The sequence below is a fragment of the Ruminococcus turbiniformis genome, from assembly GCF_020687545.1.
Taxonomy (GTDB): Bacteria; Bacillota; Clostridia; order Lachnospirales; family Lachnospiraceae; genus Mediterraneibacter; species Mediterraneibacter turbiniformis.
Genome location: NZ_JAJEQX010000010.1, coordinates 1 through 57,671, shown reverse-complemented (window position 1 = coordinate 57,671; position 57,671 = coordinate 1). Strand labels below are relative to the sequence as shown.

Below are 57,671 nucleotides of genomic sequence, written 5' to 3'. Positions count from 1 at the left end.
TAAAAAGTGCATTGAAAGGTTTCTTCTGTACCAGATAATCATTTTGCATGAGCGCAAACCTCCGGGGATGCTTATTCATTCCGAATGGCCGCAAGAGGACTCAGCCTCATGGCGCGAAGCGCCGGGAAATAGCCGGCCGCCATCCCGACCAGCACGGCAAAGCCGAGCGATGCAAGGACAAGCCATACGGGTATGTATGAGATATTGCCGGAAAAGCCCATATTCTCGCCGGATACAAGCGTATTGATCACCGCGGACAGAATCAGGCTTAGGAGATTTCCGACAACGCCTCCGATAAACCCGATAAACGCTGCTTCGAGAAGGAACATCTGCCGGATATTTCCAAGTCCGCATCCGATTACCTTCATGACGCCGATCTCTTTTGTCCGTTCATAGATGGACATCATCATTGTATTGGCGATGCCGATGGCGGCAACGAGAAGCGACACAGCGCCGATTCCCCCGAGCACAGCCTGAACCATGGCAAACTGGGATCTCATGCTGTCGATGTACTCGATGTTGGAGTAAGCGTCAAAGCCCAGGCTGCGGATCGTCTGTGAGAGTTCTTCCACATTGTTCATATCATCTGCCAGAACAGTGGCGGAGCTGTAGACGAACTTGCTGTACGGCTTCCCGCTCTGAGTGGTCGGCTGCCCCGGGATCGCCCGTCCGCGGAATTCTTTCTGAAGGCTTTCCTTAAGTCTATCTATATCACAGTATACGCTGTAAGAACTGGAATTATATTCTTCCGTCCCTCCGGCAACAATACCGCACGCATTTACGACATACTTTTTGGCAGTTTTCGGAGTGTCGGCCGAGCTGTCTCCACCCTCACCGGAGATGTCGGAGACACCCATTGACGCCGTGTTCTGCGATGCGTAATAGCTGTCCTGGTCAAGGATCAGGAAAATCGAGTCGTTCTTTAAATCAATGTCCGGATATTCTCCGGTTTCCCAGTAACCGCGTCCGGTACCCTTTTCGTAAAAATTTTCAATTACCATGTTTCCGAAAACAAGCTGCAGTTCCGGGCTTTCGGGATCCGGGAGCGTCCCGCCGGGCTCCAGCTCCAGATTGAGGTTCGCAAGCCCCTGCGGGGTCATTCCGTAGATATCCAGATATCCTTCATAGTTTCCTTTCAGGGCAAGCCCCTGAACATTGAGCACAGGCTCCGCACTCTCGACGTGTTCCAGCGCGCGGAGCTCCTCGATGGCTTCGTCAGTTATATATTTGTCAGATTCTTCGGTTTCCATACCCGACATGCCGTAGCTGTAGTAGACCATGCCGCCGGACTGCTTTCCCGTGACAGTGATGCTGCGGGTGCCGCCGCTCTGTTCTACCTGTTCGTACATGGCCTGCTGCAGACCAAGTCCGAGGGAGATCATGACTACAATGGAAGCGGTTCCGATCACGACGCCGAGTACGGTGAGAAATGTGCGGAGTTTGCGCCGTTTAAGGCTGCTCGCGCTCATCCTCAGTAAATCGCTCCACCTCATCCATCAATTCCTCCTCTTCCTCTTCCTGAATCTTCTTCTTTCTCTTTTTGAGGACCACTGTGACAATAACCGCCACGAGCACAATGACAACAGCTATAATGCCGAGAATCATGGGAATGGAAGGACCAGTTGTCTCTTCAGGCATCTCCATCATCATTTCCATGTCCATCGGCTCTTCCATCGCCGTGACTGTCATGGTAAATTCCTGTTCCACAGTTGACAGGTTGCCTGCGTCATCTTCGTAGGTGAGCACAAGCTTGCAGTTTGATTCATCGTAGGATTCCGCGATGGCGGTTACAATGCCGTCGATCACACCGGTCGCGCCGGAATCCAGGTTGCCGATAAACTGCTCCTGGCTCTCGATTGCATCGCCCTCGAATCTGGCCTTTACGTTGTACATCTTTACCCGTCCGAGGTTGTACAGGTTGCATGTGATGTTGGCCTCCTCACCGACAGATACGGTGTCCGGGGAGATCTGAAGTTCGCTGAACTCAAAGCGTGCTTCCTGTGTCACCGGGATGGCCAGAGAGGACTGAGCCTCGAACTGGGAGGCGCTGCTGTCCTCGTACTGCATGGTCATTGTGATGCTGTACGGTTTCTGAATCAGATCCGCCCGTGCGTTTAAGTCGATGGAGATATCCTGCGTTCCGCCTGCGGCAATCCCGTCAAGGTAGATCGTGCTCGATCCTGAAGTGGGGAGAAATGCGGGAGCTTCCGCAGCTTCCCCGGTGCCTGAAGAAGGCGCCTGCAGATCGAAAAGCATGTTGGATACAGCTGTCTTTGCGGATGTATTTTTCAGGTGGATGATCAGTTTAAAGTTGCTTCCCGCGCGGACTTCGGTTGGGTTCGTATCAAATCCGGTGACAATGACGCGGGGGACACTGCCGTCTGTCGCAGATCCGCCGGTGGAGATGGGATCGCTGTTGTAGATTCCGCCGGCGCTCAGATCAGAGGAACCGGCGTCTGTGCCAGTGCCGGAACCACTTCCGGAATTGTCAGCCGGAGGCGTTGTGGTTCCGCCGTTGTCTTCCGCAGGCTTAGCCTCTGTTTTCACAAAGACATACTTCTCGGTCTGATAAGCCTGCGTCCCGTCGTCATATGTAATGGCAAAGGTGAGCTGGTAGGATTTTCCGGACACATCGCTGCGCACGGTGAGCGGGTCCTTATCACTTCCCCACACGGCTGCCGCCTGCTCTCCCGCCTTGATTGTTCCGAGACTTAAGTCGTTGTTCAGTCTGGAGATATCAAAAGGCCATTCATCTACGTTTTTGATGATTGGAGAGATCGTTACATTCTGTGCGTCCACATTTCCCTTGTTGGTAATGTTGATCTGAAGCTTCGTCTTTTCTTCAGCCTTGAAGAGGGGCGTCTCCTGTCCGTCGCCCACGCTTAACACGATCCGGGCAAGGGAATCCTCTTCGTTTTGCCCGCCTTCTGCCTGTCCGCTTTTTGTCTGGCTGTCTTTTGCATGGTCAGTCTCTGACAGAACCGCGGGCGTCTGCCCGCTCCCGGCTGAATTTCCCGCGGCGCTTACGTTCATCGGCAGAATCATGAAAAGTGCGAGAAGTGCGCAGAGAACTGCCGCGCCTGTTCTTTGAATCCGTTTCATAAAGTTTTTCCTCCCTCATATTCTTTTTGTGTTTTTTCTTCGATTTTAATGATTTTTCCGTCCATTATGTGGAAAATCCGGTCCGCATACTCCGCAAGATGATTGTCATGAGTGACCATCACGAGCGTTCGTTTCTGGCGGCGGACGACTTCCTGCATAAGCTTCATCACGTCCTCTGACGTGTGGGAATCGAGATTTCCGGTCGGCTCGTCTGCAAATATGATCGCGGGATCTGAGACGAGTGCGCGTGCTACGCCGACTCTCTGCTGCTGGCCTCCGGACATCTGATTCGGCATATGTTTTTTGTGTTTGGAAAGCTTCACCAGATTCAGCATCCTGTCTGCCTTTGCAAGACGGGTCTTACGGTCCACTCCGCGGAACGTGAGCGGCAGGGCGACATTTTCCAGCGCATTCATCGTACCGATCAGGTGGAACGACTGAAAGATGAATCCTACGTTCTCCCTCCGGAACCGTACCAGTTCGTCTTCGTTCATGTTCTCGATGTGCTTTCCGCTGATAACGATCTGTCCTTTTGTCGGTTTCTCCAGGCCTGCCAGCATATTAAGCAGAGTGGATTTCCCGGAGCCGGACGTTCCGACGATTGCGCAGAACTCGCCTTCGTATATGTCGAAGCTCACGCCGTCCAGCGCGCGGACCGCCGAGTCGCCGACCCGGTACAGTTTGTACAGATCTTTTACACAGATTACTTTTTTCACGGCCCCCTCCTCCTAAAGTAGTTCTGATTCCTATTCTACTTTATATTGGGGGATAATGCATCATAAATGAGGAAAGAAATTCTGAAGAGTTTCTTAAGAAAAATGCGGATTTGCAGGACACCCGTTATCCTGGATATATGTCCGCGCACGGCGGCCTCGCTATCCCTCGCAGGCATCGCTCTCGCTCGGGAAACAACGCAGTGGATGCATAAGAGCGTAAAGGACACGCTCTAAGCACCAGCGTTGTTTCACGGCCTGTTGCGGGAAGTTTTCTTGACAAAATGTCCGCTGATTTTCCGGGAGAATATCTGATTGGAAGGAGACAAGTACGGGAGAGGGGAATCCCGCAGGGGGCCGTAAAGAACGCCGGTACTTGCGCGTGTATTTGACGCGCCTAGTACCGTTGCGTTCGTCCCGAGCGAAAGCGTGTCCCCGAGGGATTCCCCTCTCCTGTACGTATGTTTTTGGGGTGCTCCGGTAAATTACAAATTACTTCTTCTTAAGCAGTATCGTCGCAGCTGCCGCGCCAACCCCGGTAATTGCCAGTCCGCAGACAGCGGCGCCGAGGGGAACCGCCGGCGCGTGGCCTCCGAATCCGTTGAAGAGAGACAGCGCAAGCCCGGGAATGAGAAATGCAAGAAACCAGAGGAAGAAATGCCAGACCTGCGGATCTTTTTTGCGAAGCGTCAGTTTTGTCCTCATATAGGTGTTCAGATAGGACAATCCGAGAAAGAGGACTGCGTAGTAGACAATAAGCGCGATATTTCTGTCGGAGAAAAAGATCAGGAATATAAATCCGATGAAATACATCGCGCAGAGCGACTGAAGGAAGACAAGTGCCTTTCCGCTGCGTTTTGCCTCAAACGTATCGAGCATGTTCTCGCAGAAGGCTTCGGCTGTCATGCCGAGCATGGACTGGAGCGAGGTGCCGGAAGCTTCCGCTTCGGCTGCCATGCTCACAAGATCGTTCTGCAGAGAGCGCAGATCAGAGTCTTTTAAGCTGCTCCGGCTTAATGTGTTCATAATATGCAGGATAAAGCTGCGGTTTTCGCTGTTAAGTGCGTTGAAACAGTCAATATTTCTGCGGTTGATAAGATCGAGTTCGTTTTCCGTCATTTTGATTCCCCCTTTAATATCCGGTCGGTCAGCAGGGTCATTTTATTCCATTCTGAGAGAAAAGATTCGTAGTACAAAAGGCCGGAGGCTGTGACAGAGTAAACTTTTTTCACAGGGCCCTGGGCGGATTCTTCGTAGCTGGCGGATACCAGTTCTTTTTTCTCCAGGCGCATGAGGATGGGGTACACGGTTCCCATCTGAAGATCCTCGAACCCGTATTCCAGAAGCCGGGTGTACAGTTCGTAGCCGTAGGAGGGGCGGTCGATGATGATCTTCAGAATGCAGCCTTCCAGCACGCCTTTGAGAAGCTGTTTTTTGTCAAACATGGGAGTTCTCCTTTGGAAGAAGACTATTTTGTAATATAAACTATTATATATTATATAATAGTTGGAAATGAGGAAAATGTCAATAAGGAGAATGCTCCTCACTTGCTGTGCTGAACTATATACTGAATTTATTCGCGCAGGGCTGTAATCGGAACTACATACACACCGTCCGGACGCTGATATGCGGCATCGATCTGATTTGCTCCAAGTTTTATCTCAAAGGTGCACCATTCGCCGATGAAGTCCATGTTTTACCGCACTATTTGGGGCCCTTGATGCAAAGCGCACCGAACAGATTTAAATAGTCCTCGATCGCTTTATCGATAATGTGCGGTTTATACTTTGTTCTGTCCATAGTCAAAACATCCTATATGTATTTTGAACCATTCCGTGAAATTTTTAAAATCTATTCCGAGAGATTTGCGAAATCTATTCCGTGAGATTTGTGATTTTTATTCCGAGGAATTTATAAAATACAGTCTGCACAATTCCTGTTTTTTTATGCTGCAATAGAGCAAAATTGGGGCGCTGTGACTGCCGATAGCGGAAATTCATGAAAAAACTCTAAACAGTATTGACATTTCCATGTACACGGGGTAAAGTTCTTTATTGAAATAAACACAAAATCAAATACACAGACTTTCTCTTATTCAGAGCAGTGGAGATACAAAGGATCTGAGAAGCTGCGGCAACCCCTTGACAAGGAAGGTGCCAACCTGAGCGAGTGATCGAACAATAAGAGGATTGTTGCGATAGATTGACAGTCCGCTTGTGCGGGCTGTTTTTCGTTGAAAGAGAGCGTTGACCGTGCACTGTGCGCCGACGCTGCGATCCGAGAGAGAAAGCTGGACCGGCCGGCCTGACGAGAGGCTTGCGCCGGAGCACAGGAAAGGAGAACTTGTTATGGAAAAATTATTGTTTACGTCAGAGTCAGTTACAGAGGGGCATCCGGACAAAATGTGCGACCAGATTTCCGACGCGATTCTGGATGCGCTGATGGAGCAGGATCCCATGAGCCGTGTAGCGTGCGAGACATGCTGTACGACGGGAATGGTTATGGTTATGGGAGAGATCACAACGCAGGCGTATGTGGACATCCCGAAGATCGTGCGCGACACGGTGCGCGAGATCGGATACACGAGAGGAAAATTCGGATTTGACGCTGACACATGCGGCGTTATCACGACGATCGACGAGCAGTCAACAGACATTGCCATGGGCGTGGACAAAGCGCTGGAGGCGAAGGAAAATAAAATGTCAGAGGATGACATCGAAGCCATTGGAGCAGGCGACCAGGGAATGATGTTCGGTTATGCATCTGACGAGACGGAAGAGTATATGCCGTATCCGATCGCCATGGCGCACAGACTGGCGCGCCGTCTGACAGAAGTGAGAAAGAACGGCACACTGCCGTATCTCCGCCCGGACGGAAAGACGCAGGTGACAGTGGAATACGACGAGAACCGTATACCGAAGCGGCTGGATGCGGTAGTCCTCTCCACCCAGCACGATCCGGATGTGACACAGGAGCAGATTCACGCGGATATCAGGAAATATGTGTTTGATGAAATTATTCCCGCAGAGATGGTGGATGATGAGACGAAGTTCTTCATCAATCCGACGGGACGTTTTGTCATCGGCGGACCGCACGGAGACAGCGGACTGACAGGCCGAAAGATCATCGTAGACACTTACGGCGGTATGGCGCGCCACGGCGGCGGAGCATTCTCCGGAAAGGACTGCACAAAGGTGGACCGTTCTGCAGCGTATGCAGCGCGCTACGCAGCGAAAAATATTGTGGCGGCAGGACTTGCGAAACGGTGTGAGATCCAGCTCTCCTATGCGATCGGTGTGGCGCAGCCTACGTCTGTGTCTGTCGATACGTTCGGAACAGGAAAGGTATCTGATGAGAAGCTGATTCAGATTATAAGAGAGAATTTCGATCTCCGTCCGGCGGGTATCATCCGGATGCTCGATCTGCGCAGACCGATTTACAAGCAGACAGCAGCGTATGGACATTTCGGCCGTACAGACCTTGATCTCCCGTGGGAAAAGCTTGACAAAGCGGAAGAACTGAAGAAATATCTGTAAGAAAATATTTATTAAGTAAGAAAATATTTGCAGGAAAGGAGCCGCCGATGAAGCTTCGGACAAAACTTGTTATCGTATTTATGGCAGTGATGATTCTGCCGACGATTTTTATGAGCGTGGTAATGAACACTTTCGCACCGCGGGGGGTCAGTGAACTTCAGCAGATTTATATGCTGCTTGTGTTTCTCACGACTGCACTGCTGATCTACTGGATTTACCGCTCTGTGTCGGTTCCGCTGGCCAGGCTTCAGAAGGCGGCAAGAAATATCAAGGAAGGCAATCTGGACTTTGAGATCAGACCGGAATCAGACGACGAGATCGGACAGCTCTGCCAGGATTTTGAGGAGATGCGTCTGAGGCTTAAGGCGAATGCAGAGGAAAAAGTTCAGTTTGACAGAGAAAATAAGGAACTGATCAGCAATATTTCCCATGATCTGAAAACCCCTATCACGGCTATCAAGGGATACGTGGAAGGAATTATGGACGGTGTGGCGGATACGCCGGAAAAGATGGACAGATACATCAAGACCATATATAATAAAGCTAATGAGATGGATCTTCTTATCAATGAGCTGACACTGTATTCCAAAATCGATACAAACAGGATTCCGTATAATTTTGCGACCATATCCGCCAGAGACTATTTTGAGGACTGCGCGGAAGATCTGCATATGGAGCTGGAGGCCAAGGGGGTGGCCTTCGCCTACCGAAACAGAATGGATGAGGACTGCAAGGTGATTGTGGATCCGGAGCAGCTGAGAAGAGTCATCAACAACATCGTGTCCAATTCTCTGAAATATATGGATAAGCCAAACGGGAAGATCACGATGGAGGTAAAGGACGTGGGAGATTTCGTCCAGGTTGAGCTGGGCGACAACGGAAAAGGTATCGCCGCGAAGGATCTGCCGTTTATATTCGACAGGTTCTACCGCACGGACGCTTCCAGAAACTCTTCAAAGGGCGGAAGCGGCATCGGTCTTTCGATTGTGAAGAAGATCGTCGAAGAACACGGGGGCAATATCTGGGCCACCAGTGATGAGGGCGCTGGTACGACAATGTATTTCGTAATAAGAAAATATCAGGAGGTACCTATTGATGAGTAAGCGTATTTTGATCATCGAAGATGAGGAAAGTATTGCTGATCTTGAGAAAGATTATCTGGAACTGAGCAATTTTGAGGTGGAGGTCGCAAACGACGGAACACTCGGGCTTAAGATGGCGCTGGAGGGTGATTTTGATCTGATTATCCTCGACCTGATGCTGCCCGGCGTGGACGGATTTGAGATCTGCCGTCAGATCAGGGACCAGAAAAACACCCCCATCATTATGGTTTCGGCAAAGAAGGATGATATAGATAAGATCCGGGGGCTCGGTCTCGGCGCGGACGACTATATGACAAAACCGTTCAGCCCAAGCGAGCTGGTTGCCCGGGTGAAAGCGCATCTTGCCCGTTATGAGCGTCTGATCGGAAGCAATGTGGAGGAGAATAAGGTGATTGAGATCCGCGGGCTGAAGATCGATACGACGGCGAGACGTGTGTGGGTGAACGGCGAGGAGAGATCGTTCACAACGAAAGAGTTTGATCTGCTGACATTTCTGGCCGGGCATCCGAACCATGTCTATACAAAGGAAGAACTCTTCCGCGAAATCTGGGATATGGAGTCTGTCGGAGATATCGCGACGGTGACTGTGCATATTAAGAAGATCCGTGAGAAGATTGAGTACGATACGTCCCACCCGCAGTATATTGAGACGATCTGGGGCGTCGGTTACAGATTTAAGGTATAAGACATTTTCCTTCTTACAATAGAGACAGAACAGGCAGCTGACAGAAAAATTAACCGGAACTGAGACTGCATCATGCGGTACAGTTCCGGCTTTTTTTGTTCGGAGGTCTGAAGAGTTTTAACCAAACTGGAACAAAGCCTCTGATTTAACAAAGACTTTTCAAAAATGAAGTTGACAAATATATCATGTCACGATATATTATAATTACAATATATCATCGAACGATATATCAGAAAGCTGATCTGCTGACGCCCGGATCTGTCTGTGGGAAGAGATGTCGGCCCGAAGGGAGGCGCGAAAGCATGCGGGTGGTATAAATGAGAATAAAGAAGCGGGAAATATGAGAACGCAGCACATGAGAAAAACTGAAAATATGAGAGGAAAAAACGAGACGAGACAGGAGAGGAGGGAGAGAGATGCCTGAGAAGGAAACTCCGCTGACAGAAGCCTTTTTTTATATCCTTCTGGCGGTGAGAAAGCCGAACCACGGATACGGGATTATCCAGGAGGTAGAGGAGCTTACGAATGGCCGGATGGTGCTCGGGCCGGGCACGCTTTACGGGGCGCTGCAGACGATGCAGAAGAGAGCGTGGATACAGATTTACAGTCTTGAGAAAGAGTCACGGAAGAAGAAGCAGTATATTATTACCAGGATGGGAAGGCATGTGTTTGAAGAAGAGCGGAAACGGCTTGAGGAACTGTTGAACAATGCGAATCTGATGGAGGAAAACGAAGATGATCAAGTTCAGATTATACCTGAATAAGGACAAGGAAACAGAGTGGCTTAATTCAATGGTAAGAAAAGGATGGGCTCTTACCGGATTTAAACTTGGATTCTACACATTTTCTCCGTGTGAACCCGGAGAGTATATATATCAGATTGATTTTGGCGACAAACTGTATTTCGCGAGCGAAGAATACCGGGAGCTGATGAGTGATGTGGGAGCAGAGATTGTCGTTTTGTGGGGATGGTGGATTATTCTGCGCAGGAAAGCAGCGGAAGGGCCTTTTGAGTTATATACGGACAGAGAATCCATGATTGAGCATTATACAAAGATACGCCAGATGCTTATTGCAGTGGGAATCATTGAAACAGTCTGCATGCTTATGCAGGTTATGGCGCTTATTCAGGGAGAGATGATCGCAGTGTTCACAACGGTGCTTCTGTCCGCCTTTGCGGTCGGCTGCGCAAAGACGGCTTATGAGATGGAAAAGGTCATCAGTCGGCTGAAGCAGGAGTAGCCGGCTCAGTACCGGATGCCTTAAGCGTTTCGGTGATAATGGCCGCCACTGCATCCGCACCGATTTCTGTGTTGACAGTCAGGTCGTAGTTGCGGGAATGTCCCCAGAGACGGCCGGTATAGTAGCGGTAATTATCCGCGGCATCTGGTGTTTCTGATAAAACAGTGCCGTCGGAAAGTTTCCGCTGTGCCGGAAAAAGTACTGGTTCGACAAATCTGAGGCGTCTTCCAAACAGGCGGGCGATAAAACCGACAAGAAGGGCCGAGACAATTGTTCCTTCTCTTACACCCTCCAGCCTGTGCGTGAATATGACGGAAAGGATACCTGCGATAAGGGAAAGCGATACGTCAAAGGCGAGAACTGCACATCCTGTCGCCAGATAGATCAGGCTGTCGATAAAATATCCGAACAGGATGGAAACCGGAATTTGAAGGATGTACTCCGCCTTGAAATTTTTCCATAATTATACAGAGTCCTCCTTTGATGTCATATTTTCATAAATACGGAAAAAAAGCTCCATAAACATTTGGCGGTCCGATTGTAAGTCCGGTACTTTTCAGGCGCAGAAAGAGTTCCTTTTGCAGTATGGAATGTTCGGACATAAAAAAATCCACTGTATCGATTTTGTTTCGTACAGTGGATTTTCAGCTTATTACATCCATTGGATCCGCCTCCTTATTTAGTTTTTATCTATGTAAAACTATTCTTCTGAATAGTGTTTTTTTAAATGTTTTGTTTTACCTTCCCATTGGACTATACCTCTTTTCTTTTATTTTAGTTACCCGTTTTTAAGATTAAGTTTTCGGTGGTCCGTCCTCCTTTTCTTTTGATGTGTTTATAATAACTCATAAAAGCGGAAATGTCAACAATAAAATCAGATAAAAAATATAAAAAATAAATAAATCCAGAATATTCAGAAAATAATATGCGCACTTGCCGGGGAAGAAAAATAATTATACAATATGCACGTGGCACTTTAAAAGAGCATACAGAGAAAGGAGCATACGATGAAAATTGCGGTGCTTTCGGATACACACGGGCTTTTGAGACCCGGGGTGCTTGAGATTATTTCAGAGTGTGACGCGGTTGTCCACGCGGGAGATATTAATTCGCAGAAAATAATAGATGAGATGCAGACGGCTGCAAAACCCGGAACCCCATTTTACATTGTAAGGGGAAACAATGACAAAGAATGGGCGGAAAAACTGCCCTGCCATGAAGAGTTTGTCATTGACGGAATCCGGTTTTATATGGTCCACAATAAGAAGGATCTGCCTGTGGATACGGGCAGAAGCCAGATTGTTGTGTTCGGTCATTCGCACAGATACCTGGAGGAAGTTCGTGACGGGCAGCTGTGGCTGAACCCCGGAAGCTGCGGAAAGAGGCGGTTTAATCAGGACATTACAATGGCGGTAATTGATACGGAAGAAATACACGGGAAAGAAAAATGCAGCAGCCCGGTATTCAGGGATCTGAAGTGGCACGAAATAACATTAAACGGAGAAAAGAGCTGCGCGGTTGCGAGAGTTGATTTCTCCCACAGTGAGACGGAAAAGCAGAGCGTTTCAGACAGAAAAAATACGATGGCTGTTCCGGGGGAAGAGGAAGCTCTTCTGGACAGTATCATAAAGATTATGAAGAGGATGGACAAAAGGCAGCAGGTCGGAAAGATTGCGGAGGACCTGAAGCTGGATGCGGAGTTTGTGGAGCAGATCTGCCGGATACGGGTGACACATCCGGGAGTGACCGCGCACGGAATTCTGGATAAAATGGAGGTGAACCGTACAGGGAGATGACAGAAAAGTGCAGAAACTGTACGGGCAGATAAATGAGCAGGCGAAGGAGAGTATTTTTGGTTCTGGCAGTTTTGTGGATGTCCCTGATTTTCTTTATGTCATCCCGGCCGGGGGAGGAGTCTTCAAAGGACAGCAGCTGGGCAGGCTGGATGATAGGAGAGACATTTGTGCCTGGATTTGATGACTGGAGCGAGGACGAGCAGGAGGAGTTTGTGGAACGGATTGACCACCCGGTGAGAAAGACAGCCCATGCCACGGAGTACGCTGTATTGGGACTTCTGACGGCAGGGGCGCTGATTGACAGGAAGGGAAAGATCTGCGGGATCTGGTCCGGAGTTTTTATCCCGTGTGGAATTGCAGCACTCTATGCGGCAACGGATGAGTTTCACCAGCTTTTTGTGCCGGGGCGGAGCGGGCAGATATTGGATGTGTGCATAGACAGCGGGGGCGCTTTCGCGGCGCTGCTTGTACTTGCGCTGATCCGGTGCTGTTCAGCGAGAAGAAAAGAAAATTGTATTGATAAAAAAACAGAGCACGGTCGGAAATTTTGTTGACATCCGGAAAAATCGCGGTATAATATAACAGAATCGTAAAAAACCAATGCGAAGAACAGGACACGACTTCTTGTTTCTCAATACTTTCAGAGAGTCTCCGGCCGGTGTGAGGGGACAGTACGAAGCGGAAGCCATCCCCTGCGAGCTGTCGGGGTGAACGAAAATGAAGTAGCCCGGACCGGATTTCCACCGTTATAAGGAAACCTGTTAATCCATTTCGAAACGGTTCCAGCCCGGAAAAAGCCGGGAAAGGAAAACCGAAAGAAGTGAACCGAAAGAAAGGGACGACGGGAGTCAAAAGAGACCGGGAAACCGGTAAGAGAAGTGGTAACGCGGAGGAGTATTCTTCGTCTTCTCGCAGAGCAATCTGCGGGGAGACGTTTTTGTTTCCTTGGTTTTTTCATTCGGGAGTGCTTTGGCGCTTTGCAACATGCAGTTATATCAGAGAAGGAGTGAAGAGATTATGAACACACTTGTAATTGTACTGATCGCTGCCGTGTGCCTTGTCGCAGCATATACGCTGTACGGACGCTGGCTGGCGAACAAATGGGGAATTGACCCGAAGGCAAAGACACCTGCCGTCGTCCATAATGACGGACAGGACTATGTACCTACGGACGGATGGACAGTATTCGCCCATCAGTTTTCATCGATTGCGGGAGCGGGCCCTGTTACAGGAGCGATTCAGGCAGCGGCTTTCGGATGGCTTCCTGTTCTTTTGTGGATTATCATAGGAGGGATCTTCTTTGGAGCGGTAACAGACTTTGGGGCTCTGTACGCAAGTGTGAAGAACGATGGAAAGTCCATGGGGCTTCTGATCGAGAAGTATATCGGAAAAGCGGGACGTAAACTTTTCCTCGGATTCTGCTGGCTGTTCTGCCTGATCGTTATCGCGGCTTTTGCGGATATGGTGGCGGATACATTCAACGCGTATGTGGTGACAGACGGCGTACAGACCCTTTCTGAGAACGCGGCGGTAAACGGAGCGGCGGGAAGTATTTCCCTGTTCTTCATTCTGTTTGCGGTTGTATTTGGTGTTTCTCAGCACAGGCTGAAGCTGACAGGCTGGAAAGAAGTTGTATTCGGACTTGTATGTACAGTGCTTGCGTTTGTACTTGGTATGAATTTCCCGGTAATTCTCGGAAAAGAGATGTGGGTGTACATTGCGTTTATCTATATCTTTCTGGCGGCTGTTCTGCCGATGTGGTTTGTCATGCAGCCCAGAGATTATATGTCAACATTTATGTTCATCGGAATGATCGCCGGCGCGGTTCTCGGACTTCTGTTTGCGCATCCGACGATGAACCTTCCGGTATTTACCGGATTCCAGAATGAGAGCCTGGGAACACTTTTCCCGATTCTCTTCGTGACGGTTGCCTGCGGTGCAGTGTCCGGATTCCACAGCCTTGTGTCCTCCGGTACTTCATCCAAGACAATTTCAAATGAGAAAGATATGCTGAAAGTCGGATACGGCGCTATGGTTCTTGAGAGCCTTCTGGCTGTTATCGCGCTCTGTGTCGCCGGCGCGGCGGCAGGCGCGGACGGAACGGCAGCGGTGGGAACACCGTTCCAGATCTTTTCATCGGGAGTCGCAGGATTCCTTGAGATGTTCGGTATCCCGGTTTATGTGGCGCAGAGCTTTATGACAATGTGTGTTTCGGCTCTTGCGTTTACCACACTGGATTCCGTGGCACGTATCGGCCGTATGTCCTTCCAGGAGCTGTTCAGCGTCGATGATATGGAGCACGCGGAAGGCTGGAGAAAAGTTCTCTGCAACAAATATTTTGCGACTGTGATTACGCTTGTATTCGGCTATATTCTGACACAGGTCGGATACTCCAATATCTGGCCGCTGTTCGGAAGCGCGAACCAGCTGCTGAGCGCGCTTGTGCTTATCACTCTGTGTGTATTCCTTAAGGTGACAGGAAGAACGCTGAAAACGCTTGTTCCGCCGTTCGTGATCATGCTGGTTGTGACGTTCTCCGCTCTTGTACAGAGATTTATCTCTCTTGTGCAGTCATTTTCAGCCGGAACAGGAGTATTCATGGTAGAAGGTCTGCAGCTGATTGTAGCGGTGCTGCTTATGATTCTCGGCGTGACGATCGTTGTTACTTCCGGAAAAGAGCTGATCAGATCAAAGAAGGCCGTGAACTAGAGTGCCGTCACAGTCATGGTCAGAGTTACAGCGGTGAATACACGGCATCTGCCGTAATGCGGAAGAAAGAAAAGCCCATAATGTAAAGAAGAAACCCCGGAATGCGTGCGAAGCGTGTTCCGGGGTTCTTTTAATCACAGTTCTGTGATATTCTCCGGGGACTGTTTTGGGAATCCTCATCCCGTGATATAATGACGGGGAAAGTATGTCTGTCGGGGCAAAGGAAAGAGGAAAAATCATGCAGAAAATATTAGTAGTCGAGGACGACTGGGAGATGAATCAGGGGATCTGCTATGTCCTTGAGGAAGAAGGATATAAAACGCTGAGCGCCCACTCGGTCAGTGAAGGGAAATCAGCATATGAGAAGGAAGGAGCAGACCTTATACTGCTTGACGTGAACCTGCCGGACGGGGAAGGGTATGAGCTGTGCCGGTGGATACGGGAAGACTCACGCCGCTTCCGGGCTCCGGTGCTCTTTCTGACAGCGCGCGACCTGGAGGAGGACGCCCTCCTAGGATATGAGCTGGGCGCGGAAGACTATGTGACAAAACCGTTCTCTATGAAGATTCTGTTAAAGAAGATCTGTGTGATCCTGAAACGCAGTGAGGAGGATACGGGAGTTCTTTTTGACGATGGGTTCCTGCGGATCGACCTGGTGCGCGCAAAGGTGGAAGCAAACGGTCAGGACTGTCCGGTGACGCCGACGGAATTTCGGATTCTCAGGGAATTCCTCTTACACAGAGGACAGCTTCTCACATATGATGTGCTCCTTGACAGACTGTGGGACGGCGGAAATCAGTTTGTGGACAGACATGCTCTGGCGGTGAATGTGAACCGCCTGCGGGGAAAGATTGAGGATGAGGAGCACCGGTATATATCAAATGTTTACGGGATGGGATATCAATGGATTGGACAGTGATCATCGCGGTGTGTGCGCTTGCTGCGGCAGCAGTACAGACGTGGAGAATGAGAAAACTTAAAAAAGATGTGTATGAGTTTACAAATTCACTTGAACGGAACATGGATGCCGTCATTCTGGGAGAGAAGCCGGAACCGGCGGGGGAGACGGAGGATTCGCTTCTCGGGAGAGTGAATGAAAAGCTGGACCGGACAGCGCATGTCCTGGAGCGGAAAGAGCAGGAGATCCGGGAGAACAAAGAAGAGATGAAAGAGCTGATCTCCGATATCTCCCACCAGACAAAGACGCCCATTGCGAATCAGAAGATTTATCTGGAGATTTTAAAGAGCCGTTCCCTCCCGGAGGAGGAGAGGAAATTTGTGGAAAAGCTTGAGCACCAGGCAGACCGCCTCGACTTTCTTTTTAAAAGCATGGTAAAAATGTCACGTCTTGAGACAGGCGTCATCCAGATCCGGAAAGAGAACTCGGATCTGATGGATGCGGTCGGAAGAGCGGTTTCCGCCGTTGTTCCTGCAGCGGAGAAAAAGAAACTCCGTCTGTCCGTAGAGGCAGACGGAAGATATGTGCTGCCCCATGACCGGAAGTGGACGGAGGAGGCGGTCTATAATCTTCTGGACAACAGTGTGAAATATACAGAGAGTGGCGGCAGTATTGTAATCCGTCTGAAAAAGGGGGAGATCTTTACGGAGATTCATGTGGAAGATACCGGTAAGGGGATCGCTGTAGAGCGGCAGGCTCAGATCTTTACCCGGTTTTACAGGGAGCCGGAGGTACACGACAAAGAAGGCGTGGGGATCGGCCTGTATCTGACGAGGAAGATCGCCTGGCTTCAGGGCGGATATGTGGAAGTCCGCTCGGAGGAAGGAAAAGGGGCGGATTTCTGCATTTTCCTGCCGAATGGCTGAGAAACGGTCACAGTTCTGTGATTTTTCCAGGCTGAGACTGGTTTGTGATTTTTGCCTGATACAGTGGAATTACAGGACAGGCGGGCTGAGCTGCCTGTAATACGCAGGAGGTATGGAGCATGAAAAATCAGATCGTAAAGACAGAGGGGCTGAAGAAGTATTACCGGCTCGGGGAGAATACGGTAAAAGCGCTGGACGGAGTGGATTTTACTGTGAAGGAGCGGGAGTTTGTGGCGATTATCGGGAGATCCGGAAGCGGGAAGAGCACCCTCCTTCATATGATCGGCGGGCTTGATACGCCGACCGCCGGGGAGGTATACGTGGACGGGCGGAAGCTCTCGGGCATGAACCGGGAGCAGCTCGCCGTCTTCCGCAGGAGGAAGGTGGGATTTATCTTTCAGAATTATAATCTCGTGCCGGATTTGAATGTCTATGACAATGTGGTGCTCCCGGTGGAGCTGGACGGAAAGAGGGTGGACCGGAAGTATGTCGGGGAGATTCTGGAGCTTCTCCAGCTTGAGACAAAGCTGGAGGCGCTTCCGGGGATGCTCTCGGGCGGACAGCAGCAGAGAGTGGCCATTGCCCGTGCTGTGGCTGCAAAGCCCGGGATTATCCTGGCTGACGAGCCCACGGGAAATCTGGATACCGCATCCGGACATGACGTGATGGGCCTTTTAAAAGTGGCGGCAAAGCAGTTCCAGCAGACCGTCATTCTGATTACCCATGACAGGGATATCGCGCAAATGGCGGACCGGATCGTTCACATTGAAGACGGAAGGATCGTAAAGGCAGGTGATTTCCATGCTGGCAAATAACAACCGGGGAATCATCAGACGGATGGCGAAAAGCGCGCTGAAAAATAACCGGGGAAGAAACCTGATTGTTTTTCTGGCCATTCTCCTCTCCGCGTTTATGCTGTTCAGTATCTTTACGGTGGGAATCACTTATTTTAAGATGAACCGGATCCAGAACATCCGGTTAAACGGCGGGGAATATGACGCCGTTATGTACGGGATCACGGAGGAACAGAGAGAAAAATGCGAGTCGGATTCTGAGATCAAAACCACCGGCACCGTGGCGGTAAGCGGTTATATCGAGTCCACGGGAAATGACAGTACAGTGGACGCGTCCTGCATCTGGGCGGATGAGACATACTGGAATGAGATCATGGCTCCGGCCAGGGACTGGGTGAAGGGAAAGTACCCTTCCGCGGAAAATGAAGTGATGATGACGGAAGAGGGACTTCAGGCAGCGGGTCTTGAAGGACTCGGGATCGGGGATACATTCACTGCCGGATACCGGGACGGAGAGGGCAGCCTGATTACGAAAGAGTTTACCATATCCGGACTATGGGACGGCTACGGCGTAAAGAGCGCGCTCTATGTGTCAGAAGCGTTCTACGAGGCGTCGGGATATGACATTTCCGAAGTGCGATGCGGGCGGTACTATCTGGATTTTGACAGATGGATCATGACAGCAGATGAGCAGAATGCCTTCACTGAAAGCCTGAACCTCGGAAAACAGCAGGCACTGTATTTTACCGGGAATATGGGGTATTCCCTGCCGGTCTTTCTCGGACTGGGCGGTCTGATTTTCGTCACCTGTCTGTGTGCGTACCTTCTGATCTATAATATCATGTACCTGTCAGTGGCCGGAAACGTGCGGTACTATGGACTGCTCCAGACGGTCGGGATGACAGGGACGCAGATCCGGGCACTGCTCGGAAGACAGATGACGCTGGTTGGGGGAGCGGGAATCACCGCGGGCATTCTGCTCGGCAGCGCGGTGTCGTTTGTGCTGCTGCCGTCGGTGATCCGGGCTCTCGGAATACGGACGGGCACGGCAGGAGCGGTGGAAGTGACCTTCCAGCCGGCGGTAATTCTGCTTACGGTTCTCTTTGTTGCCTTTACCGTGTATGTGGGAAGCAGGAAACCTGTAAAACTGGCCGTATCGGTTTCGCCTGTGGAGGCGGCGGGGTACCGGCCGGTTTACGGCGGAAATCCGGGCGGCCGCACAAAGGCAAAGGCGGCAAAACGGCACCGGAGAGGACGCCGCGGCAGTGTAGTCTTCCGGATGGCGCTCGACCAGATCAGGAAGGATAAAAAGAAGTCAGCTGTGATCATGGTATCCATGGCGGCAGGGCTGTCCGTGTTTCTCTGCATGAGTACGATCCTTGAGAGCCAGGCTGCGAGAACCATCGTGACAAATCATATGAATACGGATCTTGTAATTTCAAACGACACGCTGAAAAAGGAAGACCCGGCGGAGCATAAAGATCTTATCACGGAAGATTTTCTGTCTGAACTCACGGGAATCAGCGGCGTGGAGACAGTTTATCCCATGATATATGGGCAGATTACAGTGCCCTGGGAGCCGGATTTCGCGGAGATGTGGATGAAGGAATTTTATGCAATGTGGATGGACATACCTTATGAGAACGAGAGGGAAGAATATCAGCAGTACCCGGAAAATTTCGGTTCAGTTATTGTGGGAATCAGCAGGGAGGAACTGCCGTATCTTCAGGAGGTGACGGATATGGAGATCGATACGGATGCATTTCTCTCCGGCGAGACGTGTGTGATCTACCGGAACGGCCTCGATCTGACTTCGGAGGATGTTGTCGGGAAAAATGTCACATGTGCCGAATATGGACACAGTGAAAATCAGCGGACATTTCAGATCGCAGGAATGACAAATGAGGGATATTACATCGGACCGGTTCTCGGATTCCCGCCGACGGTAATTGTGTGTGCTACGGCGGTGGAGGAATTTGTGAGTGATTACTCTGTCTTTCAGGCCGGGGTAAAATACACCCGGGAATACGACGAGGAGACGGAGAATGAGATCCTTTCCCTGATTCAGAGCAGTCCGGATGCGAGAGACTTTTCGTGGGAGTCAAAACTGGAATCCCTGCGGGAAGTGGAGCGTGCCCAGGGAAGTATGCCGCAGATCGGCGCGGGAATTGCTCTCATTCTGGCACTCATAGGGATTCTTAACTATGTGAATACAGTGACCGGAAATATTCAGAGCAGGCAGATGGAGCTGGCGGTCCTGGAGAGCATCGGCATGACCGACCGGCAGAGAAACCGGATGCTCGTAACGGAGGGAATGATTTTTGCGGCAGGCTCCCTTTTTATCACAGGGACTGTGGGGGTGGCAGTCACATATGCGGTGTATCAGTCCATGAACTACATGCTTGTGCCTTTTGAGGTGCCGGCGGGGCCCGTAGTGGGGATGACGGTGTTTATTATCGCTGTCTGCGCCGCGGTCCCTCTTCTGGCGGGAGCGAAGATGATCCGCAAGGGGAGCGTGGTGGAGAGGATCAGAGGAATGAGCGGGGCATAGAGAGAGAATTTGCAGCGGACTTCTCCTTATATGCTGACAAGGATGCTTTTCGAAATTCCGAGGGGGTCATGCCGAATTTCTGCGCGAAAATTTTGTTGAAATCATCTACTTCAAGCTGGGTGTAGAGACGGTGAATGCGAAGATTCGCGCGGAGAAAGCTGCGAAGAACTGAGATTCTCAGGGTGGATACTGCAAAGTGAGAGTCCACACATGACATGCAAGCGTGTCCCCGAGGGATACCTTACACGTCATGTGCGGGCTCTTTTCAGGAGATAGTTTCAGTCCGAAAATCCCGGTTATCTATCAGAGAATATCGATATACTCCCCTGCCAGGGCCTTATTCATGCTCCGCACCGCGCAGAATTTTCCGCACATGCTGCATGTGTCGCTGTGATCTTCCTCGGGTTTTCTGCTGTCACGGATAGCCTTTGCCGTATCGGCATCCAGAGCGCAGGCAAACTGTTCATCCCAGTCCAGGTTCCGTCTGGCGTCCGCCATGCGGTCGTCGATGTCTCTTGCGCCGGGGATGCCTTTTGCGATATCCGCCGCGTGAGCCGCGATCTTTGAGGCGATGATTCCCTGGCGGACATCATCTACATTCGGCAGAGCCAGATGTTCTGCGGGAGTTACATAGCAGAGGAACGCAGCTCCGCTCATAGCTGCGACAGCGCCTCCGATTGCGGCGGTAATGTGATCGTATCCCGGCGCGATGTCGGTTACAAGTGGTCCGAGCACGTAAAACGGAGCGCCCATGCAGATGCTCTTCTGCACTTCCATGTTGGCGGCTACCTGGTCAAGCGGCACATGTCCCGGGCCTTCTACCATGACCTGTACATTATGCGCCCATGCACGTTTTGTCAGCTCGCCCATGCGCACAAGCTCTTCGATCTGGCATACGTCTGTGGCGTCCGCGAGACATCCGGGACGGCAGGCGTCGCCAAGAGAAATGGTCACGTCGTATTCCTCACATATATCGAGAATCTCATCGAAATATTCATAGAACGGGTTCTCCTCGCCGGTCATGCTCATCCAAGCGAACACGAGGCTTCCTCCGCGGCTTACGATGTTCATTTTTCTCTTATGTTTCTTGATCTGATCAATTGTTTTTCTTGTGATGCCGCAATGCAGAGTCACAAAGTCCACGCCGTCTTCTGCGTGGAGACGGATCACATCGATAAAGTCCCGCGCTGTGAGTGTGGCCAGATCTCTCTGGTAGTGAATGACGCTGTCGTATACCGGAACTGTTCCGATCATTGCCGGACACTCGTGAGTCAGCTTCCGGCGGAACGGCTGGGTGTCGCCGTGGCTTGACAGGTCCATGATCGACTCTGCTCCCAGTTTGACGGCGCTCATTACTTTCTGCATTTCAATGTTGTAATCTTTGCAGTCTCTGGATACGCCCAGGTTTACATTTACTTTTGTGCGCAGCATACTTCCGACGCCTTCCGGGTCAAGGCAGGTGTGAAGCCTGTTGGCGCAGATCGCGACTTTTCCCTCCGCTACAAGCTGCATCAGTTTGTCCACCGGCATCTTTTCTTTTTCTGCCACGGTCTGAATCTGCGGTGTCACGATCCCTTTGCGGGCAGCATCCATCTGGGTTGTGTAGGCTCTTGTCTGTGTTTCCATCTGTGTTACCTCCGTTTTCTTTTTTTTGCAGCAGTTCTGTTATGGAAGAACGGCGGCCTGTTTTCTGTTGCTGGATCAGATACGGAACCGGAAAAACCAGAGGAATATTACTTTGCTCACAGAGCAGCCCGCTCGAAAAATCATGCCAGCATGATTTTCTCTCGCAGGCAGCTCTGTGGCTGAACTGTTGGGATAAAAAAAGAGGTGCGCAGGGCACCTCGAGAAAATCCTTTTGCATCCCTACGTTGGCATTATCCAAATCAGGTTTCGGGTCGAGACGAAGAAGTCTCCTCTCAGCCGGCTTCGGCCAGCTCCCCGTGAAACGGTAATATGTATCTGATTAAGTGCAATTATAAACGGTAATGGGGTGTTTGGCAAGAGTTCCTTTCAAAACGACATAAATTACTTAAAGCCGGCGCAAGTTTTCTTTTGACAAAAAATATTGCCTGTAATATACTCAACAAGGGAACCGCCGGCCAGTGTACACCTGGCCGACGGAAGAATAGTTGCTGAAAATTAGTGCCTTATCTTACCAGGACAGAGGCACTATTTTTTGTACTGTGAAATCAGAGAGAATAAGGAGGCGGACAAAAGAGAGGATGAATGATACTGAAGCAAAAATAGAGATAGAGACAGCAAGTGCCGCAACAGAGCTTGGCTGTTTCACTCTGCACGGAGAAGCTGCTGCGAACTGGCCGTGCAGAACGGAGACCGGAATATTTATGGAGAAAGACGGGAGTATGCGCATCGTAACTGCGGAGCAGCAGATTGAAATCAGTGGTGAACGATATGCACCCGTGCTGTATCAGAACTGTATGAGGCCGGAAGAAAAAACGATCATTCCTCTTGTGGTGATGATATCTCCGGACGGAAAGAGTGCGCTGATCCAGGATATAAACCGTGAAGTCCGCTGGAAATCCGGACAGGAGGCGAAGCTTCTCCCGTGGAAGCCGGCCTTTGGAAAGAAGAGCTGTGTTCAGTGTACAAACTGCGGAAGATGCAGCTGGTAGAGTGAAAAGTTCCTGTTTACGGAGCAGCCGGACGGTGTTATACTATTTTGAGAACACGCCGGCGGCGCTTCACATGTCCGCATACGAAAGAAGACCGGCGGCATTCTTGTGATGAAAAGGAGCAGTTAGAAAATGGAATTGACAACGATCCGCGAGATATTTAAGAAGAGGGAGGAATATCTCGACAAGAAAGTGACGGTCGGAGGATGGGTGCGGAGTATCCGTGACTCAAAAACATTTGGATTTATCGTGCTGAACGACGGATCTTACTTTAATCCTCTGCAGGTAGTGTATCACGACAAAATGGATAATTTCGCAGAGGTTTCAAAGCTGAACGTGGGAGCAGCGGTTATCGTGACAGGTACGCTTGTGGCAACGCCGCAGGCGAAACAGCCGTTTGAGATTCAGGCAGACGAAGTTCTGATTGAGGGGGCGTCAGCTCCGGATTATCCGCTTCAGAAAAAGCGTCATACGTTTGAATATCTGAGGACAATCTCGCATCTGCGTCCGAGGACAAATACATTTCAGGCGGTGTTCCGCGTGCGCTCGCTGGCAGCATACGCGATTCACAGATTTTTCCAGGAGAGAGGATTTGTGTATGTGCATACTCCGCTGATCACCGGGAGCGACTGCGAGGGCGCGGGAGAGATGTTCCGCGTGACTACCCTTGATATGGAAAATGTGCCGAAGAATGAGGACGGAACCGTGGATTACACGAAAGATTTCTTCGGAAAGGAGACAAGCCTTACAGTCAGCGGCCAGCTCAATGGAGAGACATACGCGCAGGCGTTCCGCAGTATCTATACGTTCGGACCTACGTTCCGCGCGGAGAATTCCAACACGACGCGCCATGCGGCGGAGTTCTGGATGATTGAGCCGGAGATCGCTTTTGCCGATCTTGAGGACGACATGGATCTGGCTGAGGCGATGCTCAAATATATTATCAATTATGTGCTGGAGAATGCTCCGGAAGAGATGAATTTCTTCAACTCCTTTGTGGACAAGGGGCTGCTTGAGCGGCTTCACAATGTGGCAAACTCGGATTTTGCGCGGGTGACTTACACAGAGGCTGTTGAGATTCTGGAGAAGAACAACGACAAGTTTGAGTACAAGGTTTCCTGGGGATGTGATCTGCAGACAGAGCATGAGCGCTATCTGACAGAAGAGATCTATAAGCGCCCGGTATTTGTAACAGACTACCCGAAGGAAATCAAAGCATTCTATATGAAACAAAATGATGACGGAAAGACTGTTGCGGCAGTGGACTGCCTTGTTCCGGGAATCGGTGAGATTATCGGAGGAAGCCAGAGAGAAGACGACTATGACAAGCTCTTAAGCCGTATGAGAGAACTGGGGCTTAAAGAGGAAGACTACGGATTCTACCTTGACCTGAGAAAATACGGTTCCACGAGACACGCGGGCTTTGGACTCGGATTTGAGAGATGCGTCATGTATCTTACCGGTATGTCCAATATCCGTGACGTGATTCCGTTCCCGAGGACAGTCAACAACTGTGAACTGTAAGAGCCGGAGAAAAAGCCTCTTTGCGGAGACGGCAGGACTTTATTATAACTTCATTAATAATTTGTAATTTTGGAACAAAAGCGTTCCGGGTGAATCGTGCCGGCGCGCTGCTTTGGACGCGGCATTTTCAGATGCGGCGTCCTTTTCGATATGATTTCTGATACGGATACTTATGCTTTTTGACACTTGTTTTTTCTGAGCGACTGGACGGGAGGAGACGGATGAAGTTTATACATATCGCGGACGTACATCTCGGGGCGGAGCCGGAAGCCGGGCACCTGAAGAGAGAGGACCGGGCCCGTGAGCTGTGGGATACATTTGAGGAAGCGGTCGGGCTCTGCGACAGGGAGAGCGTGGATCTGCTTCTGATCGCAGGGGATCTTTTTCACCGGCAGCCCCTTGTCAGGGAACTGAAGGAAGTAAACTATCTTTTTTCTCGGCTTTCGCATACGAGAGTCGTTCTGATCGCCGGAAACCACGACTATATCAGAATGGATTCCAACTACCGGACATTTCAGTGGGCGGACAATGTGTATCCTCTTTTCGGAAAAGAGATGGAATATGTGGAGTTCCCGGATATTCAGACTTCGGTGTGCGGGCTGAGTTATCATGCAAGAGAGATAAGGAAACCGCTGTACGACGGAGTAAGAGCCCCGGGCGTGCAGCCCTGCGAGATCCTTCTCGCTCACGGCGGCGATGACAGGCACATTCCCATTGACAGAGATCAGCTTGCGCAGTCGGGATTTGACTACATCGCTCTGGGGCATATCCATAAACCCCAGGCGCTGATCAGAAACCGCGCGGTTTATGCCGGGGCGCTGGAGCCGGTTGACAGGAATGACACAGGCGCTCACGGATATGTGTACGGCGAAATCAAAAACGGGGAGGCACATATCCGCTGGATTCCCTTTGCGGGCCGGGAGTATGTGCATCTGGAGATCCCCGTGGAGAAGACGGACACCGGCGGGAGCATCGGGAAAAAGATTGAGAAATCAATAAATGAATCAGGAAATGAAAATATTTACAAAATTCTGCTGAAAGGCCGGAGAGACGCGGATATTGAGTTCGACACCGGGAGACTTGCAGGGCTTGGAAACATTATGGAAGTTCTGGATGAGACTGCCCCGGATCTTGATCTTGAGCGGATCTGTGAGGAAAACAGAGGAACACTGATCAGGAATTATATAGAACGTTTTGCCGGATGCGAAGAGGGCAGCGAGGAATACCAGGCGCTCTGCGAAGGGGTTGAGGCGCTTCTGGCAAGCCGCCGGTGACAGGATAACGGTGACGGGATAAGATATACAGAAGGGGATCACATATGGTAATAACTGAGGCGTATATCAGAAATTTCGGAAAATTTTCGGAACAGCATTTTTACTTTCACGACGGAGTGCAGGTCGTGACCGGAGAAAATGAATATGGAAAGACGACGATTCACGCCTTTATCCGCGCCATGCTGTTCGGGATGGAGAGAGGCCGGGGGAGAGCCGCGGCAAAGGACGACTACACCCGATATGAGCCGTGGGATCATCCGGAATACTACGCGGGCGTGCTCCGCTTTTCCTGCGGAGGGAGGAATTTCCGGCTTGAGAGAAACTTTTCCAGGGCGGGCAGGAGATCCTCTCTGGTCTGCGAGGACGACGGGGAAGAGTTGTCCGTGGAGCACGGGGATCTGAAGATGCTTCTCGGGGGACTTACCCCGGAGATCTTTGACAGCACAGTCTCTGTGGGGCAGCTCAAATCCAGGCCGGGAGAAGAGCTGTCCGAGGCTCTTGAAAACTATGCTGCCGGATATTTTGAGGCCGGAGGCGGGGAGATCGATCCGGGAGCTGCGCTGGAGACGCTGAAGAACCGGCGGAAAGATGCGGAAAAGGCGCTCCGGGCGGAGGAGGCAAAGCGGGAAGAAGGACGCCGGGCTCTGCTGCAGGAATGCAGCTATCTGGAGCGGGAGATGGAAAGTCTTCAGAGTGAGTTTGAGGAGAAACAGAGAGCGCTTGAAATGACTGTACGCGCGGAACAGGAAGCAAGGAAAACAAGGCAGGAAAGGCAGGAGCAGTCGGATTCTCAGCAGAAAGAAGAAGACAGAGACAGCAGGGGAACAGCGCTGTGGGGCGCCGCCGGTATATTCGCCGGAGTCATGGGCTTCTGCTGGAGCCAGGTGATCACCGGGCAGGGAGAAATGCCGTATCTCCCTATGGCTGTGATCTCTGTGATTATCATTCTCATCGGAGTGGGAATTCTGCTGTCTGCCCTGGCTGCAGGGGTAAAGAACCGAGGAAAGCAGGACAGAAACTTTTCAAAAGCCCAGAAGGACGGTGAAGGAGCTGTCAGCACAGAGGCAAGGCGGCAGGCAGAGTGGGAGCTCAAGAGAATCCGCGCCGAGTGGAAAGAAAAGGAGATCCGTCTTCAGAATCTGAGAGAACAGTACGGTGAAGCCGAAAAGAGTGATACGCAGAAAAACCTGGAACGGCGCTGCCGTGTTCTCGCTCTGGCGGCTCAGGAGCTGGAGAAGGCGGCCCGGGAGACAGGGAGCGATACCGTCCGTCTTGTCGGCAGGAAGGCGTCGGAGATTTTCGCCGGCGTAACGGAAGGAAAATACAGCGGACTGGAACTTAAGAGCGCGGCCGGAGGCGGAAGGGAGATCGCGGTCTGGGACGGGGAGAGAAAGATTCCCGCCAGGCTTTTAAGCAGAGGAACGATCGAGCAGATCTATTTTGCAGTCCGGATGGCGGCGGCAGATCTGCTTCTTGAGGAGCCGATGCCGGTGATTCTGGACGATACATTTGCATTTTATGACGACAGAAGGCTGGAATCTGCGCTGAAATGGTTGAGCGGTCGGAAAAAGCAGGTTATAATATTTACCTGTCAGAGGAGAGAAGAAGAAATACTGAGTAAGAAGGAAGCATTTTCATGAAGATAGCATTGCCCAGAAAAGTAATGATGATTATCAATAACCTGCAGCTTCACGGTTATGAGGCATTTGCGGTGGGAGGCTGTGTCAGGGATTCCATCCTGGCGCGCAGACCGGAAGACTGGGATATCACCACGTCTGCCAGACCGGAGGAGATCAAGAAGCTTTTCCGCAGAACCGTGGATACCGGGATTGAGCACGGGACAGTCACGGTGCTTCTCGGAAAGGACAGCTACGAGGTGACGACGTACCGTATCGACGGAGCCTACGAGGACAGCAGACATCCGAAGGAAGTCCGTTTTACGAACCGGCTGGAGGAAGATTTAAGGCGCCGGGATTTCACGATCAATGCCATGGCGTACAATGATGATGTGCGGCTGGTCGACGTGTTCGGCGGGATGAAAGACCTGAACCATCATCTGATCCGGTGTGTGGGAGATCCGAAAGAGCGTTTCTCCGAGGACGCCCTGCGGATTCTGCGGGCGGTGCGCTTTTCCGCACAGCTTAATTTTCCCATTGAGCCGGAGACTGCGGAGGCGGTAAAAGAGCTTGCGCCGACTCTGGAAAACATCAGCGCGGAGCGGATCCAGACGGAACTTGTGAAACTCCTCGTGTCCCCCCATCCGGAGCGGATTCAGGATGCATATGAACTGGGGATCACGAAGGTGATTCTTCCGGAGTGGGACGCCATGGCGGGAGTGGAGCAGAACACGCCGCATCATAAATACGATGTCGCGGGACATACTCTTCAGGCTATGAAAAACATAAAGCGAGACAAGATTCTGCGCCTTACGATGCTTTTCCATGACATGGGGAAACCGGCGGTAAAGCAGACGGACGAGGCGGGGCGTGATCATTTCAAGGGACACGCTCTTGTGAGCGAGGAGATCGCGCGCAGGATTATGCGCAGACTGAAGTTTGACAATGACACAGTGAAGAAAGTCACGCGGCTTGTGTGCTATCATGACTACCGGATGGAGGCGACACCCGCCAATGTCCGCCGGGCCATGAACCGGATCGGAGTGGAGCTTTTTCCGTATTATCTTGCGGTGCGCATGGCGGATGTGAAGGCACAGAGCACGTATAAGCGCCGCGAGAAGATTGAAAATATCGTGGCGGTCAGGGAACTTTACCAGCAGGCGCTTATCAATGAGGAGTGCGTGAACCTGCGGCAGCTTGCGGTCAGCGGAAGAGATCTGATGAATCTCGGAATGCGTCCGGGAAGAGAGATGGGAAGCATGCTGAGTGAACTGCTGGAATATGTGATTGACGACCCGGCGAGAAATACAAAAGAAGCGCTGTGCGCATATGCAAGAGAACGGATAGACGCACAGAAAGAAACAGAATAATATTTACAGTCCGGCGTGACGAATTTTATACTCATACTCGGGCTGTCCCCTTCATAGATTAGAGAGAGTCAGAATACGCAGTGACAGGGGGCAGCCATGAGAGAAGAGTACGAACTTGAGGTTCTGGAGCGCTACGACGTGGAAGTGAGGAGCACCCGGAGAATAAGGGGTGCGTTTTTTTGTGACACAGACAGGGGGACGATGCTGCTCAAAGAGACAGCGCTGTCCGGGCGGCGGGCTCTCCTGCTGTACAGAGCGCTCAGCAGGCTTGAACAGAAAGGAAATGTAAAAGTTGACACCCCGGTGTTCACGGAGGACGGAGAACTTCTCGTTTCGTCCGCCGAAGGAAGCGTCTATATGCTGAAAAAGTGGTATCAGGGGCGGGAATGTGATATCCGGCAGGAGGGGGAACTTGCGCGCGCGGCAAAGGAGCTTGCGCTGCTTCACCTGGAACTTGCGGATTCGGCAGAGTGGTCAGGCGGCGCAAAGACCGGCATCGGAGCGAACGACAGTACAGTGCCGGGCGGCGTACTTCCTGTCGGAAGAAATCCTCTGGACGAGATCAGGCGCCACAACAGGGAGCTTAAGAAGGTCCGTTCTTTTGTCAGGGGAAGAGTGGCGAAAAACGAGTTTGAATACCTTTTCCTGGACAGTTTCGGGAAGATGTTCCGCATCGCTGAGGCAGTTGCGGCGCGCATGGAAAACTCCGGATGCATGAAGCTTTTTTCCGAGAGCTGCAGACGGCGGGATCTGGTGCACGGGGATTATAATTATCATAATATTCTCATGACAAAAGAGGGACCGGCGATAACGAACTTTGAACATATGCATGTGGACATACAGGCAGGAGATCTGTATTATCTCACACGGAAAGCAATGGAAAAGAATCATTGGAAACAAAAAACAGGACAGTTGATTGTCGACAGTTATGAAAAAGCAAGGCGTCTTTCTGACGCGGAGCGGGAATATCTCGCACTCTGTCTTGCCTATCCGGAGAAATACTGGAAAACGGCCAGCAGCTACTACCATTCAAACAAAGCGTGGCTTCCGGAAAAGTGTGTGGAAAAACTGAAGCTGGCAGTGCGCCAGACCGATGAAAAATATGATTTCCTTGCGAAGACATTTGGCCTTATCCTGTGAAATACAGCCGATTCCTCCGGTTGTAGGGGCAAAAACGAAGATAAATCTTGACAAAGAATCGGGAAACCGTTATAACAATACATAAAGGCGGAAATATGCGTGTGTGGGGGCATATTCCCTTTTAAAATTCAGAACAGAATAATTGTATGTATGTACAATAACGAGGAGGAATTTATCCATGAACAAAACAGAATTAATCGCAGCAATCGCAGAGAAAGCAGAGATTTCCAAGAAAGATTCTGAGAAGGCATTAAAAGCTTTTGTTGATGTTGTGACAGAGCAGCTTAAAAATGATGACAAGGTTCAGCTTGTAGGATTCGGAACATTTGAGGTGAGCAAGAGAGCTGCGAGAGAGGGAAGAAACCCGCAGACAGGAAAGACAATGAAGATTGCAGCATGCAAAGCACCGAAGTTCAAAGCCGGAAAAGCTTTAAAGGATGCGATCAACTAGTCCTGATATACGTGAAAGAAAAGAAGGAAAAAGTCAGGCGCTTATGATGTGACAGCATTGTAAGTGCCTTTTTGTATGGCGGCGAATCAAAGCCAGGGCTTCCCATGAGGATGCCTGTCAGAAAGCAGCAGGAGGAAAGAAAATGCGTCTTGACAAATTTCTTAAAGTCTCAAGACTGATTAAGAGGAGAACCGTGGCGAACGAAGCCTGCGATGCGGGGCGTGTTACGGTTAATGACAGGCCGGCCAAGGCGTCGGCTCAGGTAAAGCCGGGGGATATAATCGAGATCCAGTTCGGCACACGGAATGTGAAAGTGGAAGTGCTGAAGCTTCAGGATACGACGAAGAAAGAGGATGCGGCGGAACTCTTTAAATATATTTAGGCTGCATTTTCAGGAATAAAAGGACACGGCCTCTCATATATTTAAAAGCAGAGTGGGAGGGAGTGCGGATGGAAGAGCAGCGTATCGCGAAGACACACAAACTTGTGGTGAACAACAGGAAGACGAGTACGGTGACAGGAGTACTCGATGTCCTTTCGTTTGATTTAAATGAGATTCTTCTTGAGACGGAGCAGGGCATGCTCATGGTCAAGGGAACGGATCTGCACGTCAACAGACTGAGCGTGGAAAAGGGCGAGGTCGATCTTTCCGGCAGCATTGACAGCATCGCCTACTCCAACGTTGCCCCCACGGTGAAACAGGGGGAAACATTTTTGTCAAAACTGTTCAGGTAGGTCCGGGGAATGATACTTGGAATCGCGGCAGAAACAGGAATTTTCCTGTATGCGTGCCTTGCCGGGGTGACGGTTCTGTCGGCATACGGCGTTCTCATATGCTTCAGGGGACTGATCCGGCACAGTGCAGCCGTTATCAGTGCGGAAGACTTTGCTTTCTGGATCGGAGCCAGCATATATATATTCCGGAAAATGTATGATACAACCTACGGCAATATCCGCTGGTTTTTTGTGCTCGGGATTCTCTGCGGCTGCGGAGCCGCATATCTGTTTTTCAGGGGAATGGCAAAAATATGGAAAGGTATAAAGAAAAAACTTGAAAACTCCCATGAAACCGGATAGAATATTTTGTGATAAGGGAGTAGGCAGGAGGCAAAAAAGCCTCGGCAGTGAATTCGGGTGAGTATAAATGAACAGGGAAAAAACGAGAAAGATACGAATCGCGCAGCGAAAGGCCGGCGGTAAGAAAAAGGGACTGCGCCATTACAGAAGGAGTGTGCTGATGATCTGTCTGGTGCTCGCGTGCCTTACAGGAGCGCTGGCAGCGGGGGCTGTAAGGCTTCATGCGAGAAATGCGGAGTACAAGGCTCAGGAAGAGGAGTTGGAAGCGCAGATCAAAGAGCAGGAAGAGCGCGCGGAAGAAGTGGAAGAGTTTAAAGATTATGTCGGTACCGACGAGTACATTAAAGATGTGGCGGAGGACAAGCTGGGGCTTGTAGATCCCAATGAGATCATATTCAAACCTGCGCAGTGAAGACTCGTACGGCAGAGCAAAACAGAACATCGATTTTACGAATGAAGACTCCGGGAGAATTCTCCCGGGGTCTTTGTGATTGATGCGCCCGGACAGCGCATGTTTTGAAGGGAGAAAGGCGGCAATGACAGACGGACAGGCACTGTACGGCAGCCCATACGTGGAGCAGATCGGAAAATTTGCACATTCTCTGAAACAGCTTTCGCAGACATTTGTGGGGCTGGAAGAAAAGCGCCAGGCATTTTCAAACGAAGAGATTGAGGCAATGTTTTCGAGAGTCAGGGAAAGGGTGTGCGGAAAATGTGAAAAGTGCGGCTGGTGCTGGGGAGAGAATTTTGTGCATACGTACCAGATGGGCTACGAAGTTCTCTCCGCTGTGGATCAGTACGGAAATGAACTGAACACGGAGACAAAGAGAAAACTGATGCAGAGGTGCATTATGGCGCCCCGCTTCCTGCGGGAGATGCTGGAAGGATTTCATGAGGCGAGGCAGAATATTATCTGGGGAAACCGGATGGCGAGGAGCAGGGAGAGCTGCGCGATTCAGATGGATACATTCGCCGATATGATCCAGAACACGGCAAAAGAACTGGAGAAGAGTATCTTTATGGATGAGCGCCTGGAGAAAAAGATTATGACTGCGCTCAAAAAGAAAGGCGTCCGTGTCCTGTATACTTATTTTTTCATGAACAGAGAGGGAAAATATGAGATTCACATTACTGCCAGAAGCATAAAGAACAGAAAGATTCCGGTAAAGGAAATCGTGAGGGCTGTTACCGATATTACGGGAAGGAAGTTTGTCCTTCCGGAATCCGGTCCGCAGCTTCTGGGGCAGGAGTATATGACGGTTATCTGCAGGGAAGGGCCGGCTTTCTATACAATGCAGGGCACGGCCAGGATCGGCAAAGGCTGTTCCGGCATATCCGGGGATAACTTTTCTCTGATGGAGATACCGGGAGGCCGGCAGGCGGTGGCCCTCTCTGACGGAATGGGATCCGGAGAAGAAGCATGCAGAGAGAGCACAATGGTCATAGAGCTTCTGGAAGAACTTCTGGGCGCAGGCTTCCCCGTGAAGACAGCGATCCAGATGATTAACACGACCCTTGTGATGGGAAGAGAGGAGATTCATTACTCCACCGTGGATATGACCGTGTTTGACCTGTATACCGGGGAGTGTGAGATTATCAAGGCAGGGGCGTCTTCCACATTCATCAAACACGGGGACGTGGTGGAACATTTGAGTTCCACGAGCCTGCCGATCGGAGTTGTCAGCCAGATCGAGATTGACTCGGTGAAGCGGAAGCTTGGAGACGGAGATTTTGTGATTATGGTTACGGACGGCGTGCTCGACGCCCTGCCGGTGGGAGAACAGGATATACTCCTTGAGACAATTATTCAGGGAAGCGCCATATCCAACCCGAAAGAGATGGCGCACCATGTGCTGGAACAGGTGCTTGCCTGGACCGGAAAAGAGCCGCAGGACGACATGACCGTGCTGGCGGTGGGGATATGGGAGGGATGAACGGAGTGTGTGCCCATATGCCTGTATGTCCCGGGAAGGATGGCTCTTTACTTTTCCGAATGAATTGTATATAGTTTACATATGATGAAATGGATGGAAAGAGAAGCTGAAAAATATATCAGAGAACACGGGATGATCCGGAAGGATGACGTGGTGGCTGCAGGTATATCGGGGGGCGCGGATTCGGTATGCCTGCTTTTTGTGCTCTGTGCGCTCAGGGAGAAACTGGGCTTTCGCGTGTACGCGTGCCATGTGAATCACGGCCTCAGAGGAGAGGCGGCGGACCGCGATGAGGAATTTGTGCGCAGGCTGTGCGGTGAGCTTCAGGTACCCTGCCGCTTTTTTCATGAAAATGTGGAATTAACTGCCAGAAAAAGGAAACAATCTCATGAGGAGGCGGGGCGTGCCCTGCGGCGGGAGGCGTTCGAGACAATGTGCAGGGAAAACGGATGCACAAAGATCGCGACAGCCCACCACAGGGACGACAATGCGGAGACCGTGCTTTTAAACATCGCCCGGGGAACCGGGCTGAAAGGGCTCTGCGGTATACGGCCGGCCCGGGGAAAATGGATCCGTCCGCTTCTTTTTGCGGGACGGGAGCAGATCGCGGAGTATCTGGAAGAAAAAGGAACAGGCTGGTGTGAGGACGCGACAAACAGCGAGGATATTTACACGAGAAACAGGATCCGTCATCATATTCTGCCGGCACTCGGGCAGCAGGTGAATACGGGAGTGTCATTCCACTTAAACGAGCTGGCAAGGCAGGCATGTGACGTGTGGGACTATCTGGAAGCCGGGGTGGATCAGGCGTGGAAGAACTGCGTGAGCGTCACCCGGGCGGGCGCAGAGTCAGCCGGCGCAGGTTTGGCCGGCACAGATTTGAATGGCGCCGGCCTTGAGATAGACGGCCGCGCGTTTGCGCAGGAGATGCCGGCTGTGCGGACTCAGCTCGTCCGCAGGTGCATTGCCTTTGTGCGCGGAGAAGAGAAGGACATCGGAGCGGTTCATATCGAAGCCGTGGAGCGGCTTTTTAGCAGACCGGAAGGAAAGATGAGCAGTCTGCCCGGAGGCGTATGTGCCCGGCGCACGCGCAACGGCGTTTCCATCCGCCCGGCCGGCGCGGATAAAGAGCAGACCGCGGAAGAGAAAACGGAGGAAGTGACGCTTCAGATTCCGGGGGTTACGAAAATCCCGGGGGAAAACCGCGAGATTGTCTGCCGTTTTGTGGAAAATGCGGATGTTAAGACTGCGCAGGATATCCCGCAAAAAAGCTACACGAAATGGATTGATTATGATATAATAGAATACAGTCTTTCTGCGAGGACAAGAAGAGCCGGAGATTATCTGGTGATCAACAAAAACGGCGGCAGACAGAAACTGAAGGCCTATTACATGAATGAAAAGATACCGCGGGAAGAACGGGAAAGGCTGCTTCTCATAGCGGACGGCGGGCATGTCGTCTGGATACCCGGATACAGGATGAGCAGGGCATATCAGATTGGAAGCGGAACAAAGAAGATTCTTGAGATAAAATTAACGGAGGAAAGAAAAGATGTCAGAGACGATCAGAGTGCTGGTCCCGGAGGAGAAGGTTGACGAGAGGATCAGAGAACTGGGAAGACAGATCAGTGAGGACTATGCGGGCAAACAGGTACACCTGATCTGCGTGCTGAAAGGCGGAGTATTCTTTATGTGCGAACTCGCCAAGAGGATCACTGTGCCGGTGTCCATGGATTTTATGTGTGTAGGAAGTTACGGCGACGGGACGAAGTCGAGCGGAGTTGTGCGCATTGCGAAGGATCTGGATGAGTCGATCGAGAACAAAGAGGTACTGATCGTGGAGGATATCATCGATTCCGGCAACACGCTCTATTATCTGATCGATGTCCTTAAGAAGAGAAATCCGGCCAGTATGCGTCTGTGTACTCTTCTGGATAAACCGGAGCGCAGAGTGAAAGATGTGAAGGTAGACTACTGCGGATTTGAGATTCCTGATGAGTTTGTGGTCGGATACGGGCTTGACTATGCCCAGAAATATAGAAATCTTCCTTACATCGGAGTAGTGGAAGGTGTGGAATAAGGAGGAACGAAAGGTTTGGACAATAACAGAAAATACAGAGGCTTCAACAATTCAGCGCTGCTGATGTTTATCATTATTATTGTGGTGGCGCTCTGGATGGGAAGCCGCATGCAGGTGAACCGGCAGGAAATGTCCTACACGGAGTTTGTCTCCCAGGTAGAGCAGGATAATGTCACAGAGGTTTATATTGACCAGAACAGAGCTGTGCCGACAGGAACGGTATCCTTTGTACTGGCGGACACGGGGGAGACACGGACGGTCAATGTATCAAATGTGGAGACCGTAGAAGGACTGCTTGATGAGAATGATATCACGTATTCCATTTCCGCAGTGCCCGAGGAATCCATTTTCTCGACTGTGCTTGTACCGCTTCTGATCACGATGGCGGGAGTGTTCCTTATTTTTTATCTCATGAACCGTCAGGGCGGCGGAGCAAACGCGAAGGCTATGAGTTTCGGCAAGAGCCGTGCCCGAATGACAACGCAGAACGAGATCAAAGTCACGTTCGCGGATGTGGCGGGGCTGAAGGAAGAAAAGGAAGAGTTAGAGGAGATTGTGGATTTCCTGAAGGCTCCGAAGAAGTATATCCAGGTAGGAGCGAGAATCCCGAAAGGCGTACTTCTTGAGGGCCCTCCGGGAACAGGAAAGACGCTGCTCGCAAAAGCGGTTGCCGGTGAAGCGGGCGTGCCGTTTTTCAGCATCTCGGGTTCTGACTTTGTGGAAATGTTCGTAGGTGTGGGTGCGTCCCGTGTGCGCGACCTGTTTCAGGACGCGAAGAAGAACGCACCGTGCATTGTGTTTATCGATGAGATCGACGCTGTGGCAAGACGCCGCGGAAGCGGTCTCGGAGGCGGCCACGACGAGAGAGAGCAGACACTCAACCAGCTCCTTGTGGAGATGGACGGATTCGGAGTCAATGAGGGAATCATTGTCATGGCGGCCACGAACCGGAAGGATATTCTGGACCCGGCAATTTTAAGACCCGGGCGCTTTGACAGAAATGTTATTGTCGGACGCCCGGATGTGCGGGGACGTGAAGAGATTCTCAAAGTCCACGCCAGAAACAAGCCGCTGGGCGACGATGTGGACTTAAAGCAGATCGCTCAGACAACATCCGGATTTACCGGCGCTGATCTGGAGAATCTGCTGAACGAGGCAGCAATCCTTGCAGCAAAAGAGAACCGTGTCTATATTCAGCAGGGGGATATCCGCCATGCGTTTGTAAAGGTGGGAATCGGACCGGAGAAGAAGAGCCGTATCGTGTCGGAAAAGGAACGCCGCATCACGGCCTATCATGAGTCCGGCCATGCGATTCTCTTCCATGTGCTGCCGGATGTGGGACCGGTGTACAGCGTGTCAATTATTCCGACCGGCGGTGCGGGAGGATATACGATGCCGCTCCCGGAGAAGGACGAGATGTTCAACACAAAGGGACACATGCTTCAGCAGATTACAGTGGCTCTGGGCGGCCGTGTCGCCGAGGAGGAAGTATTTGATGATATTACCACAGGTGCATCCCAGGATATCAAGCAGGCGACAGCGATCGCAAAATCCATGATTACCAAGTTCGGTATGTCAGAAAAACTCGGACTTATCAATTATGACAATGACAGTGATGAAGTCTTTATCGGACGCGATTTCGGCCATACGTCAAGAGGATACGGCGAGAAAGTGGCAGGTACGATCGATGAGGAAGTAAAGAGAATTATCGATGAATGTTATCTGAAAGCGCGTGCAATTATCAAAGAACATCATGACGTCCTGGATGCCTGTGCTGCTCTTCTGCTTGAGAAGGAAAAGATAACCAGAAGTGAATTTGAGAAGTTGTTTGAGAGCAGCGAGGCAGAGGGGGCTTGAATGTATGAACAGAGATGCACTGTTCTGTGACGGTACGCAGGATTATGTGATTCCTGCGGAACCGAAAATCAACGAGAAGATCAGGCTGCGGTTCAGGACCGCGCACAATGACGTGGAAGAGGTCAATATTCTGACCGGGGACCGCAGCTATGCAATGTGGAAGATCTGTTCCGGAAGCGAGTTCGATTTCTACGAGATCGAATGGCAGCTTCAGGACATCCCGTTTCACTATTCGTTTGAGATAAAGAGCGGGGAACAGATCTGGTATTTCAACAAATACGGAGTGGCGGACCGCAGAGAAGATTACTATGCGTTCACCATTGTTCCCGGATTTTCCACACCGGAATGGGCCAAAGGAGCGGTCATGTATCAGATATTCGTGGACCGCTTCTGCAACGGCGACCCGGCCAATGACGTGGAGGACGGGGAATATATCTACATCGGCGCGCCCAGCGCAAAAATCAAAGACTGGAATCAGGTGCCGGCAGCGCTGGACATCAGGAATTTTTACGGGGGAGATCTTCAGGGAGTTATGGATAAACTCGATTATCTCCAGGATCTGGGGATAGAGGTGATTTACTTTAACCCGCTGTTTGTATCTCCCTCGAACCATAAGTATGATATTCAGGATTACGACTATATTGACCCGCATTATGGAAAGATTGTTGAAGACGGCGGTGAGCCGGCGCCCTATGATGCGGAAGATAATGTTCAGGCGACAAAGTACCAGAAGAGAGTGGGCGATATTCGAAACCTGGAGGCCAGCAACGCGCTTTTTATCCGTCTTGTGGAGGAGATGCATAAGAGAGGCATGAAGGTGATCCTCGACGGCGTGTTCAACCACTGCGGGTCTTTTAACAAATGGCTGGACAGAGAGCGGATTTACGATCAGAGACCGGAATATCCGAAAGGGGCGTATGTCAGCGCAGACAGCCCGTACAGAAACTTTTTCCATTTCCATGACGCGAGGGAAGAGGCGTGGCCGTACAACGCAAGTTACGACGGTTGGTGGGGACATGACACCCTGCCGAAACTTGCCTATGAGGATTCGCCGGAGCTGGAACAGTATATCATGGATATCGGGAAAAAATGGGTATCCCCGCCTTACAATGTGGACGGCTGGCGTCTCGACGTTGCAGCGGATCTGGGCTGCAGCAACGAGTACAACCATATGTTCTGGAAGCGTTTTCGGAAGGAAGTGAAGGAGGCCAATCCGAACGCGCTCATTCTTGCGGAGCACTACGGCGATCCCATCGAATGGCTTCAGGGAGACGAGTGGGACAGCGTCATGAACTATGATGCCTTCATGGAGCCGCTGACCTGGTTTCTGACCGGAATGGAGAAGCACAGTGATGAGAGGCGGACGGATCTGTGGGGGAATCCGGATAATTTTGTCGGAGCCATGCGCCACTTTATGGCGAGCATGCTTACCCCCTCCCTTCAGGTTGCCATGAATGAGCTGTCCAATCACGATCACTCCCGTTTCCTTACGCGGACGAACCACATTGTAGGAAGAGCCGAGCACGTAGGTGCAAAGGCGGCAGAAGAGGGAATTAACCCCGCGGTGATGCGGGAGGCGGTTACGGTTCAGATGACCTGGGTCGGAGCGCCTACGGTATACTACGGTGATGAGGTCGGCCTGTGCGGCTTTACAGACCCGGACAGCAGGCGTACCTATCCGTGGGGGCGGGAAGATAAGGAAATGCTTGCCTTCCACAAGGAAATGATCCGCATTCATAAGGAGGAAAAGCCGATCCGGACAGGATCGATCAAGCTGCTTCTTGCGGATTTTAACGTGCTGGCTTTTGCGAGATTTCAGGGAGATGAGCAGATTGTAGTCCTTTTGAACAACAGCAAGGAACTCCGGCAGCTTACAGTGCCGGTATGGCTGTGCGGCGTGCCGAAAGAAGGAAGAATGAAGCGCCTGATTTACAGTTTCGAAGAGGGATATACAACTGCTTATGACGAGTATATTGTTGAAGATGGCGAAATTGTAGTCAATATGGGACGCCATTCTGCGGCAGTGCTAAAGCCGATCAGCAAAGCGGAGAGATTACTATGACAAAAAAAATAGCAGTGATTCATGATTTGTCGGGCTTTGGCCGCTGTTCTCTGACAGCGGCCATATCTGTCATATCCGCAATGGGGGTGCAGCCCTGCCCGCTGCCGACGGCCATACTGACCGCCCAGACCGGATACCCCAGCTACTACTGTGACGACTATACAGACAAAATGGATATTTTCCGCAGAGAATGGGAAAAGTTGGGAGCGCGTTTTGACGGCATATATACAGGATTTCTGGCCGGTGAAAAACAGATAGGAAAAGTGTTCGGCTTCCTTGACACATTTTATATGGAAGATACGTTCCTTCTGGTAGACCCGGTGATGGGAGATAACGGGGCAAGGTTTGACATTTTTTCAGATGAATTTCAAAGCCGGATGAAAGAGCTTGTCTTTCGCGCTGATATTGTCACTCCGAACCTGACAGAACTGTGCCTGCTGGCAGGAGAGGACTGCCGCCGGGCCGGGGCAGATGTATCCGGGGACCGGGAAAAGATAATAAAGGAGGCTGCTTCGATGGCCCGTGAGTTGATATCGAGGGGCCCGGAGGAAGTGATAGTTACGGGGATCCGATTTACTGATGAGGAAAGCGGAACCGCGTGTATGGGGAATCTGATTGTCACAGAAAAGAACAGTGTTCTGTCGGCCCGCCCTTTTGTCGGAGAAAGTTTTTCCGGCACAGGTGATCTGTTCGCGTCTGCGGTTGCAGGCGGGAAGGCAAGAGGCGATGCTCTTGAAGATACGGTAAAGATCGCGGGGGAAATGATAGAAAAGGCGATGCGTTCTTCTGTGGAAAATAAAGTTCCGAGAAACGACGGAGCAGATTACGAACAGTTTCTCTGGATGCTGACACGCCGGAACTAAAAGACATCTGCCGGAAAGCATACTTCCAATGCCTGTATTCCAGACGGTTTTCTTGGAGGAAAGAGCCTATAGGAAAATCCCGGAGACAAAGAACGGAAGATGCGCTTGTATTTCCGGAAGGATCTTTTATAATAGCCATATATGGGAAGGAAAAGGAGGAAGGACAATGATGAAAGAAAACAAACTGCGCTATCACCTGGATCATGGGCTGCCGCTGCTTTCTACCAGGCTGTGGAGCACATGGCCGTTTTACACAGAGGTGGTAGGATCTACTCACAATTTTGACTATATTGAATTTGTCGGCGAGTACGCACCTTTTACACAGTATGATCTGGAAAATATCGCCCGGGCGGCGGAGCTTTATGAGATGGGGACAATGATTAAACTTGACCTCCAGAACAGAGGTTATGTGGCTCAGAAAGCGATCGGGGCAGGCTTCCAGTCTATCATGTTTGTCGATCACGTAAATGCGGAACAGGTGCGTGAGAGCGTAGAGATGGTAAAACCGAAGACGCCCGGAGGAGGCGGTACGTTTGGATATCCGAACAGGCGGTTTATCGGGGCGCAGTCACACATTCCGGCTCTTGACCACGCAAAGCGCCTGGATGACATCGTCTTGTGCTTTATGATTGAGAAGGAAGAGGCGGTTGAGAATATTGATGAGATCTGTTCTGTTCCCGGAGTTGATATGATTCAGTTCGGACCAAATGATTACTGCATGAGCCGGGGATGGAACACCGCTGATCACAAAGAGGAATTTAAGGCGGCTGAGAGAAAGTGCATCCGTGCCGCGCTTGACCATGGCGTACGCCCCAGATGTGAGATTGTCCATCCGGAAGACGCGCAGTATTATATGGATCTCGGCGTAAAGGATTTTTCGCTGGGAGACCAGCTCGCGAAGTTAAAAGAGTTCTGGAACGGGGAAGGCCGAACTATGAGGGATATGGTGAATCAACTGGGATTTGGCGAGGGGAATGGAGACTGCTGTTAGAGTAAAATCCGCTCCGGAATCCCCTGTCTCGCTGCTCGCTGGGCTTCATCCGAACAGAAACGTGTCCGTCCGGCAAATCACAAGTTACCACTGGCATCTCCCGCCCGTGTATGTTATGATACACACAAAGCATTAACCATTTCCAGCATGTTTTTATTCTAAGAATGCACGATGTACGATGCCATTTCAGAAATTCTAATCACATTCAGGAAAATCTCAATGCTTTCATTCCCATTCAACACAGCAGAGAGATTTTTCGGAAGGATCAGTTGATCAGTTGAACGAAACAGTCTCTTCTGCACCATTAATCAAAGAGGAGGCTGTCATATGGCAAAACGCAACCGCAAATTCGGACGGAAGAGATCCGGGAGTATACAAAGACGATGGAACTGGAGGAAGCCGTGGAGCTCGCCATCAGGGAATGTCTCAGCGAAGGAATCCTGAAAGAATTTCTGGAGAAACACAGAGCGGAGGCGAAGGAAATGAGTATTTTTGAATATAATCAGGAACGTCATATGATGCAGGAGCGAGAAGCTGCCTGGAACGAGGGCAGAGAGGAAGGCCTCCGGGAGGGCATCGAGAAGGGAATTGAGAAAGGAATCCAAAAAGGGATGGAGGAAAGCCTGCGGGATCCCCACTCCCACGCTGGGCTTTATCCAAACAGAGGTGTGTCTGTCTGGTAAATCCGCAGAAATAGAAAGATATAAGAAAAGAAGACGGCCCTTTATTGATAAATAACAGCAGTTGATATGACTGCTGGTGTCAATAAAGACCGTCTTATTTTTTACAATATTTTGATTTTGCAGCAGAGATAAGCTGCATTCCGATATTTGAGTTATGGCTCAATTATACTCCTCGCTCACACTTTATATCGAAGCGTTGCCTGGCGCCTCAGTGCCCGCTTTTCAACCGCGTTATTTCGTCAGCACCTCAATCCCATCTTCTTTCACCAGAACCATATACTCGATCTGCGCGGAAAGACCATCATCGATCGTGTACACGGTCCACCCGTTGTCTTCATCCACAAAGAAGTCAGGGCTTCCCTCATTGATCATCGGTTCGATGGTGAACATCATGCCCGGGACAAGAAGCATCTCGCTTCCTTTGGGGGTCACGTAGCTGACGAAGGGATCTTCATGGAATGCAAGGCCGATGCCGTGTCCGCCGATCTCTTCCACAACGGAGTAGCCGTTTGCGCGGGCGTGGCTGTTGATGGCGTCAGCGATATCGCCCAGATGTCCCCAGGGTTTTGCGGCTGCGAGTCCCCGCTCCACGCACTCTTCTGTCACGCGGATCAGGCGCTCGGCGCGGTCGGAAACTTTTCCCATCTTGAACATGCGGGATGCATCGGAGAAATACCCGTCCACGATGGTAGATACATCGACGTTGATGATGTCTCCCTCTTCGAGAATGATATTTTCATCCGGAATACCGTGGCAGATCTCATTGTTGAGGGACGTGCACACGCTCTTTGGGAATCCCTGATAATCAAGGGGGGCGGGGATTCCGCCGTGCTCTGTTGTATAGCGGTAGACGATCTCGTCGATCTCCGCTGTGCTCATACCGATGCGGATGTGTTTTGCCACTTCGTCCAGTACCGCTGTGTTGAGCGCTGCGCTCACTTTGATTTTTTCAATCTGCTCCGGCGTCTTCAAAAGCTTGCGGGTCGGGACGATCTCGCCTTTCTCGGCGTGCAGAAGCATTTTCTCCTCGATGGGCATGTGGCATTTTTTGTATTTTTTTCCACTGCCGCACCAGCAAAGGTCATTTCTTTCCATGAATTACATCTCCTCTAAAATTAATATACTTCAAATAACCGATATATTCCGGGCGTTAATCACAGGGAATGTCTCGGAAAACAGCGGATTTCAGAACCTGTGAATAAAAAGCCCGCTCCGCAGTTTCGGCTCAAACCAGGTCGATTTCGGCGGCATAAGCAGTCCTGCATCCGCGACCGCAAGCAGCTCCTCCATTGAGGTGGGATACATGGAAAACGCGATCCCGTCTGATGCGTCTGCGGTTTCCTTAAGGGCGTCAAGTCCCCTGATACCTCCGATAAACCGGATGCGGGGATCGGTTTTCGGGTTTGTGATCCCGAAGACAGGGGCGAGAATGTGTTCCTGCAGAACAGATACGTCCAGATTTCTTACAGGATCATCGTCCGGCGTCTTTAAAAGGTTTCGGAGGCGGTACCATGTGCCCCCGGCGTACATGCCGAATTCGCCCTTTTTCTCCGGACGGAAGGGCGACGGCCCGATTTCGGTTACTTCAAATCCATCCCCTATCTTATCAGGAAATTCGTCAATTGTACACCCGTTCCTGTCTGTAACTACACGGTTGTAGTCGAAGATTTTCAGCTCGTCGGAGGGAAACAGCACACTGAGAAAGAAATTGTACTCTTCATTGCCGGTAAAGCCCGGATCTGCGGCTCTTCTCTTGAGTCCGACTCTGACGGCGGAGGCTGCCCTGTGGTGTCCGTCCGCGATGTACAGATGGGGAATCTCTGAAAAAAGACGGGAAATATTCTCAATAACAGAAGGACTGTCTATTTTCCAAACTCTGTGTGTGATGCCGTCGTCGCTGACAAAATCATACAGCGGTGTGCCGGATGACTCTTTTCGGATAATTTCGCGGAGCTGTTCTTTCGGTCTGTACGTGAGAAAGATCGGGCCGGTCTGTGCGCTGCATGTATCCACATGCCGGACCCGGTCCTCCTCTTTGGCGGCCAGCGTGTTCTCGTGTTTCAAAATAACGCCGCCTGTGTAGTCGTCGATGGAAGCGCAGCCGACGAGTCCGGTCTGAGTCCTGCCGTTCATAGTGAGCGCATATATATAGTAACAATCCGTTTCATCCTGGACAAAAGATCCGTCTTCAATCATGGAGTTTAATGTGTCGCGGGCGGTTTCATAAACGGCGGAAGAGTAGAGATCGGTCCCCTCGGGGAGAAGCGTCTCAGCACGGTCGATTTTCAGAAATGACATCGGATTCGCGCGGACGATCTCTCTTGCTTCGCTGCTGCTGTATACGTCATAGGGGAGTGCCGCGATGGAAGAAGCAAGCCTTTCGGCCGGGCGGATTCCCCGAAATGGTCGGATAATACTCATTTGAACTCTCCTTTTATTTGGCGGATTTGATGTCCCGCTGTGCTTTGCGGGGCTTTGACAAAAGATAACAGATTCATTTTAGCACAGGTGCGGCGCTTTTTCAGCAGATTTTCTTCCGGCAGGGGCGGATGGGTACAATTTTGTTGATGATATGGAGATTTTGTAATACAATGGAAAAAATTGGAAGGAAGAGAGACTATACGATGATATTTAACACAAAGGAGCTTGTCATGACCAGTGAACAGGAGAGGCTGTTCAGAAAAAAGGCAAGAGCTGCTACCGGAAAATATTTTTGGGCAGCCGTACTGTTTGTCCTGGTTTTTCAGATATATAATATAGGTTATGTGCTGTATTATACAGAGTTCCGTCTGGGAACCGAATCCAGCAGGATTTATATGACGCTGTATGTGATTATGCTGGCAGGATGCGCGGCTGCTTCTGCGTTGGGGCTGCTGTGGACATTTTCAAAAAAGGACAGAGACTGGGCGCTGCTGATACTGTACGCGGCGTTTTGCTGCCTGCTTCTGTTCTGGTCGGCGTGCGTGACTCTTTACGACCATAGAGTTTCTGACAACATAAGCGTCTACATGACAAGCGCTATCTATGTTGCGGGACTGATTTATATGCGTCCCAAAGTGTCAGTCCCTGTATTTCTGATCTGTGAAGCGGGACTGCTGGCGGGGCTTTTGCAGATGGACTTAAACGGGATTAAGGACACTTACGGATCCTGTGTAAATTCGGTGGGACTGACAATTGTGGCGGCCTTTATCAGTCTGTACCGATGGAGTTCCATGAGGAGAGATTTTCTGAATCATCTGGAGATAGAAGAGAAAAACAGAATGATTACAGAACAAAGTGAAAAGCTGAGTTATATGGCGAACCATGACGCCCTTACGGGACTCTGGAACCGGAATTACCTCAATGAGTGGAAAGAAAACTTTTTCAAATCAGGGAAAGAAGGGCAGGTATCGGTTTTTATTACGGATATCGACTATTTTAAACAGTACAATGACGCGTTCGGTCATGTGAAAGGGGATGAATGCCTGAAAAAAATCGCGGATGCCCTGCAGGAGATCGGAGGGATTGTCTTTCGTTTCGGCGGAGAGGAATTTCTGTGCATAGAACTCAATAAGACCGCTGACCAGGTGGATTCTGCGGCGGAGAGAATATGCAGGTATATTGAAGCGCAGCAGATTGAGTCGGCAGTTCCGGGACGGTACCTTTCGGTCAGTGTCGGGTATTCTTCGGGCGTAATGCAAAATGACACGGAGTTCAGGATGCTGCTTCATGAGGCGGATAAGGCGCTTTATGAGGCGAAGAGGAACGGACGAAATCAGGCTGTGCGGTTTGAACAAGAGACAGGGGACTGACCGGGGAGACTGATTTCCGGGCTGAGCGGATATCGACAAAATCCTACATTTTTCCTTGCTCATATGCTAAAATTATAGTACTATTAAAACTCGAAGGAGTGTTTGCGATATGTGGTACTGGATCGTGATGTTTTTTCTGATTGCCGGAAGCGCTCTTATGTTGATGGTATCCTTCAGAAGTATAAAGAAAAATAAGATGATAACAGCCAGAGCTGCAGTCGGAGGCCGGCATGGCAGAGCAGGCGGCTACGGGCAGGACGATGGTTATGACTATGACAGCGGCTATGATGAGCCTGAGCCGAGAGGACGGCGCGTAAGAGATGAGTATCCGGAAGAGCACGACAGGCGCGCCGGACGGAAGAAGAGACGGCAGTGGAAGATTATTATGGAAGATATCGACAGCTGGGATAAGTACAGCTTTACTTTCTATGACACGGTAGGAATCGGAAGAGGGAAGGACGGCAGTGCGTTTGAAAAATATCTGCCGATTCTCGGGGACGGAAGAGTTTCCAAGATACACTGCTCAATTGTACATAAGAACGACAAGCTGTATCTGAGAGATGAAAATTCCAGAAACGGGACATTCTTAAACGGAGAGCGGATCGACCGCCCCATTGTCATTCAGAGAGACGATATTATCGGGATTGGTGAGACGAGGCTTGAGATACAGCGTATTTTAAGGGAAAGTGAATAGAGACGCCGGCAATGCTGATACCGGTGTGCCGGTACGAAATGTGAAGAAACGCGAAGATTTTGCCGGACTTTAAAGGCTGCGGTTCACGCTGATATGAAAAATGATTCATATCAGTATGTGAACCGTAGCTTTTTCTTGCCTTGTTAACATTTTATCTATTGATAATGATGCAGTTTCCACATATAATGGTATGTGATTGATATTTTTTTATCGATATTATACAAACAGATATAAGGAGGTAACACATGTTAGAACAGTCCTACTATGACAAGGCAGACGAGATCATTGCGGAACACGGCAAGCAGCAGGCTGCGCTGATTCCGATCATCCAGGACATTCAGAGTGAATACCGGTACCTGCCGCCCGAACTTTTAAGTTATGTGGCGGAAAAGCTGGGGATCAATGAGGCAAAAGCCTACAGTGTGGCAACGTTTTATGAAAACTTTTCCTTCGAGCCAAAAGGGAAATATATTATTAAAGTCTGTGACGGAACAGCCTGTCATGTGCGCAAGTCCATTCCGATTCTTGAGAGGCTTTACAGTGAGCTGGGACTCTCTCACGAGAAGGCGACGACGGACGATATGATGTTCACACTTGAGACAGTGTCCTGTCTCGGTGCGTGCGGACTTGCGCCGGTACTGACAGTGAATGATAAAGTATACCCCGCCATGACACCGGATGCGGCGGCAGAACTGATTCGTGAGTTGAGAGGAGCTTAAAGACGGTATGGAGAGAATAGAAAACAGAGAAGCTCTCGGAGCGGTCCGCGAAGCTTCCAGGGCAAAGATTGAGAACAGCAGATGCAGAATCCTTATCTGTGCCGGGACGGGATGTCTTGCGGGCGGATCGGGACAGATCTATGACAGAATGTGTGAGCTTGTGAAGAATAATCCGGATGTGGAAGTGCATTTCGGACCCGAGATCGCTCACGGTGACGGCGAGATCGGCGTGAAAAAGAGCGGATGCCACGGCTTTTGTGAGATGGGTCCCCTGATGAGGATTGAACCTCAGGGAATCCTCTACACAAAGGTTCAGCTTGAAGACTGCGATGAGATTTTCCACAGAACGATCGAGAAAGGCGATGTCATCCGCCACCTTCTGTTTAAGCAGGACGGCATCGAGTACAAGAAACAGGAAGAGATTCCGTTTTATAAGAAACAGACGAGAAATGTGCTGAAAAACTGCGGACATATCGACGCGGAACACATCAGTGAGTACATATCCACCGGAGGATACCGGGCACTTGAAAAGGTGCTTTTTGAGATGACACCTGAGGAAGTGATTAAAGAAATCTCGGATTCCAACTTAAGAGGGCGCGGGGGCGGCGGATTCCCGACAGGGTACAAGTGGTCCCAGGTGGCCCGGCAGCAGGAGAAGGAGCGCTATGTTGTCTGCAACGGCGACGAGGGCGACCCGGGGGCTTTCATGGACCGAAGCATCATGGAAGGCGATCCCCACAAGATGATCGAAGGTATGATGATCGGCGCTTACGCTGTGGGCGCAAAAGAAGGATATATCTACGTGCGTGCAGAGTACCCGCTTGCGATCAGCCGTCTGAAGATTGCCATCGCCCAGGCTGAGGAATGCGGACTGCTTGGGGACAACATCCTTGGAACAGATTTTTCCTTCCATCTTCATATCAACCGGGGCGCAGGAGCGTTTGTCTGCGGAGAGGGAAGCGCCCTGACGGCGTCTATCGAAGGAAACCGCGGTATGCCGAGAGTCAAGCCGCCGAGAACGGTGGAGCAGGGACTTTTTGCGAAGCCGACGGTGCTCAACAACGTGGAGACATTTGCCAATGTGCCGATGATCATTATGGAAGGGGCGCAGTGGTTTAAGAATATCGGACCGGAGAACAGCCCGGGAACAAAGGCGTTTGCCCTGACAGGAAGCGTAAAGCATACCGGACTGATCGAGGTGCCGATGGGAACGACGCTGAGAGAGGTAATCTATGACATCGGCGGCGGCATCAAAGGAGACGGAGCGTTCAAGGCAGTGCAGATCGGCGGTCCGTCCGGCGGATGTCTGACGGATCAGCACCTTGATGTGAGCCTGGACTTTGATTCTCTTAAGAAGATGGGCGCCATGATCGGGTCCGGCGGACTTGTTGTCATGGACAACCACACCTGTATGGTGGAAGTGGCCCGGTTCTTTATGAACTTCACGCAGAATGAAAGCTGCGGAAAGTGCGTTCCGTGCCGCGAGGGTACGAAGCGGATGCTTGAGATCCTCGAGCGGATCGTGGCGGGCAACGGAAAGATGGAAGACCTGGATCTTCTGGAGGAGCTTGCGACTACGATCACTGAGACCGCGCTGTGCGGACTCGGAAAGAGCGCGGCGCTTCCGGTTATGAGTACGCTGAAACTGTTCCGCGACGAATATGTGGAGCACGTGGTGGACAAGAGATGTGCGTCTCACACCTGTTCCTCCATGAAACGCTATATCATCAGTCCGGAGCGGTGCAAAGGATGTTCCAAGTGTGCAAGGAACTGTCCGGCGGATGCAATCAGCGGAAAAATCAAGGAACCGTTTACGATCGATACAGAGAGATGTATCAAGTGCGGCGCCTGCGAGAGCGCGTGCGCGTTCGGCGCGATACATGTTGAATGGTAGGAGGAGACAAGCATGAGTTATATGACGATAAACAACAGAAGAGTGACTTTCACGAATGAGAGAAACGTCCTTTCCGTAATCCGCAAGTCGGGAATCGATCTTCCTACGTTCTGCTATCACTCAGAACTGTCCACTTACGGCGCCTGCCGTATGTGCGTGGTGGAAGATGACCGGGGAAAGATATTCGCGTCCTGCTCGGAAGTGCCAAGAGACGGGATGGTAATTTATACAAACACGCCGAGGCTTCAGCATCACCGCAAGATGATCATTGAGCTTCTTCTGGCGTCCCACTGCCGCGACTGTACGACATGTGCGAAGAACGGCGTCTGTACGCTGCAGAAGCTTTCAAGGCAGCTCGGCATCACGGACGTGCGCTTTGAGAACAACAAGAAACAGCTCCCGAAGGATCTGTCTTCGGTCTGCGTGATCCGCGATCCGAATAAATGTATTCTCTGCGGAGACTGTGTGAGAACGTGTGATGAGATTCAGGGACTCGGTATCCTTGACTTCGCGTTCAGAGGTTCCAAGATGCAGGTGACGCCTGCCTTTAACAAAGATCTGGCAGAGACGGACTGTGTGGGATGCGGACAGTGCCGCGCCGTGTGCCCGACAGGAGCGATCAGTATCCATCAGAATGTAGAGCCTGTGTGGGCGGCTCTGGCGGATAAGGACACCCGCGTGGTAGCGCAGATCGCACCGGCGGTTCGCGTGGCAGTGGGAGACAAGTTCGGCATCAAGAAAGGGGAGAACACCCTCGGGCGTCTTGTCGCAGCGCTTCGGAGAATCGGATTTGACGAAGTATATGATACGAATTTCGGCGCGGACTTGACAGTTATGGAAGAGTCGAAAGAGCTGGTAGAACGCCTTGAGTCAGGGGAAAACCTTCCGCTCTTTACATCCTGCTGTCCGGCATGGGTGAAATTCTGCGAGAACCGGTATCCGGAGTTCAGAAGCCACATTTCCACATGCCGATCTCCGCAGGAGATGTTCGGCGCCGTGCTGAAAGAAGAGGCGCGCATCAATGAGGAGAAGGAGCGCGCAGAGGGCAGAGAGCCGAAGAAAACGCTTGTCGTATCGATCATGCCGTGTACAGCGAAGAAGGCAGAGATCGAGCGCCCGGAGCACTACACGGACGGAGTGAAAAATGTAGACTATGTGCTCACGACAACCGAGATCACCCGTATGATCCAGGAGGCCGGAATCGACCTCTCCCAGGTGCAGCCTGAGGCCCTTGACATGCCGTTCGGACTTGCGTCCGGAGCGGGCGCAATATTCGGTGTGACCGGAGGCGTGACAGAGGCGGTTTTAAGACGTCTTGTGAACAGCAGCCGCGCGGAAGACCTGGAGGAGATCAGCTTCTCCGGAATCCGCGGCGTGAACGGCATCAAGGAAGCAACGGTGAAGCTTGGAGACCGCGAGGTGAAGATCGCGGTTGTGAACGGACTTCACAGCGCGGGAGAACTGCTCGATAAGATGAAAGCGGGAGAGGCTCACTATGACTTTGTGGAAGTGATGGCATGCAAGAGAGGATGTATCGCCGGAGGCGGACAGCCTGTGCCGATCGGGCCGAGGACGAAGAAGGCCAGACTGGAAGGAATCTACAAGATCGACAGCATGGCTCAGATCAAGCTGTCCAACGAGAACCCGATTATCGCGACTCTGTATGACGGCCTGTTGAAAGGAAAGGAACACAAGCTTCTTCATAATGAATAAACTTCCGCCGTACTGATTTTGCGCGGTATCTGTGGCACACTGCGGCAACTTTGTGGTATGCTGTACTATGTGAAGCGGATGGCGGGAAAAAAGATCCGGTTCGGACTACGGTCAGATCCGGATCTTTTTTTCTGTCGGATAGAAAGGAGGCGTAAAACGCATGGATTTCTCGCATGAGCTGATTGTCCCGGAAGCGGGATTTCCCTTCAAGCTGTTTATCTTCGAGGGGAAAGACGGAAATTATTACAGGGACCGGCACTGGCACCGCTCTGTCGAGATTTTTGCGGTGTGCGGTGGAGAGCTGGAATTTCATATTGCCGACAGGCTGTGGCATCTGACGCCCGGAGAGTTTATGATTGTGAATTCCAATGAAATACACTCTGTGGATTCACCTCTGCCGAATGAGACGATCGTTCTTCAGATCCCTCTTAAGCTGTTTGAAAATTACTATACAGGAGAACAGTTTGTCTGGTTTACCCATGAGCCGGGCAGGAGGGACGACCGGTTTATGGAACTGATAAAAGCGCTCTATCGGACATATTCAGAAAAGCCGTGCGGGTATGATATGAAGATGAACAGTATCTTCTATCAGATCATGTACCTGCTTGTGAAAGACTACCGGCTGACGGAAGCGGACGATGAGTCTGTGCGCAGGAACAAGAACTTAAACCGCCTTTCCGCCATTACTTCCTATATGAAGGAGAATTACGCGGGGGATATTACCCTTGAGGAGGTTGCCCGTGTCTTCGATTACTCGCCCAACTATCTTTCGAGAATGTTCAGAAAATACGCGGGGATTACGTTCAAAAGCTATGTTCAGAACATCCGTCTGGAGTATGCTCTGAAAGAACTTGAGAGCGGCAAATACAGCATCACTGAGATTGCAGTTCGGAGCGGATTCTCCGGGAGCAAGGCGCTCGCCAGGGCGTTTCAGAAGAAGTACGGGATGCTGCCGAGCGAATACAGGAGCAGAATGAGCGGCTCTGTTAAAAAGCAGAAAGATTGATGGAAAGCGTAGTATTAGTCTAAAATAGTAACAGTATATAAAAATATCCGGCATTTATGCCGCAGGGATACCCCTGCGTAAGATGCCCGGGGGAGAAGACGGTGATCCTTATTGACGAATATGACGTGCCTCTTGAGAACGCATATTTTGCCGGGGGCTACGATCAGATGACAGACCTGGTCCGCTCTCTCTTTGAGTCAGCGCTGAAGACGAATGCGAATCTGGCGTTTGCTGTGGTTACAGGGTGCCTGAGGATCAGCAAAGAGTCCATTTTCACAGGCCTGAATAACCTGAAGATTATATCCGTTACAGATGACCTGTACTCTGAACATTTCGGATTTACACAGAAAGAAGTGGAAAGTATGCTCGACTTCTACGGGTTGTGGGGAAATAAACAGAAAGTCCGTGAATGGTATGACGGCTATCTGTTTGGAAACACGGAAGTCTATAATCCGTGGAGTGTGATCAACTATGTGCAGTCGTGTTACAGGAATAAAGATGCGTTCCCGAAGCCTTACTGGTCCAATACAAGTTCCAACAGCATTGTGCGCAGGCTGGTGGAACGCGCCGGGGAAAACGGTAAAAATACAAACCGGTAAAATCACAAAAAGATAAGAAATGGGTATAAAAAAGCTAATTATTAGGTCGAAAACAAATTATAAAGGTGATAAAATGACCTCAGAAGCCTGAAAAGAAGCAAAAGACATCCCGCAGGCAGCGCGGCGGCGTTTCCGGCGGGGATGCTGAGGCAAGGAGGTTATGAAATGGAGATTCAGAAAGTTACGGATACGTCCTTCGGCAGATACGGGAAGGTGGTCACGGAATTCTCTTTTGAGAAGATCTTAAAAGAGATGGAGCACACTCCCCTGCCGAGGGACGTTGTCTATGTGCCGTCTGTCGAGGAGATGGAAGCTCTTCCGGAGGCCGTGGACGTAAGCCGCAAAGGATTTGGCGGGCTGCCGGTGCAGATCGGCTACTGCAACGGGGACAACCATAAGCTGAACGCGCTTGAGTATCACAGAAGCTCGGAGATCGATATCGCGGCGACAGACCTGATTCTGCTGCTCGGATGCCAGCAGGACATTGAGGCGGACGATACCTACGATACATCGAAAGTGGAAGCGTTCTTTGTGCCGGCGGGAACAGCGGTTGAGCTGTACGCGACGACCCTTCACTATGCGCCGTGCAGCGCGCAGGAAGGCGGCTTCCGCTGTGTGATCGTACTCCCGAAGGGGACGAACGAGGATCTTCCCTTTGAGGCGGCGAAGGATGGAGAAAACCGCCTGCTCACCGCGGTGAACAAGTGGCTGATCGCCCATGAGGAGGCCGGAATTGAAGGCGCGTTCTGCGGACTCAAGGGAGAGAATGTCGAAGTGTGACAAAGGCGGTATTTGAAGCAGACACAAAAATAAAAAAGAAACAAAGAGGCAACACACAAAGAAGGAAAAACAGAAATCATAAAAAATAAGAAAGCGAGGAATTTACTATGAACAACATGCCGGAATTAAAAATCGGAGTCGTGGCAGTGAGCAGGGACTGTTTCCCGGAGAGCCTTTCCGTGAACAGAAGGAAAACGCTGATCGACGCTTACACAAAGAAATACGGTGAGGGTACGGTTTATGAGTGTCCGATCTGTATCGTGGAGAGCGAGATCCACATGGTACAGGCTCTTGAGGACATCAAGAAAGCAGGGTGCAACGCCCTTGTCGTTTATCTCGGAAACTTCGGGCCGGAGATCTCCGAGACGCTGCTTGCGAAACACTTTGAGGGACCGAAGATGTTTATCGCAGCCGCTGAGGAGACGCAGAACGACCTTGTACAGGGCCGCGGCGACGCTTACTGCGGCATGCTCAACGCAAGCTACAACTTAAAGCTGAGAAATGTGAAAGCCTACATCCCGGAATATCCGGTGGGAACAGCCGAGGAGTGCGCGGACATGATTCACGAGTTCGAGCCGATCGCAAGAGCGGTTGTAGGACTGAACGGACTGAAGATCATAAGCTTCGGACCGAGACCGCTCAACTTCCTTGCGTGCAACGCACCGATCCAGCAGCTCTACAACATCGGTGTTGAGATCGAGGAGAACTCCGAGCTTGATCTTTTTGAGGCGTTCAACAAACATGCGGGAGACGAGAGAATCCCGGCGCTTGTAAAAGAGATGGAAGATGAACTGGGAGCGGGCAATAAGAAACCGAAAATTCTCTCCAAGCTTGCGCAGTACGAGCTGACACTCAAAGACTGGGTGGAGGAACACAGAGGCTACCGCAAATATGTGGCAATCGCAGGCAAGTGCTGGCCGGCGTTCCAGACACAGTTCGGATTTGTTCCGTGCTATGTGAACAGCCGTCTGACGGCTCAGGGCATCCCGGTATCCTGCGAGGTTGATATTTACGGCTGCTTAAGCGAGTTCATCGGAACAGTAGTGAGCCAGGATACAGTGACGCTTCTTGACATCAACAATACGGTTCCGGCTGATATGTACAAAGAAAGTATCGAAGGAAAATATCCGTATACACAGAAAGATACATTCATGGGATTCCACTGCGGAAACACTGCTTCAGGAAAACTGACATCCTGTGAGATGAAATACCAGATGATTATGGCGAGGACGCTTCCGGAGGAAGTGACGCAGGGAACTCTGGAAGGAGATATTGTGCCGGGAGACATCACATTCTACCGTCTGCAGAGCACATCTGACAATGTTCTCCGCGCGTATGTCGCGCAGGGCGAGGTCCTTCCGGTCGCAACGAAGTCTTTTGGCTCCATCGGTGTGTTTGCTATCCCTGAGATGGGAAGATTCTACCGCCATGTGCTGATCGAGAAAAACTATCCGCACCACGGAGCGGTTGCGTTCGGACACTATGGAAAGGAACTGTTTGAAGTGTTTAAGTACATCGGAGTGCCGGTAGAAGAGATCGGCTACAATCAGCCTGCCGGCGTGAGATATCCGACAGAGAATCCGTGGGGGTAATGCCATGCTGTTTATAGGAGTAGACCTGGGAACGTCAGCGGTCAAGCTTCTGCTGATGGATGAAACAGGAAAAATTGAAAAGATCGTATCAAAAGAGTACCCGCTGTATTTCCCGCATCCGGGCTGGTCTGAACAGAAGCCGGAAGACTGGTTCGCACAGACGGCAGAAGGCATCAAAGAGCTGGTATCGGAGTGCGACAGAAGCGAGGTGAAGGGCATCAGCTTCGGCGGGCAGATGCACGGGCTGGTGGCCCTGGATGAGGCGGACAATGTGATCCGCCCGGCCATCCTCTGGAATGACGGCCGCACGGGAAAGCAGACGGACTATTTAAATAATGTTATCGGAAAGGATAAACTTTCCCGATATACGGCGAACATCGCATTTGCCGGGTTCACAGCGCCGAAGATTCTCTGGATGAAGGAAAACGAGCCGGAGAATTTCGCGCGGATCGCGAAGATCATGCTCCCGAAGGACTACCTGGCATATATGCTGTCCGGTTCCTTCTGCACAGAATATTCGGATGCGTCGGGAATGCTTCTTCTGGATGTGGAGCACAAATGCTGGTCCAAAGAGATGATCGAGATCTGCGGCATCCGCAAGGAACAGCTTCCGAAGCTGTACGAGAGCTGGGAGCCGGTGGGCTGCTTAAAACCGGAGATCGCCGGAGAGCTGGGACTCCCGGAAGATGTAAAGGTCATCGCCGGAGCCGGGGACAACGCGGCGGCGGCTGTGGGAACCGCAACGGTGGGAGACGGAGCCTGCAACATTTCCCTCGGCACGTCAGGCACGCTCTTTATCTCAAGCAATAAATTCGGCGTGGACGAACACAATGCTCTTCACTCTTTCGATCATGCGGACGGACATTACCACCTGATGGGATGTATGTTAAGCGCAGCGTCCTGCAACAAGTGGTGGATGGATGACATCCTGAAGACGAAAGCCTATCAGGAAGAACAGGAAGGCGTCACAAAACTGGGCGAGAATCATGTGTATTACCTGCCGTATCTGATGGGAGAGCGTTCCCCGCACAACGATCCGGACGCGAGGGCGGCGTTCATCGGCATGACGATGGATACGACCCGCGAAGAGATGACGCAGGCGGTTTTAGAGGGCGTGACTTTCGGACTGAGAGATTCGCTGGAAGTGGCGAGAAGCCTGGGCGTGAACCCGGAGCGTACGAAGATCTGCGGAGGCGGCGCGAAGAGTCCGCTCTGGAGAAAGATCGTGGCGAATGTGATGAACATGAAAGTGGACATCATCGAGAGCGAAGAAGGGCCGGGCTACGGCGCGGCGATCCTCGCGGCCGTAGGATGCGGCGTATTTCCGTCGGTTGAGGAGGCTGCCAAAAAACTTGTAAAAGTGGTGGCGACAGAGGAACCGGAGCCGGAACTGGCTGCGAAATATGAAGAACGGTATCAGAAGTTTAAAAAGTTCTATCCGCTGTTAAAGGGGAATTTCTGATTCCCTGAACTGAAAGGAAGATTCGGATTTTCTGATCAGAACCGGGAACGGTGAAAAGGAAAACAATAAAAAAGAAATACGAAAAAGGGAAAGGCACTGCGCGGCTGGAATATCAGCCGGAACGCAGTGCCTTTCCCTTTTTTCTTTTAGAAAAAATTGGCAGATTTAGTTTATTACACACCAAAATATATAAGCAATAAGCGTGCCAGGTGCTTGCGGGCGAGCGTTCAAAAAATGTTAAGAAAACGGCGTATTTGCGGGGTTCTCAGTGAATGCCGGGGGAATTTTTTTGCCAGAATTTTTCACAGATTGTTAAAAAAATCCGGCAGAGCATAAAACGTGAAACGAAAAGAGCTGGATTGAAACATGTACTTTTTTGAATACAATGTTTCTTGAAACAAAAAACGTTTCATTTTGTTCCAAGTTTTATGGCTGGATGAAAAGTAAGTTTCAGTTGCTTGCAAGAATTTTAAAAATCTAGTATGATATTTTTTAGGAAATATCCATAAATTTAATGCAAATTTTATAATAAGTTTGGTTAAATGAATGGAGTTGGCACAACGATTGCTGTTTAGTCTTAGCAAAAATTGCAGAAAGCAATTTGGGAAAGGAGAGAGATGAGTATGAGCACAAAACCGGTACTGGGAATTATGCTTGGGGATGCAGCTGGCGTCGGCCCGGAGATCGTGGCGAAGATCGCCGCAAGCGGGTTCCTCACAGAGCAGTGTGATCCGATTATTATCGGAGATCTCAGAGTACTCGAACGCGCACTCAAAGTTACGGGAGGCGAAGTCAGACTTCAGGTAATTGACAATGTTGACGACGCTGACTGGACAAAGGGAATTCCGGTTCTCGACAGAAAGAATCTGGATCCGGAGAAAGTTCCTTTCGGCACACAGACGACAGAGAGCGGCGCTGCATGCCTGGACATGCTCGATATGGGAATTGACCTGTATCAGAAAGGCAAGATCGAAGGCTTCTGCTTCGCGCCTCTTAACAAGGCGGGCATGAAGGCTGCGGGATGCCATTATGAGAGCGAGCACCACTACATGGCGCATCTTCTGAATCACACAGATCCCTTCGGTGAGATCAACGTGTGCGAAAACGTGTGGACAACAAGAACCACAAGCCACATTCCGATCAGTGAGGTCAGCAACAACCTTACACTTGAGAGCATCGGAAGGGCAATCCGGCTTTCAAACTACACACTGAAGAATGCCGGAATCGAGAAGCCGAGAATTGCGGTCGCGGCACTGAATCCTCACGCAGGTGAGAATGGAACGTGCGGACGCGAGGAGATCGATGTGATCACTCCGGCGATCGAGGCGGCGAGGGAGAACGGAATCGACGCAAACGGACCGTTCCCGTCAGACATTCTCTTTATCAAGGCTTTCAGAGGAGATTATGACGGAGTTGTGACGATGTACCACGACCAGGGGCAGATCGCTCTGAAGTTAAGAGGCTTTGACCAGGGAATCACAATCGCGGGCGGATTCAAGCCTCCGATCGTGACATGCGGACATGGAACAGCTTACGATATTGCGGGAAAGAACATCGTAAAGACGTCTGCTTTTGAGAACGCTGTCAAGATGGCAGTGAGAATGGCCAATGCGGCACGAAACAAGAAATAATCTTGAGAGGGAACTATGATATATAACAGCGCAATTGATAAATTCGGGAAGGGGATGCGGACGAAATCCTGGACCAAATGAGGTCATTAATAGGAGGAGGTCACGCACATGTATTCCTACGAAGACAGGTTAAGAGCCGTAAAGCTCTATATCCAATACGAGAAGAGTTATGCATCA

Annotated in this window: 51 protein-coding genes and 2 riboswitches (1 of these 53 running past the window's edge); of the genes, 42 read left to right on the top strand and 9 right to left on the bottom strand. The window is 50.8% G+C overall.

What is annotated here, in order from left to right; genetic code table 11:
* The 6 genes from LKD70_RS07175 to LKD70_RS07150 all read right to left on the bottom strand — a co-directional run.
* Positions 1–49, bottom strand: the beginning of a protein-coding gene (locus LKD70_RS07175; RefSeq protein WP_227707360.1) for an MATE family efflux transporter. It extends 1,280 nt beyond the left edge of the window; 49 of the gene's 1,329 nt are visible here — the first part of the coding sequence; it begins with the start codon at positions 47–49; its stop codon lies off the left edge, out of view.
* A 22-nt stretch (positions 50–71) separates the two neighbouring features.
* Positions 72–1,493 (bottom strand): ABC transporter permease, encoded by a 1,422-nt coding sequence (locus tag LKD70_RS07170; RefSeq protein WP_227707359.1) that lies wholly within the window; start codon positions 1,491–1,493, stop codon positions 72–74.
* The gene (locus LKD70_RS07165) at positions 1,450–3,102 is read right to left on the bottom strand and encodes a COG1361 S-layer family protein (RefSeq protein ID WP_227707358.1); all 1,653 of its coding nucleotides are present in this window, start codon (positions 3,100–3,102) and stop codon (positions 1,450–1,452) included. The genes LKD70_RS07170 and LKD70_RS07165 overlap by 44 nt, the downstream gene beginning before the upstream one ends.
* Entirely contained in the window at positions 3,099–3,818 is a 720-nt protein-coding gene (locus LKD70_RS07160; protein WP_227707357.1) for an ABC transporter ATP-binding protein, read from the bottom strand. Before LKD70_RS07160 ends, LKD70_RS07165 begins: the two co-directional genes overlap by 4 nt.
* A gap of 489 nt (positions 3,819–4,307) precedes the next feature.
* Positions 4,308–4,934, bottom strand: coding sequence for a hypothetical protein (locus LKD70_RS07155; RefSeq protein ID WP_227707356.1), 627 nt, complete (start codon positions 4,932–4,934; stop codon positions 4,308–4,310).
* A complete protein-coding gene (locus LKD70_RS07150; RefSeq protein WP_227707355.1) occupies positions 4,931–5,260 on the bottom strand; it encodes a PadR family transcriptional regulator in 330 nt (109 codons plus the stop codon). The genes LKD70_RS07155 and LKD70_RS07150 overlap by 4 nt, the downstream gene beginning before the upstream one ends.
* 643 nt (positions 5,261–5,903) lie before the next feature.
* A riboswitch (SAM riboswitch) is annotated at positions 5,904–6,002 on the top strand.
* Positions 6,003–6,163: 161 nt separating this feature from the next.
* On the opposite strand from LKD70_RS07150, the gene metK reads away from it, so the two are divergent.
* The 12 genes from metK to LKD70_RS07090 all read left to right on the top strand — a co-directional run bounded on the left by metK (position 6,164) and on the right by LKD70_RS07090 (position 20,055).
* Entirely contained in the window at positions 6,164–7,351 is a 1,188-nt protein-coding gene (gene metK / locus LKD70_RS07145) for a methionine adenosyltransferase (RefSeq protein ID WP_227707354.1), read from the top strand.
* 47 nt (positions 7,352–7,398) lie between these two features.
* Positions 7,399–8,454, top strand: coding sequence for a sensor histidine kinase (locus LKD70_RS07140; RefSeq protein WP_227707353.1), 1,056 nt, complete (start codon positions 7,399–7,401; stop codon positions 8,452–8,454).
* A complete protein-coding gene (locus LKD70_RS07135) occupies positions 8,447–9,139 on the top strand; it encodes a response regulator transcription factor (protein WP_227707352.1) in 693 nt (230 codons plus the stop codon). Before LKD70_RS07140 ends, LKD70_RS07135 begins: the two co-directional genes overlap by 8 nt.
* 416 nt (positions 9,140–9,555) lie before the next feature.
* Positions 9,556–9,903: a PadR family transcriptional regulator gene (locus LKD70_RS07130; RefSeq protein WP_227707351.1), complete on the top strand. Its 348-nt coding sequence runs from the start codon at positions 9,556–9,558 to the stop codon at positions 9,901–9,903.
* Positions 9,875–10,381 carry a DUF2812 domain-containing protein gene (locus LKD70_RS07125; RefSeq protein WP_227707350.1) on the top strand — a complete coding sequence of 169 codons (507 nt, stop codon included), beginning with the start codon at positions 9,875–9,877 and terminating at the stop codon, positions 10,379–10,381. Before LKD70_RS07130 ends, LKD70_RS07125 begins: the two co-directional genes overlap by 29 nt.
* A 1,007-nt stretch (positions 10,382–11,388) precedes the next feature.
* Positions 11,389–12,177 (top strand): metallophosphoesterase family protein, encoded by a 789-nt coding sequence (locus tag LKD70_RS18610; protein ID WP_320442590.1) that lies wholly within the window; start codon positions 11,389–11,391, stop codon positions 12,175–12,177.
* A 56-nt stretch (positions 12,178–12,233) separates the two neighbouring features.
* Complete coding sequence (locus LKD70_RS07115) at positions 12,234–12,731, top strand: VanZ family protein (protein ID WP_265104771.1); 498 nt, start codon at positions 12,234–12,236, stop codon at positions 12,729–12,731.
* Positions 12,732–13,194: 463 nt separating this feature from the next.
* Positions 13,195–14,886, top strand: a complete 1,692-nt coding sequence (locus tag LKD70_RS07110; protein WP_227707348.1) for a carbon starvation CstA family protein — start codon at positions 13,195–13,197, stop codon at positions 14,884–14,886.
* A gap of 238 nt (positions 14,887–15,124) precedes the next feature.
* Positions 15,125–15,805: a response regulator transcription factor gene (locus LKD70_RS07105; protein ID WP_227707347.1), complete on the top strand. Its 681-nt coding sequence runs from the start codon at positions 15,125–15,127 to the stop codon at positions 15,803–15,805.
* Positions 15,790–16,710 carry a sensor histidine kinase gene (locus LKD70_RS07100; protein ID WP_227707346.1) on the top strand — a complete coding sequence of 307 codons (921 nt, stop codon included), beginning with the start codon at positions 15,790–15,792 and terminating at the stop codon, positions 16,708–16,710. The genes LKD70_RS07105 and LKD70_RS07100 overlap by 16 nt, the downstream gene beginning before the upstream one ends.
* Before the next feature lie 119 nt (positions 16,711–16,829).
* Complete coding sequence (locus LKD70_RS07095) at positions 16,830–17,525, top strand: ABC transporter ATP-binding protein (RefSeq protein WP_227707345.1); 696 nt, start codon at positions 16,830–16,832, stop codon at positions 17,523–17,525.
* A complete protein-coding gene (locus LKD70_RS07090) occupies positions 17,512–20,055 on the top strand; it encodes an ABC transporter permease (RefSeq protein WP_227707344.1) in 2,544 nt (847 codons plus the stop codon). Before LKD70_RS07095 ends, LKD70_RS07090 begins: the two co-directional genes overlap by 14 nt.
* A gap of 303 nt (positions 20,056–20,358) precedes the next feature.
* Here the strand turns inward: LKD70_RS07090 and thiC are convergent, their stop codons facing one another.
* A complete protein-coding gene (gene thiC, locus LKD70_RS07085) occupies positions 20,359–21,681 on the bottom strand; it encodes a phosphomethylpyrimidine synthase ThiC (protein WP_227707343.1) in 1,323 nt (440 codons plus the stop codon).
* A gap of 220 nt (positions 21,682–21,901) precedes the next feature.
* Positions 21,902–22,009: riboswitch (TPP riboswitch) on the bottom strand.
* A 271-nt stretch (positions 22,010–22,280) separates the two neighbouring features.
* Here thiC and LKD70_RS07080 point away from each other — a divergent pair.
* The 19 genes from LKD70_RS07080 to LKD70_RS06990 all read left to right on the top strand — a co-directional run bounded on the left by LKD70_RS07080 (position 22,281) and on the right by LKD70_RS06990 (position 41,613).
* Entirely contained in the window at positions 22,281–22,691 is a 411-nt protein-coding gene (locus LKD70_RS07080) for a hypothetical protein (protein ID WP_227707342.1), read from the top strand.
* Positions 22,692–22,823: 132 nt separating this feature from the next.
* Positions 22,824–24,215 (top strand): asparagine--tRNA ligase, encoded by a 1,392-nt coding sequence (gene asnS, locus LKD70_RS07075; RefSeq protein WP_227707341.1) that lies wholly within the window; start codon positions 22,824–22,826, stop codon positions 24,213–24,215.
* 221 nt (positions 24,216–24,436) lie between these two features.
* Positions 24,437–25,489, top strand: coding sequence for a metallophosphoesterase family protein (locus LKD70_RS07070; RefSeq protein ID WP_227707340.1), 1,053 nt, complete (start codon positions 24,437–24,439; stop codon positions 25,487–25,489).
* Between the two features lie 44 nt (positions 25,490–25,533).
* A complete protein-coding gene (locus LKD70_RS07065; RefSeq protein ID WP_227707339.1) occupies positions 25,534–27,129 on the top strand; it encodes an ATP-binding protein in 1,596 nt (531 codons plus the stop codon).
* Entirely contained in the window at positions 27,126–28,475 is a 1,350-nt protein-coding gene (locus LKD70_RS07060) for a CCA tRNA nucleotidyltransferase (protein WP_227707338.1), read from the top strand. Before LKD70_RS07065 ends, LKD70_RS07060 begins: the two co-directional genes overlap by 4 nt.
* Positions 28,476–28,571: 96 nt before the next feature.
* Positions 28,572–29,615: a CotS family spore coat protein gene (locus LKD70_RS07055; protein WP_227707337.1), complete on the top strand. Its 1,044-nt coding sequence runs from the start codon at positions 28,572–28,574 to the stop codon at positions 29,613–29,615.
* 178 nt (positions 29,616–29,793) lie between these two features.
* Complete coding sequence (locus LKD70_RS07050) at positions 29,794–30,066, top strand: HU family DNA-binding protein (RefSeq protein ID WP_087152215.1); 273 nt, start codon at positions 29,794–29,796, stop codon at positions 30,064–30,066.
* Between the two features lie 142 nt (positions 30,067–30,208).
* On the top strand, positions 30,209–30,448 hold the full coding sequence (locus LKD70_RS07045; RefSeq protein ID WP_227707336.1) for an RNA-binding S4 domain-containing protein: 240 nt from the start codon (positions 30,209–30,211) through the stop codon (positions 30,446–30,448).
* 68 nt (positions 30,449–30,516) lie between these two features.
* Positions 30,517–30,801, top strand: coding sequence for a sporulation protein YabP (gene yabP / locus LKD70_RS07040; protein WP_227707335.1), 285 nt, complete (start codon positions 30,517–30,519; stop codon positions 30,799–30,801).
* A gap of 9 nt (positions 30,802–30,810) precedes the next feature.
* Entirely contained in the window at positions 30,811–31,143 is a 333-nt protein-coding gene (gene yabQ / locus LKD70_RS07035) for a spore cortex biosynthesis protein YabQ (RefSeq protein WP_227707334.1), read from the top strand.
* A gap of 67 nt (positions 31,144–31,210) precedes the next feature.
* Entirely contained in the window at positions 31,211–31,555 is a 345-nt protein-coding gene (locus LKD70_RS07030) for a septum formation initiator family protein (protein WP_227707333.1), read from the top strand.
* A 124-nt stretch (positions 31,556–31,679) separates the two neighbouring features.
* The gene (locus LKD70_RS07025; protein ID WP_227707332.1) at positions 31,680–33,077 is read left to right on the top strand and encodes a SpoIIE family protein phosphatase; all 1,398 of its coding nucleotides are present in this window, start codon (positions 31,680–31,682) and stop codon (positions 33,075–33,077) included.
* Positions 33,078–33,170: 93 nt separating this feature from the next.
* Complete coding sequence (tilS, locus tag LKD70_RS07020) at positions 33,171–34,673, top strand: tRNA lysidine(34) synthetase TilS (protein ID WP_227707331.1); 1,503 nt, start codon at positions 33,171–33,173, stop codon at positions 34,671–34,673.
* On the top strand, positions 34,630–35,157 hold the full coding sequence (hpt, locus tag LKD70_RS07015) for a hypoxanthine phosphoribosyltransferase (protein ID WP_227707330.1): 528 nt from the start codon (positions 34,630–34,632) through the stop codon (positions 35,155–35,157). Before tilS ends, hpt begins: the two co-directional genes overlap by 44 nt.
* A gap of 15 nt (positions 35,158–35,172) precedes the next feature.
* Positions 35,173–37,014: an ATP-dependent zinc metalloprotease FtsH gene (gene ftsH, locus LKD70_RS07010; protein WP_227707329.1), complete on the top strand. Its 1,842-nt coding sequence runs from the start codon at positions 35,173–35,175 to the stop codon at positions 37,012–37,014.
* Between the two features lie 4 nt (positions 37,015–37,018).
* Positions 37,019–39,076, top strand: coding sequence for a glycoside hydrolase family 13 protein (locus tag LKD70_RS07005; protein WP_227707328.1), 2,058 nt, complete (start codon positions 37,019–37,021; stop codon positions 39,074–39,076).
* On the top strand, positions 39,073–39,939 hold the full coding sequence (locus LKD70_RS07000) for a pyridoxamine kinase (protein ID WP_227707327.1): 867 nt from the start codon (positions 39,073–39,075) through the stop codon (positions 39,937–39,939). The genes LKD70_RS07005 and LKD70_RS07000 overlap by 4 nt, the downstream gene beginning before the upstream one ends.
* Positions 39,940–40,105: 166 nt before the next feature.
* The gene (locus LKD70_RS06995) at positions 40,106–40,930 is read left to right on the top strand and encodes an HpcH/HpaI aldolase family protein (RefSeq protein WP_227707326.1); all 825 of its coding nucleotides are present in this window, start codon (positions 40,106–40,108) and stop codon (positions 40,928–40,930) included.
* A 383-nt stretch (positions 40,931–41,313) separates the two neighbouring features.
* Positions 41,314–41,613, top strand: coding sequence for a hypothetical protein (locus tag LKD70_RS06990; RefSeq protein WP_227707325.1), 300 nt, complete (start codon positions 41,314–41,316; stop codon positions 41,611–41,613).
* A 231-nt stretch (positions 41,614–41,844) separates the two neighbouring features.
* Here the strand turns inward: LKD70_RS06990 and LKD70_RS06985 are convergent, their stop codons facing one another.
* On the bottom strand, positions 41,845–42,708 hold the full coding sequence (locus LKD70_RS06985) for a methionyl aminopeptidase (protein WP_227707324.1): 864 nt from the start codon (positions 42,706–42,708) through the stop codon (positions 41,845–41,847).
* Positions 42,709–42,798: 90 nt separating this feature from the next.
* Complete coding sequence (locus LKD70_RS06980) at positions 42,799–44,034, bottom strand: DUF1015 domain-containing protein (protein WP_227707323.1); 1,236 nt, start codon at positions 44,032–44,034, stop codon at positions 42,799–42,801.
* A 170-nt stretch (positions 44,035–44,204) separates the two neighbouring features.
* On the opposite strand from LKD70_RS06980, the gene LKD70_RS06975 reads away from it, so the two are divergent.
* From LKD70_RS06975 to LKD70_RS06925, 11 genes are all read left to right on the top strand, one after another.
* The gene (locus LKD70_RS06975; protein ID WP_227707322.1) at positions 44,205–45,404 is read left to right on the top strand and encodes a GGDEF domain-containing protein; all 1,200 of its coding nucleotides are present in this window, start codon (positions 44,205–44,207) and stop codon (positions 45,402–45,404) included.
* A gap of 109 nt (positions 45,405–45,513) precedes the next feature.
* Positions 45,514–46,098 (top strand): FHA domain-containing protein, encoded by a 585-nt coding sequence (locus tag LKD70_RS06970; RefSeq protein ID WP_227707321.1) that lies wholly within the window; start codon positions 45,514–45,516, stop codon positions 46,096–46,098.
* Between the two features lie 245 nt (positions 46,099–46,343).
* Positions 46,344–46,817: a complex I 24 kDa subunit family protein gene (locus LKD70_RS06965; protein WP_227707320.1), complete on the top strand. Its 474-nt coding sequence runs from the start codon at positions 46,344–46,346 to the stop codon at positions 46,815–46,817.
* 7 nt (positions 46,818–46,824) lie between these two features.
* The gene (gene nuoF / locus LKD70_RS06960) at positions 46,825–48,711 is read left to right on the top strand and encodes an NADH-quinone oxidoreductase subunit NuoF (RefSeq protein ID WP_227707319.1); all 1,887 of its coding nucleotides are present in this window, start codon (positions 46,825–46,827) and stop codon (positions 48,709–48,711) included.
* Between the two features lie 12 nt (positions 48,712–48,723).
* Positions 48,724–50,424, top strand: coding sequence for a [FeFe] hydrogenase, group A (locus LKD70_RS06955; RefSeq protein WP_227707318.1), 1,701 nt, complete (start codon positions 48,724–48,726; stop codon positions 50,422–50,424).
* Between the two features lie 160 nt (positions 50,425–50,584).
* Positions 50,585–51,430 (top strand): AraC family transcriptional regulator, encoded by an 846-nt coding sequence (locus LKD70_RS06950; protein WP_227707317.1) that lies wholly within the window; start codon positions 50,585–50,587, stop codon positions 51,428–51,430.
* A gap of 101 nt (positions 51,431–51,531) precedes the next feature.
* Positions 51,532–52,029: an AAA family ATPase gene (locus tag LKD70_RS06945; protein WP_407690925.1), complete on the top strand. Its 498-nt coding sequence runs from the start codon at positions 51,532–51,534 to the stop codon at positions 52,027–52,029.
* Between the two features lie 165 nt (positions 52,030–52,194).
* Positions 52,195–52,809 carry a DUF4867 family protein gene (locus LKD70_RS06940; protein ID WP_227707316.1) on the top strand — a complete coding sequence of 205 codons (615 nt, stop codon included), beginning with the start codon at positions 52,195–52,197 and terminating at the stop codon, positions 52,807–52,809.
* 107 nt (positions 52,810–52,916) lie between these two features.
* Entirely contained in the window at positions 52,917–54,401 is a 1,485-nt protein-coding gene (locus LKD70_RS06935; protein WP_227707315.1) for an L-fucose/L-arabinose isomerase family protein, read from the top strand.
* Between the two features lie 4 nt (positions 54,402–54,405).
* A complete protein-coding gene (xylB, locus tag LKD70_RS06930) occupies positions 54,406–55,863 on the top strand; it encodes a xylulokinase (RefSeq protein ID WP_227707314.1) in 1,458 nt (485 codons plus the stop codon).
* A 623-nt stretch (positions 55,864–56,486) separates the two neighbouring features.
* Entirely contained in the window at positions 56,487–57,494 is a 1,008-nt protein-coding gene (locus LKD70_RS06925; protein WP_227707313.1) for a 4-hydroxythreonine-4-phosphate dehydrogenase PdxA, read from the top strand.
* Positions 57,495–57,671: the final 177 nt, after the last annotated feature.

Bases quoted from the DNA above. Each gene is read 5' to 3' on its own strand.
- LKD70_RS07170 (WP_227707359.1), bottom strand. From the start codon at position 1,493: ATGAGGTGGAGCGATTTACTGAGGATGAGCGCGAGCAGCCTTAAACGG.
- LKD70_RS07165 (WP_227707358.1), bottom strand. From the start codon at position 3,102: ATGAAACGGATTCAAAGAACAGGCGCGGCAGTTCTCTGCGCACTTCTC.
- LKD70_RS07155 (WP_227707356.1), bottom strand. From the start codon at position 4,934: ATGACGGAAAACGAACTCGATCTTATCAACCGCAGAAATATTGACTGT.
- LKD70_RS07150 (WP_227707355.1), bottom strand. From the start codon at position 5,260: ATGTTTGACAAAAAACAGCTTCTCAAAGGCGTGCTGGAAGGCTGCATT.
- metK (WP_227707354.1), top strand. From the start codon at position 6,164: ATGGAAAAATTATTGTTTACGTCAGAGTCAGTTACAGAGGGGCATCCG.
- LKD70_RS07140 (WP_227707353.1), top strand. From the start codon at position 7,399: ATGAAGCTTCGGACAAAACTTGTTATCGTATTTATGGCAGTGATGATT.
- LKD70_RS07135 (WP_227707352.1), top strand. From the start codon at position 8,447: ATGAGTAAGCGTATTTTGATCATCGAAGATGAGGAAAGTATTGCTGAT.
- LKD70_RS07130 (WP_227707351.1), top strand. From the start codon at position 9,556: ATGCCTGAGAAGGAAACTCCGCTGACAGAAGCCTTTTTTTATATCCTT.
- LKD70_RS07125 (WP_227707350.1), top strand. From the start codon at position 9,875: ATGATCAAGTTCAGATTATACCTGAATAAGGACAAGGAAACAGAGTGG.
- LKD70_RS18610 (WP_320442590.1), top strand. From the start codon at position 11,389: ATGAAAATTGCGGTGCTTTCGGATACACACGGGCTTTTGAGACCCGGG.
- LKD70_RS07110 (WP_227707348.1), top strand. From the start codon at position 13,195: ATGAACACACTTGTAATTGTACTGATCGCTGCCGTGTGCCTTGTCGCA.
- LKD70_RS07105 (WP_227707347.1), top strand. From the start codon at position 15,125: ATGCAGAAAATATTAGTAGTCGAGGACGACTGGGAGATGAATCAGGGG.
- LKD70_RS07100 (WP_227707346.1), top strand. From the start codon at position 15,790: ATGGATTGGACAGTGATCATCGCGGTGTGTGCGCTTGCTGCGGCAGCA.
- LKD70_RS07095 (WP_227707345.1), top strand. From the start codon at position 16,830: ATGAAAAATCAGATCGTAAAGACAGAGGGGCTGAAGAAGTATTACCGG.
- LKD70_RS07090 (WP_227707344.1), top strand. From the start codon at position 17,512: ATGCTGGCAAATAACAACCGGGGAATCATCAGACGGATGGCGAAAAGC.
- thiC (WP_227707343.1), bottom strand. From the start codon at position 21,681: ATGGAAACACAGACAAGAGCCTACACAACCCAGATGGATGCTGCCCGC.
- LKD70_RS07080 (WP_227707342.1), top strand. From the start codon at position 22,281: ATGAATGATACTGAAGCAAAAATAGAGATAGAGACAGCAAGTGCCGCA.
- asnS (WP_227707341.1), top strand. From the start codon at position 22,824: ATGGAATTGACAACGATCCGCGAGATATTTAAGAAGAGGGAGGAATAT.
- LKD70_RS07070 (WP_227707340.1), top strand. From the start codon at position 24,437: ATGAAGTTTATACATATCGCGGACGTACATCTCGGGGCGGAGCCGGAA.
- LKD70_RS07065 (WP_227707339.1), top strand. From the start codon at position 25,534: ATGGTAATAACTGAGGCGTATATCAGAAATTTCGGAAAATTTTCGGAA.
- LKD70_RS07060 (WP_227707338.1), top strand. From the start codon at position 27,126: ATGAAGATAGCATTGCCCAGAAAAGTAATGATGATTATCAATAACCTG.
- LKD70_RS07055 (WP_227707337.1), top strand. From the start codon at position 28,572: ATGAGAGAAGAGTACGAACTTGAGGTTCTGGAGCGCTACGACGTGGAA.
- LKD70_RS07050 (WP_087152215.1), top strand. From the start codon at position 29,794: ATGAACAAAACAGAATTAATCGCAGCAATCGCAGAGAAAGCAGAGATT.
- LKD70_RS07045 (WP_227707336.1), top strand. From the start codon at position 30,209: ATGCGTCTTGACAAATTTCTTAAAGTCTCAAGACTGATTAAGAGGAGA.
- yabP (WP_227707335.1), top strand. From the start codon at position 30,517: ATGGAAGAGCAGCGTATCGCGAAGACACACAAACTTGTGGTGAACAAC.
- yabQ (WP_227707334.1), top strand. From the start codon at position 30,811: ATGATACTTGGAATCGCGGCAGAAACAGGAATTTTCCTGTATGCGTGC.
- LKD70_RS07030 (WP_227707333.1), top strand. From the start codon at position 31,211: ATGAACAGGGAAAAAACGAGAAAGATACGAATCGCGCAGCGAAAGGCC.
- LKD70_RS07025 (WP_227707332.1), top strand. From the start codon at position 31,680: ATGACAGACGGACAGGCACTGTACGGCAGCCCATACGTGGAGCAGATC.
- tilS (WP_227707331.1), top strand. From the start codon at position 33,171: ATGGAAAGAGAAGCTGAAAAATATATCAGAGAACACGGGATGATCCGG.
- hpt (WP_227707330.1), top strand. From the start codon at position 34,630: ATGTCAGAGACGATCAGAGTGCTGGTCCCGGAGGAGAAGGTTGACGAG.
- LKD70_RS07005 (WP_227707328.1), top strand. From the start codon at position 37,019: ATGAACAGAGATGCACTGTTCTGTGACGGTACGCAGGATTATGTGATT.
- LKD70_RS07000 (WP_227707327.1), top strand. From the start codon at position 39,073: ATGACAAAAAAAATAGCAGTGATTCATGATTTGTCGGGCTTTGGCCGC.
- LKD70_RS06995 (WP_227707326.1), top strand. From the start codon at position 40,106: ATGATGAAAGAAAACAAACTGCGCTATCACCTGGATCATGGGCTGCCG.
- LKD70_RS06990 (WP_227707325.1), top strand. From the start codon at position 41,314: ATGGAACTGGAGGAAGCCGTGGAGCTCGCCATCAGGGAATGTCTCAGC.
- LKD70_RS06985 (WP_227707324.1), bottom strand. From the start codon at position 42,708: ATGGAAAGAAATGACCTTTGCTGGTGCGGCAGTGGAAAAAAATACAAA.
- LKD70_RS06980 (WP_227707323.1), bottom strand. From the start codon at position 44,034: ATGAGTATTATCCGACCATTTCGGGGAATCCGCCCGGCCGAAAGGCTT.
- LKD70_RS06975 (WP_227707322.1), top strand. From the start codon at position 44,205: ATGGAAAAAATTGGAAGGAAGAGAGACTATACGATGATATTTAACACA.
- LKD70_RS06970 (WP_227707321.1), top strand. From the start codon at position 45,514: ATGTGGTACTGGATCGTGATGTTTTTTCTGATTGCCGGAAGCGCTCTT.
- LKD70_RS06965 (WP_227707320.1), top strand. From the start codon at position 46,344: ATGTTAGAACAGTCCTACTATGACAAGGCAGACGAGATCATTGCGGAA.
- nuoF (WP_227707319.1), top strand. From the start codon at position 46,825: ATGGAGAGAATAGAAAACAGAGAAGCTCTCGGAGCGGTCCGCGAAGCT.
- LKD70_RS06955 (WP_227707318.1), top strand. From the start codon at position 48,724: ATGAGTTATATGACGATAAACAACAGAAGAGTGACTTTCACGAATGAG.
- LKD70_RS06950 (WP_227707317.1), top strand. From the start codon at position 50,585: ATGGATTTCTCGCATGAGCTGATTGTCCCGGAAGCGGGATTTCCCTTC.
- LKD70_RS06940 (WP_227707316.1), top strand. From the start codon at position 52,195: ATGGAGATTCAGAAAGTTACGGATACGTCCTTCGGCAGATACGGGAAG.
- LKD70_RS06935 (WP_227707315.1), top strand. From the start codon at position 52,917: ATGAACAACATGCCGGAATTAAAAATCGGAGTCGTGGCAGTGAGCAGG.
- xylB (WP_227707314.1), top strand. From the start codon at position 54,406: ATGCTGTTTATAGGAGTAGACCTGGGAACGTCAGCGGTCAAGCTTCTG.
- LKD70_RS06925 (WP_227707313.1), top strand. From the start codon at position 56,487: ATGAGCACAAAACCGGTACTGGGAATTATGCTTGGGGATGCAGCTGGC.